This window comes from Collinsella sp. AF25-2LB, assembly GCF_003458415.1.
Classification (GTDB): domain Bacteria; phylum Actinomycetota; class Coriobacteriia; order Coriobacteriales; family Coriobacteriaceae; genus Collinsella.
In genome coordinates this window covers 1-57671 of the sequence record NZ_QRUF01000007.1, presented here as the reverse complement: position 1 = coordinate 57671, position 57671 = coordinate 1, and the positions used below count along the sequence as shown (strand labels likewise).

General features: G+C 60.1%; 46 protein-coding genes, 1 tRNA gene and 1 other RNA gene (1 of these 48 running past the window's edge). 25 read left to right on the top strand and 23 right to left on the bottom strand.

The window, feature by feature from the left end; translation table 11 throughout:
• From DWY51_RS04745 to DWY51_RS04735, 3 genes are all read left to right on the top strand, one after another.
• Positions 1-1965: the 3' portion of a heavy metal translocating P-type ATPase gene (locus tag DWY51_RS04745; RefSeq protein WP_233504623.1), read on the top strand. The gene continues 51 nt to the left of window position 1, outside the view; the window shows 1965 of its 2016 coding nt (coding positions 52-2016); its start codon lies beyond the left edge, outside the window; the stop codon is at positions 1963-1965.
• Between the two features lie 143 nt (positions 1966-2108).
• Complete coding sequence (locus DWY51_RS04740; RefSeq protein WP_117876747.1) at positions 2109-2462, top strand: hypothetical protein; 354 nt, start codon at positions 2109-2111, stop codon at positions 2460-2462.
• The gene (locus DWY51_RS04735) at positions 2459-2974 is read left to right on the top strand and encodes a PIN domain-containing protein (RefSeq protein ID WP_117876749.1); all 516 of its coding nucleotides are present in this window, start codon (positions 2459-2461) and stop codon (positions 2972-2974) included. Before DWY51_RS04740 ends, DWY51_RS04735 begins: the two co-directional genes overlap by 4 nt.
• Before the next feature lie 58 nt (positions 2975-3032).
• On the opposite strand, the gene DWY51_RS04730 is transcribed toward DWY51_RS04735, so the two are convergent.
• Positions 3033-3467, bottom strand: a complete 435-nt coding sequence (locus DWY51_RS04730; RefSeq protein ID WP_117770035.1) for a hypothetical protein — start codon at positions 3465-3467, stop codon at positions 3033-3035.
• A 237-nt stretch (positions 3468-3704) separates the two neighbouring features.
• Here DWY51_RS04730 and ssrA point away from each other — a divergent pair.
• The 8 genes from ssrA to DWY51_RS04690 all read left to right on the top strand — a co-directional run bounded on the left by ssrA (position 3705) and on the right by DWY51_RS04690 (position 13148).
• Positions 3705-4068, top strand: a transfer-messenger RNA (tmRNA) gene (gene ssrA / locus DWY51_RS04725).
• A 688-nt stretch (positions 4069-4756) separates the two neighbouring features.
• Positions 4757-5635: a patatin family protein gene (locus tag DWY51_RS04720; protein WP_117770034.1), complete on the top strand. Its 879-nt coding sequence runs from the start codon at positions 4757-4759 to the stop codon at positions 5633-5635.
• A 193-nt stretch (positions 5636-5828) separates the two neighbouring features.
• The gene (gene rplM / locus DWY51_RS04715) at positions 5829-6272 is read left to right on the top strand and encodes a 50S ribosomal protein L13 (protein WP_022094635.1); all 444 of its coding nucleotides are present in this window, start codon (positions 5829-5831) and stop codon (positions 6270-6272) included.
• Between the two features lie 2 nt (positions 6273-6274).
• Positions 6275-6670, top strand: a complete 396-nt coding sequence (rpsI, locus tag DWY51_RS04710) for a 30S ribosomal protein S9 (protein ID WP_022094634.1) — start codon at positions 6275-6277, stop codon at positions 6668-6670.
• A gap of 123 nt (positions 6671-6793) precedes the next feature.
• A complete protein-coding gene (gene glmM / locus DWY51_RS04705; protein WP_117770033.1) occupies positions 6794-8131 on the top strand; it encodes a phosphoglucosamine mutase in 1338 nt (445 codons plus the stop codon).
• Between the two features lie 71 nt (positions 8132-8202).
• Entirely contained in the window at positions 8203-8700 is a 498-nt protein-coding gene (locus tag DWY51_RS04700; RefSeq protein ID WP_022094632.1) for a PTS glucose transporter subunit IIA, read from the top strand.
• A gap of 271 nt (positions 8701-8971) precedes the next feature.
• Positions 8972-9700, top strand: coding sequence for a glucosamine-6-phosphate deaminase (nagB, locus tag DWY51_RS04695; RefSeq protein WP_055287061.1), 729 nt, complete (start codon positions 8972-8974; stop codon positions 9698-9700).
• A gap of 448 nt (positions 9701-10148) precedes the next feature.
• Positions 10149-13148 (top strand): BTAD domain-containing putative transcriptional regulator, encoded by a 3000-nt coding sequence (locus tag DWY51_RS04690; RefSeq protein ID WP_117770032.1) that lies wholly within the window; start codon positions 10149-10151, stop codon positions 13146-13148.
• A gap of 69 nt (positions 13149-13217) precedes the next feature.
• Here DWY51_RS04690 and DWY51_RS04685 read toward each other — a convergent pair whose 3' ends face one another.
• From DWY51_RS04685 to DWY51_RS04650, 8 genes are all read right to left on the bottom strand, one after another.
• Positions 13218-13517 (bottom strand): YhbY family RNA-binding protein, encoded by a 300-nt coding sequence (locus DWY51_RS04685; RefSeq protein WP_117770031.1) that lies wholly within the window; start codon positions 13515-13517, stop codon positions 13218-13220.
• Positions 13518-13675: 158 nt separating this feature from the next.
• Positions 13676-14506 carry a methyltransferase domain-containing protein gene (locus DWY51_RS04680; RefSeq protein ID WP_117770030.1) on the bottom strand — a complete coding sequence of 277 codons (831 nt, stop codon included), beginning with the start codon at positions 14504-14506 and terminating at the stop codon, positions 13676-13678.
• A 376-nt stretch (positions 14507-14882) separates the two neighbouring features.
• Complete coding sequence (locus DWY51_RS04675; protein WP_035136908.1) at positions 14883-16247, bottom strand: PFL family protein; 1365 nt, start codon at positions 16245-16247, stop codon at positions 14883-14885.
• A gap of 108 nt (positions 16248-16355) precedes the next feature.
• Positions 16356-18923 carry a homocysteine S-methyltransferase family protein gene (locus tag DWY51_RS04670; protein WP_233504621.1) on the bottom strand — a complete coding sequence of 856 codons (2568 nt, stop codon included), beginning with the start codon at positions 18921-18923 and terminating at the stop codon, positions 16356-16358.
• Positions 18913-19926 carry a DUF4928 family protein gene (locus tag DWY51_RS04665; RefSeq protein WP_158556906.1) on the bottom strand — a complete coding sequence of 338 codons (1014 nt, stop codon included), beginning with the start codon at positions 19924-19926 and terminating at the stop codon, positions 18913-18915. Before DWY51_RS04665 ends, DWY51_RS04670 begins: the two co-directional genes overlap by 11 nt.
• The gene (locus DWY51_RS04660; RefSeq protein WP_117770028.1) at positions 19889-21049 is read right to left on the bottom strand and encodes a DNA cytosine methyltransferase; all 1161 of its coding nucleotides are present in this window, start codon (positions 21047-21049) and stop codon (positions 19889-19891) included. Before DWY51_RS04660 ends, DWY51_RS04665 begins: the two co-directional genes overlap by 38 nt.
• Positions 21050-21158: 109 nt before the next feature.
• On the bottom strand, positions 21159-21950 hold the full coding sequence (locus tag DWY51_RS04655) for a hypothetical protein (RefSeq protein WP_117770027.1): 792 nt from the start codon (positions 21948-21950) through the stop codon (positions 21159-21161).
• Positions 21950-22822, bottom strand: coding sequence for a methylenetetrahydrofolate reductase (locus tag DWY51_RS04650; protein ID WP_117770026.1), 873 nt, complete (start codon positions 22820-22822; stop codon positions 21950-21952). The genes DWY51_RS04655 and DWY51_RS04650 overlap by 1 nt, the downstream gene beginning before the upstream one ends.
• A 426-nt stretch (positions 22823-23248) precedes the next feature.
• On the opposite strand from DWY51_RS04650, the gene DWY51_RS04645 reads away from it, so the two are divergent.
• On the top strand, positions 23249-25336 hold the full coding sequence (locus tag DWY51_RS04645; protein ID WP_117770025.1) for a glutamine synthetase III: 2088 nt from the start codon (positions 23249-23251) through the stop codon (positions 25334-25336).
• A gap of 634 nt (positions 25337-25970) precedes the next feature.
• On the opposite strand, the gene DWY51_RS04640 is transcribed toward DWY51_RS04645, so the two are convergent.
• The 4 genes from DWY51_RS04640 to DWY51_RS04620 all read right to left on the bottom strand — a co-directional run bounded on the left by DWY51_RS04640 (position 25971) and on the right by DWY51_RS04620 (position 30490).
• A tRNA-Glu gene (locus DWY51_RS04640) sits at positions 25971-26047 on the bottom strand.
• Positions 26048-26147: 100 nt separating this feature from the next.
• Positions 26148-28325 (bottom strand): MurT ligase domain-containing protein, encoded by a 2178-nt coding sequence (locus DWY51_RS09640; protein WP_233504620.1) that lies wholly within the window; start codon positions 28323-28325, stop codon positions 26148-26150.
• Positions 28326-28370: 45 nt separating this feature from the next.
• Complete coding sequence (locus DWY51_RS04625; protein WP_117770024.1) at positions 28371-29414, bottom strand: hypothetical protein; 1044 nt, start codon at positions 29412-29414, stop codon at positions 28371-28373.
• Positions 29414-30490, bottom strand: coding sequence for a hypothetical protein (locus DWY51_RS04620; protein ID WP_117770023.1), 1077 nt, complete (start codon positions 30488-30490; stop codon positions 29414-29416). Before DWY51_RS04620 ends, DWY51_RS04625 begins: the two co-directional genes overlap by 1 nt.
• Before the next feature lie 500 nt (positions 30491-30990).
• On the opposite strand from DWY51_RS04620, the gene DWY51_RS04615 reads away from it, so the two are divergent.
• From DWY51_RS04615 to DWY51_RS04600, 4 genes are all read left to right on the top strand, one after another.
• Positions 30991-32214 (top strand): iron-containing alcohol dehydrogenase, encoded by a 1224-nt coding sequence (locus tag DWY51_RS04615; RefSeq protein WP_035136916.1) that lies wholly within the window; start codon positions 30991-30993, stop codon positions 32212-32214.
• Between the two features lie 82 nt (positions 32215-32296).
• Positions 32297-33397 carry a glycerol dehydrogenase gene (locus DWY51_RS04610; RefSeq protein ID WP_117628887.1) on the top strand — a complete coding sequence of 367 codons (1101 nt, stop codon included), beginning with the start codon at positions 32297-32299 and terminating at the stop codon, positions 33395-33397.
• 113 nt (positions 33398-33510) lie between these two features.
• Positions 33511-34017, top strand: coding sequence for an iron-containing alcohol dehydrogenase (locus tag DWY51_RS04605; RefSeq protein WP_117770022.1), 507 nt, complete (start codon positions 33511-33513; stop codon positions 34015-34017).
• A gap of 151 nt (positions 34018-34168) precedes the next feature.
• Positions 34169-35422 carry a 4Fe-4S binding protein gene (locus DWY51_RS04600; protein ID WP_117770021.1) on the top strand — a complete coding sequence of 418 codons (1254 nt, stop codon included), beginning with the start codon at positions 34169-34171 and terminating at the stop codon, positions 35420-35422.
• 131 nt (positions 35423-35553) lie between these two features.
• Here the strand turns inward: DWY51_RS04600 and DWY51_RS04595 are convergent, their stop codons facing one another.
• Complete coding sequence (locus DWY51_RS04595) at positions 35554-36309, bottom strand: GntR family transcriptional regulator (protein WP_117770020.1); 756 nt, start codon at positions 36307-36309, stop codon at positions 35554-35556.
• 65 nt (positions 36310-36374) lie between these two features.
• On the bottom strand, positions 36375-37400 hold the full coding sequence (locus DWY51_RS04590) for a zinc-dependent alcohol dehydrogenase family protein (RefSeq protein ID WP_117770019.1): 1026 nt from the start codon (positions 37398-37400) through the stop codon (positions 36375-36377).
• A gap of 357 nt (positions 37401-37757) precedes the next feature.
• On the opposite strand from DWY51_RS04590, the gene DWY51_RS04585 reads away from it, so the two are divergent.
• The 4 genes from DWY51_RS04585 (at position 37758) to DWY51_RS04570 (ending at position 42467) form a co-directional block, all read left to right on the top strand.
• Complete coding sequence (locus tag DWY51_RS04585) at positions 37758-39368, top strand: alpha-glucoside-specific PTS transporter subunit IIBC (RefSeq protein ID WP_117770018.1); 1611 nt, start codon at positions 37758-37760, stop codon at positions 39366-39368.
• 156 nt (positions 39369-39524) lie between these two features.
• Positions 39525-40868, top strand: a complete 1344-nt coding sequence (locus tag DWY51_RS04580) for a 6-phospho-alpha-glucosidase (RefSeq protein ID WP_055287031.1) — start codon at positions 39525-39527, stop codon at positions 40866-40868.
• Positions 40869-40995: 127 nt separating this feature from the next.
• Complete coding sequence (ychF, locus tag DWY51_RS04575) at positions 40996-42072, top strand: redox-regulated ATPase YchF (RefSeq protein WP_055309950.1); 1077 nt, start codon at positions 40996-40998, stop codon at positions 42070-42072.
• A gap of 11 nt (positions 42073-42083) precedes the next feature.
• Positions 42084-42467: a DUF1648 domain-containing protein gene (locus DWY51_RS04570; RefSeq protein WP_117765273.1), complete on the top strand. Its 384-nt coding sequence runs from the start codon at positions 42084-42086 to the stop codon at positions 42465-42467.
• 9 nt (positions 42468-42476) lie between these two features.
• Here the strand turns inward: DWY51_RS04570 and DWY51_RS04565 are convergent, their stop codons facing one another.
• Positions 42477-42866, bottom strand: coding sequence for a hypothetical protein (locus tag DWY51_RS04565; RefSeq protein ID WP_117765271.1), 390 nt, complete (start codon positions 42864-42866; stop codon positions 42477-42479).
• 76 nt (positions 42867-42942) lie between these two features.
• On the opposite strand from DWY51_RS04565, the gene DWY51_RS04560 reads away from it, so the two are divergent.
• Entirely contained in the window at positions 42943-43161 is a 219-nt protein-coding gene (locus DWY51_RS04560; protein WP_055251052.1) for a helix-turn-helix domain-containing protein, read from the top strand.
• A 22-nt stretch (positions 43162-43183) separates the two neighbouring features.
• On the opposite strand, the gene DWY51_RS04555 is transcribed toward DWY51_RS04560, so the two are convergent.
• Positions 43184-44197 carry an asparaginase gene (locus tag DWY51_RS04555; RefSeq protein WP_117765269.1) on the bottom strand — a complete coding sequence of 338 codons (1014 nt, stop codon included), beginning with the start codon at positions 44195-44197 and terminating at the stop codon, positions 43184-43186.
• Positions 44198-44465: 268 nt separating this feature from the next.
• On the opposite strand from DWY51_RS04555, the gene guaA reads away from it, so the two are divergent.
• Positions 44466-46064, top strand: a complete 1599-nt coding sequence (guaA, locus tag DWY51_RS04550; protein WP_117770017.1) for a glutamine-hydrolyzing GMP synthase — start codon at positions 44466-44468, stop codon at positions 46062-46064.
• Positions 46065-46682: 618 nt separating this feature from the next.
• Here the strand turns inward: guaA and DWY51_RS04545 are convergent.
• A complete protein-coding gene (locus tag DWY51_RS04545; protein ID WP_022349661.1) occupies positions 46683-47096 on the bottom strand; it encodes a helix-turn-helix domain-containing protein in 414 nt (137 codons plus the stop codon).
• Positions 47097-47236: 140 nt separating this feature from the next.
• Between DWY51_RS04545 and DWY51_RS04540 the strand changes: the two genes are divergently transcribed.
• The 3 genes from DWY51_RS04540 to DWY51_RS04530 are packed head-to-tail and all read left to right on the top strand — an operon-like array spanning position 47237 to position 48943.
• Complete coding sequence (locus DWY51_RS04540; protein ID WP_006681531.1) at positions 47237-47440, top strand: hypothetical protein; 204 nt, start codon at positions 47237-47239, stop codon at positions 47438-47440.
• Between the two features lies 1 nt (position 47441).
• On the top strand, positions 47442-48512 hold the full coding sequence (locus DWY51_RS04535; RefSeq protein ID WP_117770016.1) for a site-specific integrase: 1071 nt from the start codon (positions 47442-47444) through the stop codon (positions 48510-48512).
• A gap of 5 nt (positions 48513-48517) precedes the next feature.
• Positions 48518-48943 carry a hypothetical protein gene (locus DWY51_RS04530; protein WP_117770015.1) on the top strand — a complete coding sequence of 142 codons (426 nt, stop codon included), beginning with the start codon at positions 48518-48520 and terminating at the stop codon, positions 48941-48943.
• Between the two features lie 3 nt (positions 48944-48946).
• On the opposite strand, the gene DWY51_RS04525 is transcribed toward DWY51_RS04530, so the two are convergent.
• The 5 genes from DWY51_RS04525 to DWY51_RS04500 all read right to left on the bottom strand — a co-directional run bounded on the left by DWY51_RS04525 (position 48947) and on the right by DWY51_RS04500 (position 57366).
• Positions 48947-50620, bottom strand: a complete 1674-nt coding sequence (locus tag DWY51_RS04525) for a DUF262 domain-containing protein (protein WP_117770014.1) — start codon at positions 50618-50620, stop codon at positions 48947-48949.
• A gap of 81 nt (positions 50621-50701) precedes the next feature.
• The gene (locus DWY51_RS04520) at positions 50702-51829 is read right to left on the bottom strand and encodes a DUF4238 domain-containing protein (protein ID WP_117770013.1); all 1128 of its coding nucleotides are present in this window, start codon (positions 51827-51829) and stop codon (positions 50702-50704) included.
• A 1-nt stretch (position 51830) separates the two neighbouring features.
• The gene (locus DWY51_RS04515; protein WP_117770012.1) at positions 51831-54893 is read right to left on the bottom strand and encodes a type III restriction-modification system endonuclease; all 3063 of its coding nucleotides are present in this window, start codon (positions 54891-54893) and stop codon (positions 51831-51833) included.
• 1 nt (position 54894) lies between these two features.
• Entirely contained in the window at positions 54895-55545 is a 651-nt protein-coding gene (locus tag DWY51_RS04510) for a hypothetical protein (RefSeq protein ID WP_199408098.1), read from the bottom strand.
• Between the two features lie 558 nt (positions 55546-56103).
• A complete protein-coding gene (locus DWY51_RS04500) occupies positions 56104-57366 on the bottom strand; it encodes an IS30 family transposase (RefSeq protein WP_117770011.1) in 1263 nt (420 codons plus the stop codon).
• Positions 57367-57671 lie beyond the last annotated feature (305 nt).

The following is a 57671-nucleotide window of genomic DNA, read 5'->3' as shown; positions in this document are numbered from 1 at the left end:
GGCGTGCGCAAAGTGCGCGTGTATGGCCGCATTGGCCAGATGGCGCTGGAGTACGACGAGCAGTGTCGTGCGAGCGTGCTCGACGCCTTGGGCGCACTCGATGCTCAAGCCGTCGCCGATGCCAAGTCGGGCTACGTGATGCAACTCGAGCCGCGCAAGCACAAACTCGTTATGGACCTGGCGACACTCGTCGGTGCCCATTACGCACGTCGCTGGTTTTTGCCCACGCCCCTGCGTGCGGTGTTTGTCGTGGCCGGTTACATGGCATTTTTGCGCGCTGCCCTTCATGAGCTGGCGCAGCCGCGTCTGACCGTTCCTGTGCTCGACGCTTCGGCCATCGGCATTTCGTTCGTCAAACGCGACGTCGACACCGCGGGCCAGACAATGTTCCTGCTCAACGTGGGCGAGCTGCTCGAGGACTACACGCGCGCCATGAGCGAAAACGAGCTCATCAACTCGCTGCTCGACGTGCCCGATAAGGCACAAAAAGTGGTCGGTGACACCGAGGTAAGTGTTGCCGCGACCGAGCTTGAGCCCGGCGATCTGGTCGCCGTGCGTACTGGCATGTCCATCTGCATCGACGGTGTTGTCGAGCAGGGGAGCGCCATGGTCAACCAGGCGACCCTGACCGGCGAGCCGCTGGCCGTCGAGCGCAGCGTGGGCGACGACGTGTTCGCCGGCACCGTCGTGGAAGACGGCAGCATCTTGGTGCGTGTGCGCGCCAATACGGCGCAAACCAAACTGCGCTCAATCGTCTCGCTCGTGCAGACGGCCGACTCGCTCAAGTCCGAGGGCCAGTCGCACATGGAAGATCTCGCCAACAAGATCGTCCCGTGGAACTTCCTGCTCGCGGGCCTGGTTGCGCTTACCACCCGCAGCCTTATCAAGACCTCAGCGGCGTTGATGGTCGACTACTCGTGCGCACTCAAGCTCACGGGTTCCGTTGCCGTCATGACCGCTATGAGCGATGCTGCCAAGATGGGCGTCATGGTCAAGGGCGCAAAGTACTTTGAGTCGTTTGCCAAGGCCGACACCATTGTGTTTGATAAGACCGGCACGCTCACCGAGGCGCAGCCGCGTCTTGCCTGCGTACTCACCACCGATGGCTGGAGCGAGGACGAGATCCTGCGCCTTTCCGCTTGCTTGGAGGAGCATTTCCCGCATCCGGTGGCGCGTGCCGTGGTCAACGCTGCTCACGAGCGTGGGCTCGAGCACCGCGAGCGTCACGCTGCTGTCGAGTATATTGTGGCGCACGGTATCGCTTCGTCCATTGAAGGGCGTCGCGCCATCATCGGTTCCGCGCACTTTGTATTTGAGGACGAGAGCGCGCAGCTCGATTCCGACATTAAGGAGCGCATTGAGTCCCAGATGCAGGGCCTGTCGCCGCTGTATCTGGCGGTCGACGGCACCGTTGTGGGCGTGCTCGGTATCGAGGACCCGCTTAAGCCCGGGGTCCGCGAGGCTATCGCCGACTTGCACGCGTTGGGCGTTAAGCACGTGGTCATGCTCACGGGCGACTCGGAGCGCACGGCCGAGCGGATTGCGCGCGAGGCGGGTGTCGACGAGTTTAAGGCCGAGCTGCTGCCCGAGGACAAGTACGCCTATGTGGAGCGCATTAAGAGCGAGGGGCGCCATGTTGCCATGGTAGGCGACGGCGTCAACGATTCGCCGGCGCTCGGTTTGGCAGACGTGGGCTTGGCGATGGGCGGTGGAAGCGACATCGCCAAGGAGGTCGCCGATATCATTCTGACCGATACGGATCTGGCCGCGATCGTGCGCCTGCGCCGCATGAGTCAGGGGCTTATCGACCGTCTGACGAGTTCGTATTCCAAGGTGATGCTCACCAACTCGGCGCTGTTGGCATTGGGTATTACCGGCATGATCACTCCGCAGACGTCGTCGTTGCTGCACAACGGCTCGACGATTGCCTACAGTCTGAGCAACGCGAAGGCTTACCTGCGTTAGCAGACGTGTCCGCCCACGTTATCTGGCCTGCGCCCAGACGGCATCGGTGTCGTCCGGGCGCAGGCCTTTTGCATTTGACCATTTGCTAGCTTCTCTATAAAGTGGTGCTAGCATGGCTAGCAATTGAAGGGAGCGGGATCGACGTGGGTGCTGTTAGCGGCATGGCACAGGTGAATGTTCGCGTAGATCGCTCGGTTAAAGAGCGTGCCGAGGAGGCGCTGCGGCTTTCGGGCGGGTCGCTGCCCGAGCTCATCAAAAAGGTGGTGGCCAAGGTCGCGCAGGGTGGCGGGCAGTGCGAGGAAGTGCTTGCGGCCGTCGACGACCGGCAGCAGACCGTCGCGCCCGATACTCCGTTCGCCGCATCATGGGCAGCGGCAGACCGGCTTTATGCAGATATGGGCATCGCTGCGTCGCCTGTATCCGACGATCGCGGTTGGGACACAATCTATTCCGAAGCCATGGATGAGCATTATCGCCAAAAGGGGATGATCCAGTGAGTGGGGCGCCTCTCAAGATCATGGTGGACGCCAACGTATGGGTTGATTCGTTTTGCGTCGACCATGCCGAGTCGCTTGCCGCGCGTGCGTTTATTGGGCAGGCGGCGGAGACGGGGGCATTGCTGTTCTTCCCGGTGTATATCGCTAAGGACGTGCTGTACGTTGTCCAACATGAGCTGAAGCGTAGCGTTCTTGCCAGCGGGGGAGCGATCGACGAGGCATCTGCCCGTGCAATTGGCGATGCGGCGTTGGCGTTTGTTCGGAACATGACCGAAAACGCCATGGCCGTTGGTGCAGATGCGTCGGACCTTTGGCTGGCCGACAAATACTTAGCGCTCCATCGCGATTACGAGGACAACTTGGTGCTCGCCGCGTGCAAGCGCGCGCAGGTCGATTACTTGGTGACTAACGATCGAAAGCTGCTCGAACATGCCGATCTCGCAGCAAAGACCCCGCGCCAAATGATGCCGATTCTTGCTCTGGCCGAACGCGGCGGCGCGGCTATCGGTTGACGCGAACTGTTTGCGGGCCTCTTGGACGACGATGCGCCAAGGGGCCCGCGTCTGCTATTTACAAAAGCTCGGCCTTAATGGCGGGACTTTCTGCGAGCTGCTCGGCTGCCTTTTCTTCGGAGCTGTCGAGTGCTGCCAGACTGCGGTAGACCCACTCGTTGACCTGGGTGTTCTTGACGCCTGCGGTCTGCATAAGGGCGCCTACCTCGCGGATTGCTGCGAGCAGATCGGCTTTGGGACCCGCGAGCTCGACCTCGATGCCGTGGTAGGCGGTCACGCCGCGGTTCTCGCTCACGTGGTCGATAAAGCCCTCGACGGTCTCAAGCTGCTGGGCGAGAGCTGCATCATCGTCAGCGTCCAGCGCGACGAGTGCGTTCGAAACCGTGAGGGCGGGATGTCCGCAGGGGACAAAGCCTTCGATGACATCCATAGCTTCGGTAATGGTTGAGCCCAGGCCTGTGAGGGCATTGATGAGTTGCTGCTTGGTATCCATAACGGTCCTTTCGACGGGTCAGTTTTGCTTGGCGAAAATATACGTTACGCGATCGGTAGCAAAAGTGCGAAGTGCGGCGCACATTGGGGTCTTCACAGCTCGTGCATAGAACAGCTGTCTGCCTTTAGAACGTGGTAAGATAGCTATCCACGAGCGGGGTTCACCCCGCGTGTTCCTTGAAAAGTCGACGGGTGTTGGGCGCTCGTGCCCAGTGCCATCCAGACTTTCCCGACATTCGGGGGCGACTGGTTTCGACACGATAGCTCTGAGAGAGGAAGCAAGCCGAGGTCTCCTCGCCTCGTTAAACAGGGGTACCGTCAAATTGAATTGACAACAACTCTTCTTTTGAGCCTATGGCTCTCGCTGCTTAGTTTATAGCGGCGCGTCAACCCGGTGATTTCCCCGACACCGGCGCGACGTCATGTTAGGGGAATGCTCCTGCGCACGTAATCGGTATGGCGCAGGCTAAGACCGAACCGGTTAGGACGCCGCGAGCGTGTCGCTGCGCGCAAAGCGTCCGAGACTAAACCAGCGACTGAGCTTGGAGATGCCAATCAGGGGGCTTTCGTGGACCGGAGTTCGATTCTCCGCGCCTCCACCATAAGTAACAGGCAGGTAGATATTTATATCTACCTGCCTTTTTATTTCTAGTCCGTACCGCGGAGAATCGAACTCTATGCAGGGCGCGAGCGTTAAGCAAACGCGAAGCGTTTGTAGCGAGCGGGCGAGGACGCCGGTAGGCGGCCGAAGCCGGCGCGTATTTGCGAAGCAAATACGCGGATTCTCCGCGCAATGCTTCAGCCAGATATAGATGCGATGCCGATCGGGCGTCTTGCCCTGGCCTCAACCCATCAACGGATCCCCCAAACCGCGGAGAATCGAACTCTGTGCAGGGCGCGGGCGTAAAGAAAATGCCGCGTCAACGCAGGCCGGGACACGCTTTCCCAATGGCGGCCCAGGCGGAAAGTCCATCCCGGAATCCGCGCTCAGACTGGGACGTAGTTTCCGGATGGCGCCTCAAGCGGAAACTGCGACCCGGAATCCCGCCGTAGAGTGGGACATGCTTTCCCAATGGCAGCTCAAGCGGAAAGCGCATCCCGGAATCTAAGCTCGGAATGGGATTCATTTTCCAGATGGCGGGCTCAGCGGAAAATACGACCCGGAATTTGCTCTGAGAACGGGGCACGCTTTCCCGCCGACCGCTCCGCCCTCCTCAACTCCAAAACCTGCGCGCCCTCCATCCCAAAACTGGGTAGAAGAAAGCCAAAACGAAACAGCAGGAGGTCAACATGACTGCAGAAGATAAGGCAAAGAACGCCGGCAAGGTCGCGCTCGTCCTGGAGGGCGGTAGTTTTCGCGGGCAGTTTACCGCGGGCGTGCTCGACGTTCTCATGGAGGCCGGCGTCGAGATTCCGGCTGTCTACGGTGTATCGGCCGGCGCCCTCAACGGCGTGAACTATAAGTCGCACCAGATCGGCCGTGCCAACCGCATCAACCTGGCTTTCTGCAATGACAACCGCTTCATGGGCGCCGCATCGTTTGCATCCACGGGCTCTATCGTCGGCTACGACTTTATCTTCAACGATGTCCAGGACCGCCTGGATCCCTTTGACAACGAGACGTTCGACGCGAGCCCCATCGAGATGTACGCCGTCGCGACGGACATGCTCTTTGGAACCGCCACGTACCTGCCGGTCAAAAGCGCTGTGCTCGATCTCGACGCCGTGCGCGCCTCGACTTCGTTGCCGCTGGTGACGCCGCCGGTCGAGATAGACGGGCACAAATACGTCGACGGCGGCGTAGCCGATTCGGTCCCCATCGAGCATGTGCTCGAGGAGGCGGGCTTCGACCGTGCGGTCGTCATCGTCACGCAGGACCGCTCGTACGAGAAAAAGCCCTACGAGTTTTTGCCGGCCGCGCGCGCCCGCTATGCCGACTACCCCTATCTGCTCGAGGCTATCGAGACGCGCCACGACCGTTACAACATCCAGCGCATGCACCTGTGGAAGTATGAGCGCGAGGGTCGTGCGTTGGTCGTCGCTCCGCAAAAGCCGGTCGAGGTCGGCCATGTCGAGCACGATTCGGCAAAGCTTTTGGACTTGTATATCCAGGGACGTCAGGAGGCAAAGCGCCTGCTCGCGGAAATCCAAGAGTTCGTTGAGCGCTAGCGACGGCGAACCCTCAAAAAATGACAACAGCTAAAGAGCTGGAAAATCACGGCTCGTGGATGACATGTGCAGAAACTCTGGTCGGAGCCAAAATACCTGTTGACTCGTACGGCGAGCGGGGTAATATGGACGGGTTACTTGCAGAGCCCCGTGAATCTCTGTAACAACACGTACTGTACATGGAGGAGTCTAAGTGATTTCGAAATCGACTCACTACGCCAAGCAGGGCGAGGTCCAGCGCAACTGGGTTCTCGTCGACGCCGATGGTGCTGTCCTGGGCCGTCTTGCCACCCAGATCGCAATGATCCTGCGCGGTAAGAACAAGCCCCAGTTCACGCCCAACAGCGACTGCGGCGACTTCGTTGTCGTCATCAACGCCGATAAGGTCCAGCTTACCGGTAACAAGGCCGACACGAAGACCTATTATCGCCACAGCGGCTACAACGGCGGCCTCAAGGCTGAGAGCTTCCGCCAGGCTATGGAGAAGCACCCGGAGAAGGTCATCGAGCGCGCCGTTCGCGGTATGCTGCCCAAGACCACCCTCGGCCGTGCCCAGATGACCAAGCTTAAGGTCTACGCTGGTGCCGAGCATCCGCACGCTGCCCAGAACCCCACGAAGATTGAGCTGGAGGCTTAAAGATGGCTGAGAACACCGTTGTCTACCAGGGTACCGGCCGTCGTAAGAACGCCGTCGCCCGCGTCCGTCTCGTCCCCGGCACCGGCAAGGTGACCATCAACAAGCGTGACGCCGAGCAGTATTTCGGCCGTCATCAGCTCGTTGAGAACGCCCTTGCTCCCTTCAAGGTGACCGACACCGCCGGTCAGTTCGACGTTATCGCTCTGTGCGATGGCGGCGGCATCTCCGGTCAGTCCGGCGCTCTGCGCCTGGGCATCGCTCGCGCTCTTCTGAACGCTGGCGACTACCGTGCTGACCTCAAGAAGGCCGGTTTCCTTACGCGCGACGCTCGCGTGGTCGAGCGCAAGAAGTACGGCCTCAAGAAGGCCCGCCGCGCTCCCCAGTTCTCCAAGCGCTAAGGTTTTATCTCCTTTCGAGATACAATGTACAAGCGGGGCCTGCCGATTCCTCGGCGGGTCCCGCTTTTCTTTTTCGACTAGGGCGGGCGGTTGCATATCGCCTGCTAGGGAAGGAGCGATCCTATGCCCCAGAACATCTTCGGTACCGACGGCGTTCGTGGCGTCGCCAATGCCGGCCTCTCGTGCGACCTCGCGTTTCGCCTGGGCCGCGCGGCGACCAAGTTTCTTGGTCCGGATATCTGCATCGGCCGCGACACGCGTCTTTCGGGCACCATGCTCGAGAGCGCTCTGACCGCTGGCATTATGGCCGAGGGCGGCCGCCCGCATTGCTGCGGCGTCATCCCCACGCCGGCCGTGGCCCTGCTCACCGTTCAAAACGAGCTCGACGGCGGCATCGTCATCTCTGCTTCGCATAATCCGCCGGAGTTCAACGGCATCAAGTTCTTTAGCCGCAAGGGCATGAAGCTTCCCGATGCTGTCGAGGAAGAGATCAGCGCCTGGGTCATGTCCGAGGAAGCCATGGCTGCCGACACGCTGCCGACCGGTGCCGGCGTGGGCCACATCATCAAGATGAAGGATGCCCGCAAGGCATATGTCGATCATGCCATCGATACGCTCGATGGCCTGAGGCTCGACGGCCTGGTCGTTGCCGTCGACTGCGGCCACGGTGCTTCTTGCCAGACCACGCCCGCCGCGCTGCAGCGCCTGGGTGCTACGGTCCATGCCATCAACACCGATTATTGCGGCACCGACATTAACGTTGAGTGCGGTTCTACGCATCTCGAGCCCTTGCGCGAGCTCGTGCTGCGCACCCATGCTGACATCGGTCTGGCCCACGACGGCGACGCCGACCGCGTACTGTTCGTGGACAGCGAGGGCAATGAGATCGACGGTGACTACATCCTGGCTATCTGCGGTTCTGACCTTGCCGCTCGCGGCAAGCTCGCCAACTCCGAGATCGTCTCGACCGTCATGTGCAACCTGGGCTTCTCCATCGCTATGAAGGAGCAGGGCTTCGAGATGGTTCAGACCGCCGTGGGCGACCGCTACGTTCTGGAGCGCATGCTCGCGGACGGCGCCGTCATCGGCGGCGAACAGTCCGGCCACATCATCTTCCTGGAGCACAACACCACCGGTGACGGCCTGGTGACGGCTCTGCAGCTGCTGGCCGTGCTCAAGCGCACCGGTCGTACCCTCACCGATCTTGCCGGCATCATGAAGAAGTACCCGCAGGTACTCGTCAACGTGCATTCCGACAACAAGGCTGGTCTGGACGATTGCCAGCCCATCTGGGATGCCGTCGCTGCTGCCGAGAAGGAGCTTGATGGCCGCGGCCGCATTCTGGTGCGCCCGAGTGGTACCGAGCCGCTGGTCCGCGTGATGGCCGAGGCCGAGACGCACGAGCTGACCCAGCGCGTTGTCGACGACATCGTCGAGGTTGTCAAGCGCGAACTTCCCTAATGGTCAAAAACGGGTGCCAAGTGGTAAACTGTTAAGGTTATTTTGGTTGATCGGTATGTCCGAGGGGGAGCATGTTCACTAAAGTCCTAAGGTCTTTTGGTATGCGTGGTCGAGTCCTTACGTTGGATGCTCCCATCTCGGGTGACGTCATTCCGCTCTCCGAGGTAAACGATCAGACGTTTGCTACCGGCCTTTTGGGCCAGGGCGTGGCGATTCAGCCCACCGGAACGCGTGTGATTGCACCGGCTGATGCCAAGGTCGAGGCCATTTTTCCTACGGGACACGCCGTTGCGCTTAACACGGTCGATGGCTTGGACGTGCTCATCCACGTTGGTTTGGATACCGTTCAGCTCGAGGGCAAGCACTTTACCGTACATGCGCAAGTGGGTGACATCGTCCATAAGGGCGATGTGCTCATTGAGTTCGATCGCGAGGCAATTGCTGCCGAAGGCTACGATGTGACGGTTCCCATCTTGGTGTGCAACTCCGTTGAGTTCTCGAGCATCAAGGGTTCCGTTGGCGTGCATGTCGAAGAGATGGACCAGCTCATCGTTGCTCGCGAGCGCTAGCAAGTGCACGTGGCCATTAGCCTACAATTCAAACACGTTTACGGAGGGCGCCCTTGAAAGAGGACGCCCTCCGTGGCAAGATGAGATTTGTCCGAAGCTAAACAGCTTTGGGTCACCGTGGACGGGCAGGGGCCTCGACGCGGCTAGACACGAGACACATACATTACGCGACCTCGCCCTGGTGGCCGCACACGTTGGTTGCGGCCGACGCGGGCCGCGGGCAAGTGCTTGTAAGGGAGCCTTGCCTCTCTTGTACGAGAAAGGACGCGTAATGAAGATCATTAAAGCTAAAGACTACGAGGATATGAGCCGCAAGGCCGCCAATATCATCTCGGCCCAGGTTATCCTCAAGCCCGACTGTGTACTGGGCCTTGCCACCGGCTCCACCCCGATCGGTGCCTACAAGCAGCTCGCTGCTTGGTACGAGAAGGGCGACGTCGACTTTGCCGAGGTCAGCACCTACAACCTGGACGAGTATCGCGGCCTTTCGCACGACGATCCCCAGAGCTATCACTACTTCATGCGTGAGAACTTCTTCGATCACATCAACATCGACCTGAACAACACGCATGTGCCCGACGGTTCCAACCCCGACGCCGCCGCTGCCTGCTCTGAGTACGACAAGATTGTCGCCGACGCCGGTTATCCGGATCTGCAGCTGCTCGGCATTGGCAACAACGGCCACATTGGCTTCAACGAGCCCGATGACCACTTCTCCAAGGGCACGCACTGCGTCGACCTCACCGAGAGCACCATTCAGGCCAACAGCCGCCTGTTCGACAGCATCGACGATGTTCCCCGTCAGGCCTACACCATGGGTACCCAGACCATCATGTATGCCCGCATGATCCTGGTCGTCGCCAACGGCGAGGCCAAGGCTCAGGCCGTGCATGACATGTGCTATGGTCCGGTTACGCCCGAGTGCCCGGCTTCGATCCTGCAGCTGCACACCAACTGCGTTGTCGTTGCCGACGAGGCCGCCCTTTCGCTCTGCGAGTAGCGCGAATCCTGCAGCTCGACATAGCCTTGTCTAAGGCCTCCGCTTTGCGGGGGCCTTTTTGCTATCCCTTTTTGCCCACTTGACCAAAATCTTGCCGCAAGCTTGACGAACGCCAGATGTCCAACAGCTTGATTCATTCCATACCAGATTCTATGCAAAAATGCCACTAGAAGGTCGTAGACGGTAGCGGGTGCTAGGCGAGTTGAATGACATGGCTGAACCTTGTTCATCTGCGTTACACTGCCGCTTAGATGGGACAAGCTGACAAGCTCATTTACCTGCTTAAAGACCGATTAGTCGGGGGATTAATAACAATCGGCCCTCGCTGTACAAAAACTTGCCGCTTGCGTACCAAAAGACAACCTAAAACACAAGGTCGCTCTATTCATAGCGCGGCTTGTATGGTCTTGCGGCTACAGTGTCCATACGGTCGAGTTGAGGAGCGGGCATGGTAAATGATTTGAGCGGTATAGACGACCTCGAGCTGATGCCGCTGGGCGGAGGCTATATGGTGCGACGCGAACGCTTGATGAATGAGCTTATCGCCAAGGGCCGAAAGGCCGGCATCGTGGTTCTTTATGCGCCCGACGGGTTTGGGAAGACCTCGGTGCTGCTGCAGTACACCCATGAGGTTAAATGCGACCCGACGCGAGGCCCCGTGCGGATTATCGAGGCCGATCGTGCCATTGGGCGCGAGGTGTTTATGCAGCTCGAGGTGGTTACCGAAGAACTCAAAGACAAACCGCACTCCCTTATCGCGATTGATAATGTGCCAAACCTCGATCAGCACGATACCGAAGACCTCATCGACAGGATTCGCGGCCTGCGCGCTATGGGGGTAGGGGTCTTTATCTCCTGCCGTCCTTCAAATCGTCAGCTGATTCATGGGCTGGGCGATTCGGTTAAGATCAATGCGCAGATGCTCAAGGTGCATGCCTATGAGTATTCGGCGTGGGCATCGGCGTTTTCGATCAGCACATCGCTCGACTTTTATCAGCTCACGCAGGGCGTGCCCGAGCTCGTTTCGGCATTGCAGACAGGTCTGTATGGCCAAGGCGACGTAGCCGGCCTGCTCGAAAACGAGATTGTCAACGTGTATGGCGCGGCACTTGCCGATCTGGCTTCACTCGACAATAATGCGCTGTTTTGCGTGGCATGTCTCATGGTTTTGATGGGCGAGGGCAATATCGCAGAACTCGAGGCCTGTGGGGTGAGGCTGTCGATGGTCGACCAGTCCTACTTTGTACGCGACTACCCGATCTTTGGCTTGGATCCCGCCGAGCGGAGTTTTACGTGTCTGGGCACGGAGGATAACGGACGCTTGCGCTTGCGTAAGTTGGTGGCCGAGGTTCGCCCCGAACTTGTTCCGAGGGCGGCCCGGATTTTGCTTAAGGCGGGCCGATGCGATGCGGCGATGGGCCTGGCGGACGCCTTTCTGGACCGTGAAGCGGTCCTTGAACTTGCTGGGCAGTATGGGGTCGATCTGGCTCTGACGGGGCACGGGGCCGATATCTGCCGAGCGGCGCTGGGCACGATCGATGCCGACGATCCGGCTCCAGAGCCAACGCCTGCCGAAGCGCTTGGCGTATATCTGGCAGCGGTCAGCGTGTCCAATACAAAGCTCGCTCGCTATATGGCATCGGTCATCGAATGCGGGGGCGAACGGGCGGCCTGCGAAATAGACCCTGTTTCATGGAGGGTGGCCCAGACACTGACGGCTGTTTGCTATGGGGACAACGGGCTTGGGCTTCCTACGAACCTGGCCGTGCCAGAAATCGAGGCATCTCACACCGCACTCGATATGTTGTCTGCGCATATCGAGGTCAAGCGCTGCCTGACCGAACGGGGAGATGACAGCGGCGTTCTACAGCAGCTCAAAACGAGCAAGGCCTATGACTGCGAGCTCGACATCGCGGGGATTGTTATACGGGCCGATAGCATGCTGGTGGAGCTCTTTGATGGGTCGTTTGCGGGAACCGACGAGCGCGACGACGAGATGACGGTGGTGCGGGAGGCGCTCGACGTACGTGGACTTAAGGCGATGGCTATCTGGGTGCGCATGGTGTTGGCGGCACGGCGGCTCCTTTCCGGCTTGCCGGTAACCGACGATGCGGCGTTCAACGAGCTCGATCGTTTTGCCGTGCGCATGCGCGACAACCAGATTCAGCTGTTTGGGCTGTTGCTAGAAGGCTGGCAGTCGCTGGCAGAGGGACGGCCGGTTAATGCAAAGTTCCGTGCGGTCCAAGTGCTCAAACTTGCCGAGGAGTCGATTGCGTACATGCGCGATAACGCATTGCTGCTGGAGCGCGCGGCATATCTGCGTAACACCTCGATGGTTTCGGTGCGCGAGGAAGCGGAGTTGCTCGATATAAGCCAGACGCAGGTTGGTGGAGCGGAGGCCTGGATGGTGGCGCTGCATTTGGCCTGTGCGGGCCGAGACAGCGATCTTGCGGCCTGGATGTCCATGAATCGTGCGGGGATTCTAGAGCCATCGTATCGGCTCTTTGCGCGCCTTGCCATGCATTGTCTGGGCGAGCCGGCGGGCAGGATACGCAAGAAGCTTCCCGTGCGCGAGCTGTCGCGGTACTCGCTGCGCGACGATTTGGAAGGAGAGGGCGAGCGCCTGTTCCAGGCCGGCGAGGTTGAAGCCGTTGATACCATCGACCATATCGAGATTCGCATGTTTGGTGCGTTTCGCGCCGAGCGCGATGGGTTTCCCATCACGGACAAAATGTGGCGCCGCAAGAAGGCGGCGACGCTTGCCGAGCGGCTTGCGCTGGGCATGGATGCGCTCGTCGATCGTGAGACGCTGGCCATGGAGCTGTGGCCCCATGCCGAGTTTAATAGCGCCCGCAACAACCTGTACTCGACGATATCGCGCTTGCGGTCGGCTTTGGGACCGACGCCGGATGGCAAGTCGTGCGTGCTCATCCAAAATGAATGCATTGGGCTCAACGGCGACTACGTCAAGACCGATGTACGGCTGTTTGACCAGATAAGCCGCGAGGTTTTGGGAAATCGCACGGGTGCGCGCGGGCCCCATTTAGTTGAGCTGTGCCTTAAGATTGAGCAGCTTTATGCCGGACCGCTGTATGTTCCCAATGGCTGTAATCCCACCTACTTTTTGCGCATGCGGCGCATTATGCAGTCAAAGTACATCGATTGCATGATTAAGGGAGCAAATGCCGCTCTAGAAGAAAACGATCTGCAGTCGGCGATTTGGCTGGCGGAGTCGGGGCTTCGACAGGAAACGGCGCGTGAGGATATGGTGCGCTGCGCCATGCGCGTCTACAGTGCGGCGGGGCGGCGGCGCGATATCGTCGAGCTGTACAGCGGGCATATGCACCACCTGAGGGAGCAGGTCAATGGCGTGCCCGAGCCCGAGACGCGGCGTCTATACGAGCGCTTGGTGGAGGGGCGGCTCAATCGCGTGCTGGTCGAGCGATAAAAAACGGGCGCCCGAAGTACTTGGGCACCCGTAAGCTTGCTATGTGTTGGATCGCCGGATCATTGGCTCTTAGACGAGCTTGATCTTCTCGATGTCCTTGCGCGAGGACTCGCGATACAGTGAGAACTTGCGGCCGATGACCTGGACGACCTCGGCGTGGCAACGCTCGGCGAGCTCCTCGGCGGCCTCGCGGGCGGAAAGGCTGGAGCCATCGAGCACGGAGCACTTAACGAGCTCGTGCTTCTCCAGGTAGGCGACCGTCTGCTCGACGGTGCCCTCGTTGACATCGGACTTACCGATGATGATGACGGGGTTGAGGTGATGGGCCATGCTGCGAAGCTGCTTGACCTGTGCTCCTGTCAGTGCCATGGGTTCTCGCTTTCTATGTATGGGGCGCCCCGCGACGGGGCCTTAATTTACGTGAGCTGTCCCACGATAGCGCAGGAACGGTGCGGTGTGGAGCGCGTTTGCCCAGTTCAAAAAGAATGCGGATGCCGAGTGAGTGGGCAGTGCGGGCTGCGAACAGGCTATGAGCGGGGTGCAGAGACCGGCTCCCATGCAATAAACGCCCAACGGACCTTGCGGACGTGGTCGAGCATATAGCGTCCCTGCGGCACACCCTTGGAGCCCGGCTCACCGGCATGGGGGTTCTCAATCATGTGCTGGGCGATGTAGTCGCGCAGACGGTCGACCTTATCCTCGTTGCCATGCTCGAGCATACGGGAAAAATCTGCTACGCCCGCTTCAAGGTTATCGAAGGTATCGCGACGAGGCGATTCAAAGTACGTAACCTGCGGCAGGGCACCCATCTGAATGAGGATATTAAAAGCATACACAAAGCCATTACTGCAGGTAACCGAGGCACCGATGGCGTTCATCAGGTGCAGGTCATAGCGCGGGCTGGAGTTGGCGACCATCGTGACAGCACAACGCCGACGAGCCGTGCGGTCGAGCTTGGCAAGCGCATCTTTTAGATTGGTCGTCGTAACCGACCGACTGGCAAAGGCAACATCCACCGCTTTCGCGACCGGTCCAACCAAATCCCAATCATCATCCCAAGCAAGCTCAAGCGGCGTAATAAGATCTTCGAGCCCGTAATACTCAATGCCGGCATCAAGCGTGCCCAACATGGCAGGAGAGAAGTCGGCAGCAATCACGGAATGCCCAGCCTGAGCAAGCGGAATAGCAATCGACCCAGCCCCACACCCCATATCCAGCACGGACTCGCCGGGCTCAATCGCCAACAACTTTATAAAATCCCGGGCATAAGGAGCAGTCTCAAGCGGCCGAAAATGCCGAGCCCGTTTATCCCACTCAAAAGAATCATCAGCCCGATGCCGACCAGCTTGCAGGCGCATCCATTCGCCATTCCAATCCGCAGAAAGAAGCTCAGAGCGAGCATCCCCTTCAACCACGGGCTAACCTCCTAGCAACAAAAAAGCGACTCCTCCCAAAAGAAGAGCCGCAACCAGCATATATCAGAAAAAGAACCGTTCCAACGCCAAATCGCCCTCACAACCAAGGCGGGCAGGAGCGAAGCGACTGCCATACGGGATAGAACCCAACTGAGGTTCCGTTGTGCGGGAGCCCCGGGGAGGGCAAATATATAAGGTCGATCGCGAGTTCCGCACGAGCCGGAGAGCACTTAATGTGCTCTCCGTGCGAGTCAGGACTGTCCGAGCAGGCGACCTTATATATTTGCCCTCCCCGGGGCTCCTCGCCAGTCCCCCTCAGCTAGTTCTTCAGCGAGTTCAGCGGTGCCGGGAAGCGTCCGCCGCGGTGGGCAAGCACGGTGCCGGCGTTGGGGTTCACCGGCATGATGGGCGCACGGCCAAACAGGCCGCCATACTCGACGCAGTCGCCCACGCCCTTGCCGATGGCGGGGATCACGCGGACGGCCGTGGTCTTGTTGTTGATGACGCCGATGGCCATCTCGTCGGCGATGATGCCGGCGATGGTCTCGACCGGGGTGTCGCCGGGGATGGCGATCATGTCCAGGCCAACGGAGCACACGCAGGTCATGGCCTCGAGCTTCTCGAGCGAAAGCGCGCCGGCCTCGACGGCGGCGATCATGCCGGCGTCCTCGGACACGGGGATAAAGGCGCCCGAGAGACCGCCCACGCTGGAGCTGGCCATGACGCCGCCCTTCTTGACGGCATCGTTGAGCATGGCGAGCGCGCAGGTCGTGCCCGGGCCACCGCAGGTGCCCACGCCGATGATCTCGAGGATGCGCGCGACGGAGTCGCCGATGGCAGGCGTGGGAGCCAGCGAGAGGTCGACAATGCCCTTCTCGACACCCAGGCGATGGGCGGCCTCGCGGCTCATGAGCTCGCCGGCGCGGGTGATCTTAAAGGCGGTCTGCTTAATCTTCTCGGCGACTTCCATCATCGATGCGGAGTCGGGCAGCGTCTCCAGGGCTGCGGCCATAACGCCGGGGCCCGAGACGCCTACGTTGATGACGGCGTCGGCCTCGCCACCGCCGTGGACGGCGCCCGCCATAAACGGGGAGTCCTCGACCATGTTGGCAAAGCAGACAAACTTGGAAGCGCCGACGGAATCCTGGTCGGCCGTGAGCTTGGCGGCATCGATGATGGTCTGGGCGGCCATGAGCACAGCGTCCATGTTGATGCCGGCACGCAGGCTGGCGACGTTGACGCTGGAGCAGACGCGGCTGGTGGTGGCGAGCGCCTGGGGGATGGACTGGATGACGCGGCGGTCGGCGTCGCCGATGCCCTTCTGGACGAGCGCGGAGAAGCCGCCCAGGTAATCGATGCCGAGCGTCTCAGCCGCGCGGTCGAGGGCGTGCGCGATGGGGGTGAGGTCCTCATCCTTGCAGCACGCGGCGATCTGCGCCACCGGGGTGACGGAAACGCGCTTGTTGACGATGGGGATACCGTACTCGCGCTCGAGGTTCTCGGCGGTCTCGACCAGATGCTCAGCCGTGTGCGTCACGTGGTCGTAGATCTTCGTGCACATGCGGTCGAGGTTCTCGTCACCGCAACCCATGAGCGAAACACCCATGGTGATGGTCCTGATGTCGAGGTTCTGCTCCTCAACCATGCCGCGGGTTTCCGCGATTTCTGCGGGTGTGATCGCCATCCTTGCGCTCCTATCTGCCAAAACGAGCATAATCTTTTCTATTCTAACGTGCCGCACGTGCCAAGTGGCGCGTGCGGCACGTTTTGGTGCTCGGTTGTTTCCGTTGTGTTACTGCCCAAAGACCTCTTCGGCGATGCGCGCGCTTTCGGCGGCGTCCTTGGCGTAGTAGTCCGCGCCGATCTGCTTGGCGTATTCGGGGGTGAGTACGGCGCCGCCTACGATGATCTTGACGCCCGGCACCTCGGCATGAAGCAGCTTGATGGTCTCTTCCATGGCGACGACCGTGGTAGTCATAAGCGCCGAGAGGCCGACGAGCTTGATGTCACGCTCCTGCACGGTCTTGAGCACCTCTTGCGGGTCGACGTCGCGGCCTAGGTCAAAGACGGTGTAGCCGTAGTTATCGAGCAGCATTTTGACGATGTTCTTGCCAATATCGTGGATGTCGCCTTTGACGGTGGCCACGCAGATCTTGCCCTTGTCGGCAATCTCGCCGGCGGGCATCAGGCGCTTGATGGTGTCGAAGCCCACGCGTGCGGCCTCGGCCGAGGCCATAAGCTGCGGCAAGAAGAACTTGCCCTGGTCAAAGAGGACGCCAACCTCGTCGAGGGCGGGGATAAAGTGATTGTTGATGAGGTCCATGGCGTCGTGGTCTGCCAGCAGACGCTCGGTTTCGGCAGCGATCTCGCCTTTGCGGCCCGAGACGACCATGTGGCGGATGGGGTCGTCGTTGCCGTCGGCGCCGGCGGTGCCAGCAGCGGGCGCGGCGTCGGTCGATGCGGCCTGAGCTGCTGCCGGGTTTGCGGCGATCTTATACGGATCGGTCCAGCCGGCGTAGCGCTCGATGTATCCGGTCGAGCCCTCGTCCTCAACGCTCAACACACGATAACTGTAGACGGTATCCATAAAGCGCTTGGAACCCGGGTTCATGATGGGGGCGTCCAGGCCCGCGCCAAAAGCGGCGGCCAAAAAGACCGAGCCCAGCAGCGGGCGGGCAGGCAGGCCAAAGCTGATGTTCGACACGCCGAGTGCGCATTTAACGCCCAGGCGTTCCTTGCACAGGGACATGGCGCGTAGGATCTGCTCGGCCTGGCGTTGATTGGTCGAGGCGGTCATGACCAGGCAGTCGATGAGGATGCGGTCCGGTCCGATGCCGTAGCGGGCAGCCTCGGCCACGATGCGCTCGGCGATGGCGAAGCGAGCCTCGGCGGTATCGGGGATGCCGCCTTCGTCGAGCGTAAGGCCGACAACGTTGGTGCCGTAGTGGGCGACCAGCGGAAAGATCTCATCCATGATCTGCTGCTTGCCATTGACCGAGTTGATGATGGGCTTGCCGGCGTAGCGGCGCACGGCGGCCTCGACGGCTGCGGGGTCGGTGGAGTCGATCTGCAGCGGCAGCAGCGTGGAGCCCTGGAGCTGTTCGGTCGCCTGTTGGATGATCTTGACCTCGTCGATCTCGGGCAGGCCCACGTTGACGTCCAGAATGTCGGCGCCCTGTTCCTGCTGGCTGATGCCCTGGCTCACAACGTAGTCCAGGTCGCCGTCGCGCAGGGCCTGCTGCAGGCGCTTTTTGCCGGTGGGGTTGATGCGCTCGCCGATGACGGCGATCTTGTGGCCGTCGCAGGGAAGGTCCACGACCGTTTGGGCGCTCGTGACCGACATACTGGGCTTGCGGTGGCGCGGGCTGGGCGTGTGGTTGTCGATAAGCGTGCGCAAGACCGCCATGTGCGCCGGCGTGGTGCCGCAGCAACCGCCCACGACGCTCACGCCGTCGGCGATCATGCCGGCGACGGCCTCGGCGTATTCGGGGGCCTGGATATCAAAGACGGTGTTGCCGTCGTCGTCCACATGGGGGAGTCCTGCATTGGCCTGCACCATAACGGGCTTGTCGGTAACGGTGAGCATACGTGCTGCGAGTCCTCGGAGCTCGGCCGGTCCTTGGCTGCAGTTGATGCCCAAAACGTCGGCGCCGATGGCGTCGAGCGTGATGGCGGCCACCTCGGGACTCGTTCCCAGGAAGGTGCGACCGTCTTCCTCAAAGGTCATGGTGGCAAAGACGGGCAGGTCGGAGTTCTCGCGGCAGGCGAGGACCGCCGCCTTGATCTCGGCCAGGTCGGTCATAGTCTCGATAATAAAGAGGTCGACGCCCGCGGCGACGCCGGCGCGCACTTCCTCGGCAAAGAGGTCGTAGGCCTCGTCGAAGCTCAGGGTACCCAGGGGGCGAAGCAGCGCGCCGATGGGGCCGATGTCACCGGCGACGTAGCGGGCGCCGGCCTCGCGGGCACAGGCGACGGCCGCGGCAAAGACGTCTGCCACGGCGGCGGCACCGTCGAGCTTGTGGGCGTTGGCGCCAAAGGTGTTGGCGGTAATCACGTCGCAGCCGGCCTCGACATATTGACGTTGGATATCAGTGATAACCTGGGGCTCCTCAAAGTTGAGCAGCTCGGGCAGGGCGCCCGCCTTCATGCCAGCGGCCTGCAACATGGTGCCCATGCCGCCGTCGAACAGCAGGTGTCCCGTGCCCTCGATGGCGGCGCGCAGGCGATCGTCCTTAATGCGCAGATCGTCGATCGTGCGCGTCTTGTACGTGGCACCGTTGCGACGTGCGGCATCAACGGGTGCCGCCAGCGCGGCACCGTCCAGATCATGAGTGATAAGTATGTTTGAGCTATTCGCCATGTGCATCCATTTCGTCTAGAGCCCACTGAGGAATTTCTATTTGAAGAGATTTGTCGGGCTCGATATCTTCGATTCGCTTGTTGTAGTGGGCAAGAAGCCGTGCGACATTTAATCGAATTAGGCCTCGCTTGTAGAACGATAACTCTTCAATATTGATGCCGATAAACGATTCGAGTGCGATAACCTGTACGCGATTGCCGAGTCCCTCACTTTCGAACAGTCCGTAAGCGAAGGAAACTTTATCGTGGGGGACAACGACGATGGGCCGAATGCCATTTCGAATGTTATCTCGGCATCGATCGGTCAATTTGGCCATTGGCGATACAGTCACATGAAATGCAGCATCATTGATTTGGAAATCGCCAGAACGGTCTGTCTGCTGGTCGGCGGCGTTTGAGTTGTCTTTTCCGATTTCTATGGTTGGAAATAACATCTCTAGTTTTGCACCTACCAGGTGCTGTGCGACGGTACCCGTTGGCTTATCGGACCGTAGGCTTGCTTCGGCTAGGATATCATCGACAATGACAGAAATTGGTTTTTGAAGATCGATTTCGACTTTGATTCTCTGCCGGTTAAAGAAATCGACCTGGATTCGCTCGACGAAGAAATTGGCGATTGCATTCGCAGCTTCAAGACGAGTGTCTTCGCAAATGTCACTGGGTAGGGCAGAGTTGATAATCGTGGCAAGCTCAAGCGCCATCGGGAGTGTGCCGCGTGAGGTTCTGCCGCCCTCTGACGCGAAGGCACGCGTTTCCCCATGTCTGGCTAAAACTGTTTTGATGCATGCTCCACTTAGGCCTCGTACTTGGCTCCCCTTGTCCGATTGCACATAATCGTCGGTGAGCGGAAAACGGTTTTGCAACAGCTCGCTTATGCCTATGCCAACCGCCATGACGTTACGGTTGACGTTGCCTCGCTTGCTGCGCTTGGATTCGTACCAGAGTTCAATGGCATCCAAGATGTCTTTATCGGGCTCGCTCAAGGAGCAATTGGTCATTTCCATTATTGTCCACTCCGTTCCTTGAAGACATAAGCGCGGGTTTGACTGCATTTTTTATAAGCCAAGTGACAACTGGCACGGCAACTGCATCGCCGAATGCGTAGCGAATCTGAGCATCCGAGAAGCCGCTAAACTGACATGAGTCAACACCTTGGAGACGGGCATATTCAGTTCCAGTCATCCAGCGAACTTCTATCTTTCCGTTTTCGCATATAACGACTGCCTGTCTTGATGAGCCGCCGCGAGCCGTTCTTAGACATCCGGCAATTTCTTCTTCACGGATTTCCCAGCGCACAACGCCCGATCGCGTGCGACGGTAAGCAGTGCGAACAATTTTTTCTTTGGCATTTAAGAAGCGCTGAAGGCGCTCTGCTTGATGCGGTGCAAGTGAGTCGATAAATGCTTGTACTTGGTTTTTGTTCCACCAACGCTTGTCGTTCTCGGGAATATTTTCAACAACCGTTGCAAGGCCCGTCATGCGAAGTGGACTTGGCTCGTTTAGGTGAGAGACGTGCGTAATGAGTGAAGGGTCGGAGTGAATCCAGGAGACCTTTTCAGGACGAAGCGAGGAATCGAGTCGGCTGTTGGGAAGAGGGTTTTTTAATCCGACGACAAACATGCGGGGGCGTGACTGGGGAAGCCAGTGCCGTGCATCGATAAAATAAGCGTCGCATGAATAGCCTAAACGATTAAATTCCTGGCAAACGAGTCTAAAGTCATCACTGTTATTAGACGTGGCAAGGCCGATGACATTTTCGAGAACAAGTGCCCGCGGGGCACGATCGCCCATTCCTTCGATGGCCTTAATAAAGCCAAAGAACGCACTGGACTCTTTGCCAGAGATAAGTCCCTCCCTGTTTCCCGCGAGAGATAAGTTTGTGCAAGGGCTTGACGCCCATGCGATGTCGGCTTGGGGTATTAAGTCGGGGTCGAGTGTGTGGACATCCTGCTCGACTAGATGCTCATCGCCCCAACACTGGCCGTACATGGCGCATTTAGTATGGTCTATGTCATTTGCCCAGATTGTTTTGATTCCGGCTTTTGCCATGCCGGCACGAGCCAAGCCAATGCCTGAAAAAAACTCAAGCGCGGTTAGTTGTGGCGAGAACTGCAGAATGTTGTGCATGTACTGGCTTTCAGATAGTTGTTATTTGGAATCTTATGGTACTTGTTTGTGAGGACATCCGCTTACATACGGATGAGATTCCCTCGATACCGTGCCATCAATTGACATTTTATTCAGAATGCGAATAGCAGGTGGTGTGGGCGGCGCGGAAGCGGCAGTGCTCGCGCATGCGGCAGATATTGCAGGTGGGGCGGCTCTGGGCGTCGTGGACTTCGCCGTCGAACAGGCCGATCACCGCTGTCACGCTTTTAGTGGGCATGAGCAGGCTGGTGGGCGTGACGGTCAGGCCGATGAGCCGCGTGGCGTTGAGCGCATTGACGATCGAGCGCTGGGCCGAGAGCGGGCAGTCGCCGTAGCCGGGGCTAAAGCGCCAGTTGCCGGCGAGCCCATGAACGGCGGCGTCCATCTTGACCTGCTGGTCCATTTGCTCAACGGCGGCTTCCACGTAAGCGGAGCACGCGGCGTCGAGCACGGCGCCCTCCAGGGGATGTTGGGCTCCCGTGGTGCGCAAACGGCGCTCAGCATCCATGCCGAGAGTGCATGCCATGAGCGCGGCAAAGCGGGCGTCTTTGAGATGTCGATAGATATCACGACCGCGCAGCTCAACGTTGGTGCCGACCAGACGGATGCAAGGCTTGCCCTGTTCGTCCACGCCCGTGGCATCGACGGCAAATACGCGGCGCACGCCACGGGGCTCAATGTCCAATTCCAGGCGTTCAACGACAAGCTCAATACGTCGTGACAGTTCGGGCTCAATCTGCTGGCCGCCGTAACCCAGATACCGCAGCATCTCGGCACGGTCGACACGGGGATGGTGCGCAGCATCGACACGGTAAAGCGCCGGCGACGCAAGGTCGGCCGGCACTTCGACAGTGGTTGTATCGATGTGCGGTTTTTCCATTACCCCAGGCGCTCCATAATGGTCGCGGCGATTGCAGGACGGTTCATAGTGTACAGGTGCAGGCCGTCGGCACCGTGCTCCTTGAGGTCACAAAGCTGACGGGCGGCATAATCTACACCGGCTGCCTGCAGGCTCTCGGGGTCGTTCTCGTACTTGGCGAGAATCTTGATGACGGGGGAGGGCAGCGACGCGCCGCACATAAAGACCATGCGGCTGATCTGCGACTTGCCCATAAACGGCATAATGCCCGCGGTAATGGGCACGGTGATGCCGGCCTTGTCGGCAAGCTCGCGAAAACGGTAGAAGCACTCGTTATCAAAGAAAAGCTGCGTCACAAAGAAGCTCGCGCCGGCGTCCTGTTTTTGCTTGAGGTGTTCGACCGAGACGTTGAGGTCCTCACAGGCAATGTGGCCCTCGGGGTAGGCTGCGGCGCCCACGCAAAAGCCGGCGTCGACGAGCTCGGGGATGAGGTCGCGGGCGTAGGCGTAGTCGGAGGCGGGCTTGTCGTCCTCGGTCGCGCCGGCGGGAAGATCGCCGCGCAGGGCCAGCACGTTTTCCACGCCGGCCGAGCGATACTCATCGATCTTGGCGGCGATATCGGCATGCGACCGGCCCACGCAGGTAAGGTGTGCCACCGAGGGCGTGTCGAATTCGCTCGTAATCATATGCGCGATGGGGGCGGTGGCGGCACCGTTGCCCGAGCCGCCGGCCGAGCAGGTGACCGAGACAAAGCTCGGCGAAAGCTTGCACAGATTGCCTGCCACTTCGCGAGCCATGTCGAGGGTCAGTTCGCCCTTGGGCGGGAACATCTCAAACGAAATGGGCGCGGTGCCCTGGGATGCTGCCTGCTTAAAAACCTCGTCGACGCGCATATCGTGCTCCTCTAGATACGTAATAGTGTGATGTGTTGTAAGGATTCTACAGCACCACTGTGCCACGGTGGAGTTTCACTCGCTATTTGAGGATACCAATCAAAGATGCCTTGCTATCGGCTTTCTCTATAACAGAGCGGCTAATCTAGGCACGGACTATAAAGACTGGTATCTGATGCAAAATACCAGTTAATAGAGCTCCATCCCAAATTGACTACCCTTAAACTATGGGGAGAGGTCTGCAATTTATGCAGTTGATTGGCTGTTGAGGGTGGCAACGCCGCCTCGATAGGGTAACCTCATTGATTGGTTTCGCGACAGCAACATAACGGTAATGTCGCGGAAACACGGCGAGTCTAAGCTATGACTCGTTCGTTAGTAATCAACACCGCTTCTCACGCGGTGCCGATACGAAGGGAGTTCCGTATGGCCGAACTTACTGACCGCTTCGGGACCATGGTGTTCTCTGAGGAAGTCATGAAGGACTACCTCCCCAAGGACATTTGGAAGCGCCTTGCTGCAACCCTCGAGGGCGGTGAGCCGCTCGACCTGGATGTGGCCAACGCCGTTGCCCATGCCATGAAGGTCTGGGCCATCTCCAAGGGCGCGACGCACTACGCACATTGGTTCCAGCCTCTTTCGGGCATTACTTCCGAGAAGCACGACAGCTTCCTGGAGCCCAACCACGACGGCACCGCCATTACCAAGTTTACGGGCAAGAACCTCATCCAGGGCGAGCCGGACGCCTCCAGCTTCCCCAACGGCGGCCTGCGCGCCACCTTCGAGGCCCGTGGCTACACCGCTTGGGATCCCACCAGCCCCGCCTTTATCAAGGACGATGTCCTGTGCATCCCCACGGCTTTCTGCTCCTACACGGGCGAGGCCCTGGACAAGAAGACCCCGCTGCTGCGTTCCATGACCGCGCTCTCGCGTGAGTCTAAGCGCGTTTTGGCGCTGTTCGGTAAGACCCCCAAGAAGGTCGTTCCTTCCGTGGGCGACGAGCAGGAGTACTTCCTGATCAAGAAGGACGCTTACCGCAAGCGCAAGGACCTGGTCATCACCGGCCGCACCCTCTTTGGTGCTGCTCCATGCAAGGGCCAGGAGCTCGAGGAGCACTACTTTGGCGCTATCCGCCCCACCGTCTCGGCCTACATGAAGGACCTGGACGATGAGCTGTGGGCGCTCGGTATTCCCGCCAAGACCAAGCACAACGAGGTCGCTCCCTGCCAGCATGAGCTCGCACCGGTCTATGGCGAGGTCAACGAGGCCATCGACCAGAATCTGGTCATGATGGAGAAGATGAAGCTCATCGCCTCCCGCCACGACTTGGTCTGCCTGCTGCACGAGAAGCCCTTCGAGGGCATCAATGGTTCGGGCAAGCACAACAACTGGTCGCTTGGCACCGAGTCCGAGAATCTGCTCGATCCGGGCGACACCCCGCTCGACAACCTGCAGTTCATCGTCTTCCTCACCGCGGTGATCGAGGCCGTCGATAACTATCAGGAACTCCTGCGCGCCTCTGTTGCCTCGGCCGGCAACGACCATCGTCTGGGCGCCAACGAGGCTCCTCCGGCGATTATGTCCATCTTCCTGGGCGACCAGCTTACCGAGGTCGTCGAGAAGATCATCGATGGTAAGGCTTCCGTCCATGCCACGCGCGGCGTGCTCGACCTGGGCGCCGATACCCTGCCCAAGCTGATGCAGGACAACACCGACCGCAACCGCACCTCCCCGTTTGCCTTCACCGGCAACAAGTTCGAGTTCCGTGCCTGCGGCTCCGAGCAGAACGTCTCCGACTCCAACCTGGTGCTCGATGCCGCCGTGGCCAAGTCGCTCAAGTCCTTCGCCGACGCGCTTGAGGGTACGCCCGAGGATGAGTTCCAGGACGCCGCGCTCGAGTACTGCAAGAAGGTCCTGACCGACCACCAGCGCATCCTCTTCTCCGGCGATGGCTACTCCGACGAGTGGCCCGTCGAGGCCGAGAAGCGCGGCCTTGCCAACAACAAGACCACGGCCGACGCCCTGCCCGCCTTTGTTTCCGATAAGGCCATTGCGCTCTTTGAGGAGACGGGCGTCCTGACCAAGGCCGAGGCCCAGTGCCGCTACGATTGCAAGCTCGAGAAGTACAACAAGCTCATGAACATCGAGGCTACCACGATGGTTCGCGAGGCGCGTCGTACCTATCGCCCGGTCATTACTGCCTATGCCACCAAGGTCGCTAAGGGCCTTGAGACTATTCGTGCCGCCGGTGCCGAGGCCGCCATGCAGTGCGAGCAGAACACGCTCAACAAGCTCTGCAACGGTATCACCACCATCAACGACTCCATCAAGGCGCTCGACGCCGTGCATCAGAAGGCCGAGGGCCTCGATGGTCAGGAGCAGGCCAACGTGTATGCACACGAGGTCGTCCCCGCTATGGATACGCTGCGCGCCGCCGTGGATGCCATGGAGGAGATCGTGGCCGCCGACTACTGGCCGGTCCCGACTTACGACGACATCCTGTTCTACGTGTAGAGCGTAACTGACATATCGTCACGGTATTGAGCCGGGGTCCGCATCATGCGGGCCCCGGTTTTTGTTTGCGAAGGACGCTTTGAAGCCCGTTTTGCCGCCGACTTGCCTAGGTATAAAGGGTTGTGGACAAAAAACGTCAAATATGAGTACTGTCACAAGTCCTGTAGCATTATTTATTTGCAAAATATGTAGTGTTACGCAACATATGCCCAAGTACTTAGCCGATAAACGTCTGCAATTTTTCCGCCGTAGGACGCCTGACGGCTAAATCGCCTTCTGAAGGCATGAAATCTCTGTAACTAAAATGGTAACAGTACTCATATTTGCCATTTTTTGACCACAGGCCTTGCGATGATGCCGGGATCCGCACCCTGCCGGGTTCGAATCCCGGCATATCGGTAGCAAAAAGCCCGTCACCGCGGGGGTAACGGGCTTCTTAATTTAAATGGTGCCCCCAGCGGGATGTCCGCGTGCGGCTGACGCCGCCCGCTTTCGCCGCGTCGCTTCGCTCCTTGCGTGCTGCGCTGGAAAACGCTTCGCGTTTCCTCAGCTCCGCACCCTGTCGGGTTCGAATCCCGGCGCATGGGTAGCAAAAAGCCCGCTACCGCGAGGGTAACGGGCTCTTCAATTCAAATGGTGCCCCCAGCGGGATTCGAACCCGCGATATCCACCTTGAAAGGGTGGCGTCCTTGGCCGCTAGACGATGGGGACAGCGGGAAAGAGTATAGCAGACTTTTTTAGCCGTTCACATATCGTTGGCAAACTGAAAAACCACCACAAAGGTGCCTGTCCCCTTTGTGGTGGCGAGGCGTTAGGGGAGGAGCTTCATCGCGGCGTCGTGGGCGGCGTGCTCGTAGGTGTCGTCGAGGGGTTTGAGCGGCAGCAGGGCTGTGGCCTGCGCATCGCCGCGGCGCTCGAGGGCATGCGCGATCAGCCAGTCGGCGAGTTCGGGGTTTTTGGGCAGCGCCGGCCCGTGCAGGTACGTGCCGATGACGCCCTTGTAGATCAGACCCTCAAGGCCATCGTCGCCGTTGTTGCCGGTGCCCGCGACGACGGACGTTCCGAGCGGCGTTGCCTCCGCGTCGAGCAGGGTGCGACCTCCATGGTTCTCGAATCCCACAAAGGGCTCAGGTGCCAGATCGGTTTTGACGGCTACGTTGCCGATCAGGCGATCGGAGCCACGTACGGTTTCGGCGGCAATGACGCCCAGGCCCTCGATGCGATTTTCGCCCATATAGTACGAACGGCCGAGCAGCTGATAGCTGCCACAGATGGCAAGCAGCGAGCCGCCATCCTCAACATAGGCCGCGACCTTGTCTTTTTGGGCGAGCAGCTCGTGTGCCACGGCTAGCTGGTCGCGGTCGGAGCCGCCACCCATCATGACGATATCGGCATCGGTCAAATCAAGCGTTTCGCCCATACGGACCTCGTCCACGCGCACGGGAATGCCACGCCAGGCGCAGCGGCGCTCGAGGGCGATGACGTTGCCGCCGTCGCCGTAGAGGTTAAGGGCATCGGGATACAGGTAGACGATGCGCAGCGGGCGCGAAAGCTCGACTGGCGCGATACCGACAGGAAGAGCGCTGCCGTCGGCACGGGCTACGGCGCGCCCAGCAACAGCGTCGGCGGTGGCGCCTTTCAGCCCGTCGAGCTCCTTGACCAGCGGCGGGAAGGCCGTGTAGTTGGCGACGGCGTAGAAGGTGTCATCGGCGGCCTCGTCTGCCACGGCGCCAATTGCCTGCGCGACGTCCGAGATAATCGCGGCATCGATGCCGGCGTACTTGAGGCGCACCTGCATGTCGTGCGCGCGCGTGCCTCCGGCAAAGGCGACAAGACCCGGCGTGTCGGCGATGCGCTCAAAGTCGACGTCGTAGATCCACGATACATCGTGGCCGTCGGCGTCGTTGTCGTTGAGGAAGAAAGCGCAGAGTCTGCCGCCTGCCGTCTTGATGGACTGGATTTGTCGATCGAAGCCTACGGGATTCTTAGCCAGGTTGGCCTCGATGGTGCGGCCGGCGATATCCCAGCGGCCCATGCGTCCGCCGGCGGGGACGTAGGCGTCGAGCGTGGGCTGCAGGTGCGCCGTATCCACGCCTAACTCATGTGCGGCAAAGAATGCAGCGGCAACGTTGTAGACCATGTACAGGCCGTTGTAGCGTGTGGCGATGTGTACGGCAGCCGCGTCGGGCGCAGATCCAAAGACCAGGTCGAAGCCGTAGCCGTCGCAGCCGAGCTTCACGTCCGTCACGCGACGGACAAGCGCAGGGCGGGCCCAGCCGCACGAGGGGCAATGGTAGGCGCCGAGCTGGCCGTATTGCACGTAGTCATACTCCAGCGGCGCGTTGCACTGTGAGCAAAAACGTGAGTCGCTAATGCGGTCGGACTCGGTGTTGGTGGCGCCGTCGATGCCAAAGGCAATACTCGCGTTGGGAACGCGCGCGGCAATCGAGGCACACAACGGGTCGTCGGCGTTGTAGATGAGCGTTGTCGTCGGAGAGAGCTCCAACGCATGGGCGATGACGTCTTGGGTATGGTCGATCTCGCCATAGCGATCCAGCTGGTCGCGGAACAGGTTGAGCAGCACAAAGTACGTCGGCTTGAGCTTGGGCAGAACGCGTACGGTGTAGAGCTCGTCACACTCAAAAACGCCCACGCGCTTGCCGCTGCTGGTGTGCTTAAGGCCACTGCGGGCCTCGAGCAGCGCACCCACCACGCCCGGCTCCATGTTGTTGCCGGCGCGGTTGCATACCACGGTGGCGCCGCTGGCGGCAACGGCGTCGGCGATGAGGTTGGAGGTGGTGGTCTTGCCATTAGTACCCGTAATCACCACGCTGCGGTCGACAAGGCCAGCGAGGTCGCTCAGCAACTCGGGATCGATCTTCATGGCGATGCGGCCGGGGAGTACGCCGCCCTGGCGTTTGAGGACAGAGCGCAGTCCCCAGCGAGCGATATCGCTCGAGGTGCAGGCAAGAGATGAGCGGAGATTCATGAAACCGTTCCTAACGTAAACGACATGGTCGGGTCGAGTGCGTCACTAAAATCCGTAACGGCGCGCAAATTCCTGGGCAAGCTGCGATACATCTTCGCAGGCGTTGGCCCAGGGGGCAAAGTCGGGGGTGTCCGAGATGATGCCGTCGGCTTCCCAAACTGCCTGATGCGAAAGGTCCCAGGGGTCGTGCGGTTCGGGCCGGCAGGGAAGGTACGGTGTCTGATACATGGGGTTCAGCAAAAAGAACGCGCCGCCCTCGCAACGGTTAGCGAACTCACGCAGCGCGCGCGTCGCCGGGCGCATCTTGTTTGTTTTGAACAGCAAGATCGTGCGGGCGAGCAGGTACCAAGGAGAGTTTTCGAGTGCGTCTGCCCCCATCTGTTCCTCGAGCTGGTGGGCTAGGGCAAAAAAGCCGTCCTGGTCTTCCAGGCGAGCGAGAGCGAGCAACACGGTGCCGGCAGCTCGGGTGGGATAGCCTTCTGCCTTAAGGACGCGGCGGGCGTAGTTGGCAGCAGCGCGGTAGCGGGCGCTTGCCATGCACAGCTGCGAGATGGCCTCGAGTGTGTGGAGCCACCCGATAAGGGCCGGCTCGCTCACGGTAAGGTCCGCTGCGGTGACACCGTCGGCCAAAACATTATTGGCCCAGTAGTGTGGGGCCTCCATGTCGAACCCGGGCACGCTTTGCCGCAGGTAATCGGTCGTGGTCGCTTCGAGCTTCATCAGGTCGCCCAGGCAGGCGTCGACGGGTGTGTCCGCCAAAATGATGGCGAGCAGCTGGGCATCGACCGCCAGCGCATCGACGCGAACGATCTTGAGCAGCTCATCGCGCATATCGTCGAACAGGCGGTTGCGCGTCTGCTCAAACTCCTCGTCGCTGCCCATGTCCTCGATGCGATGGAGCTCGTCGAGCAAATGACGATGCACACCGGCATAGGACAGCAGCGCCTGAGCATGCTCGGACTGCGCATACTTTTGGGGATTCGCACTAATGTCGTTATGGACAAGCTCGCGTGCTGCATCGGTGAGCTCGGGGTGCGACGCCAGATAGGTGCGCTCCAGGTAGGCGGGGATGTAGACGCTCGGATCCATTAGAGGTCTCCTCCCTTAAACGGCAAGCCCTGCTCGGCCGCCCGCAGTATGCGCTCGTCGATCTGGGAGCGCACGATGTCGTTGGTGGCGACCCAGGCGGCAAAGCTGGCGTTGTCGGGCGCGCCCAGGCCCTCCTGCAGTACCGGCGTCGCCTCGGAGAGTGCAAGGACGAGCTCGTCGGTGGAGCCTGCACCCACGTTGACGCGGGCATAGACGCCATCGGGAAACTCGGTTTGGAAGTAGAGCGCCTCGGCTGCGTGCGGGCACGAGCGCGCAAGGATACGCAGGTAGTGCTCGGCACCCTCGTAGTCCAGCTCGCGCCAGGCTGCGCTCATCAGCGCGATGAGCGTCCACGGGTCCAAGTCACGCTCCGCGTCCTTGGGACGACGGCGCAGCGGCGTGTTAGCGAGATAGGGGACGGAGTGGGCAGAGCGAAAGCGCTTGAGCTCCTCGGCGGGGTATTCGAGCTTTGCCATGGCAAGCATCGCAGTATGGCGGACGCCGGCGGGGTCGTTGGGCGCAAAGTCGAGGCTGCGGTTTGCGGCTTCGAGCGACATGCGGTAGCGGCCGCTAATGAGCGCGCGCGATGCCAAGGCGGCAAGCCAGCGCAGGTAGGGGCGGCGCATAAGGTCGCCTGCGGCCTCGCGCTCGTAGGGGTCCTGCGCCGAGACGATCTTGAGCGCCAGGTCGTGTTCGACTTCATCGCGCTTGGATACCAGGTACTGTACGTATTCCTCGTTGGAGTCGGCGGTGAGGGCCGTCAGCATGCGCTGGGCATCCCAGTTGCTCGGATCGAGCGCGGCTGCCTCGCGGAGCATGTTCTCGGCTGCGGCCTCTTCTTGCTCTGCCTGGGTATCGTCAGGGATAAAGGGAATGCGGTAGTCGACAGCCTCGACCACCTTGGCAATGAGGTGCCCGGCGCGGTCGCGGTCGTGCACGATGAGCGGCGCGGGGTTGCGAGTGAATTGTTCCATCAGACGCTCTACGGCGGCACCGTCGGTGAGCGGGATATTGTCGCGGCGCAAGGCCTCAAGAACGAGGCGATGGCAATCCTCTTGAATGGGATCGAATGCCATGGGGCCTCCTTTGCTGCGGTTAGGGTTCAAATGTCTCTATATAAGGTTCTAGTTTACCCGCATGTGGCACACCGGGGGTGCCGCACTTGGACATGCACCTTTGCACCACGAAGACGGATGCCGCACAAATGTCGGCACCTGGGACGACTGAGTGGTATCACGGTGCCGCAAACGGTCGATTTTTGGCGGCGAACGGGGTGCATTTTGGAGGGGCACAGTCCTGCCCGGGATATGTGGTCAACCTTGATAAAACGTTTGCCCAGCTTGGGAGTATGAATGCCCCACAAGGGTCTTCAGGGATAGAAAAAACGTTTCATCATTGTCGGCTTTAGGTGAATAACTGACCAACCAGAACGGTAGAATAGTGTTTGTCTGAGCGTTGAGACGTTTAGACATCGCGCATTGTCATCGCCGGCAACGCGCAAAACGGTCCTAACGGAGCCAATCGGGTGCTCCGTTATATACGCAAGTCTAAGAGGGGCTTGTTTAGGAGGCACAGTATGGGACGTTTTACCAATCCTCGCGATCTGTACTTTGGTGAGGGCGCTCGCCACGAGGTGAAGAACCTCAAGGGCAAGAAGGCCATCATCGTTTCTGGCGGCAGCTCTATGCGCCGCGGCGGGTTCCTGCAGGACGTTGAGGCCGACCTCAAAGAGGGCGGCTTCGAGGTCAAGCTGTTCGAGGGCGTCGAGTCCGATCCGTCCATCGAGACGGTCATGAAGGGCGCCGAGGCCATGCGCGAGTTCGAGCCCGACTGGATTATCGCCATCGGCGGCGGCTCGCCCATCGATGCCGCTAAGGCCATGTGGGTCTTCTACGAGTATCCCGAGGAGTCCTTCGATAACATCATCCAGCCGTTCAGCTTCCCCGAGCTGCGTCAGAAGGCTCATTTCTGCGCCATCTCCTCTACCTCCGGCACCGCTACCGAGGTCACCGCGTTCTCCGTCATCACCGACTACGCCAAGGGCATCAAGTACCCGCTGGCCGACTTCAACATCACCCCTGATGTCGCCATCGTCGACCCCGAGCTCACCTACACCATGCCCGCCAAGCTGTGCGCTCACACCGGCATGGATGCTCTGACCCACTGCATGGAGGCCTACGTTTCCACCTGCGCCTCTATGTTCACCGACGCCAACGCCCTGCACGGCATCCGCGAGATCGTCGAGTGGCTGCCCAAGTCCTATGCTGGCGACCATGAGGCCCGTCAGCACATGCACGAGGCTCAGTGCATCGCCGGTATCGCCTTCTCCTCGGGCCTGCTCGGCATCGTTCACTCCATGGCTCACAAGACCGGTGCTGCCTTCGAGAACGGCCACATCATCCACGGTGCTGCTAACGCCATGTACCTGGGCAAGGTCATCCAGTGGAACTCCAAGGACCCGCGTGCTGCCGAGCGTTACGCTTACGTGGCCAAGGAGATCCTGCACCTTCCCGGCGAGACCAACGAGGAGCTCATCGCTGCGCTCGTCCAGAAGATCCGCGACCTCAACGACCAGCTCAACATTCCGCAGTCCATCAAGGATTACGCGAATGGTGGCGTGAAGGTCGACGCCGAGAACCCGCAGATGGTTTCCGAGGAGGAGTTCCTCGCCAAGCTCCCCGAGATCGCCGCGAACGCCGAGCAGGACGCCTGCACGCCCGAGAACCCGCGTGAGACCAAGGCTGCCGACTTCGAGAAGATTCTCAAGGCCTGCTACTACGACACCGACATCGATTTCTAATCGACTCTTGTTATCGTAACGAGGGGCTCCGCACGTATCTGTACGGAGCCCCTTTCTTTTTCTTTTAGAGAATGGGATAGTTATGGCTGCAATTTTCAATAGCCCCAGCAAGTACATCCAGGGTCCGGACGAGCTCGCCAAGCTCGGCTCCTATGTCGAGCCGCTCGGCGCTAAGGCCCTCGTCGTCGTGACGCCTTCGGGCAAGAAGCGCGTCGGTGCCAAGATCGAGGGCGGTTTTGCCGAGGCTAAGGCCGAGCTGCTGTTTGAGGACTTTAACGGCGAGTGCTCCAAGGGCGAGGTCGATCGCCTGGTCGCGCTCGCTCGCGACAACGGTTGCGACATCATCGTCGGCGTCGGTGGCGGCAAGATTCTCGACACCGCGAAGGCCGTTGCCTATTACCTGGAATCCCCGGTTATCATTTGCCCCACCATTGCTTCGACCGATGCCCCGTGTTCGGCGCTTTCGGTGCTCTATACCGATGACGGCCAGTTCGACAAGTACCTCTTCCTTAAGGCAAATCCCAATATCGTCCTGATGGATACGACGGTTATCGCGGCGAGCCCGGTGCGCCTGACGGTTTCCGGTATGGGCGATGCGCTCGCAACCTACTTTGAGGCCCAGGCGACGCATGATGCCGACGGTGGCACCTGCGCTGGCGGCAAGGGTGGTATGGCCGGCCTGGCGCTTGCCAAGCTCTGCTACGAGACGCTTATGGCCGATGGCGTCAAGGCCAAGGTCGCGCTGGAGAAGGGTGCGCTCACTCCTGCCGTCGAGCACATCATTGAGGCCAATACGCTGCTTTCGGGCATTGGCTTTGAGAGCTCGGGCCTTGCTGCTGCTCATGCCATCCACAATGGCTTGACGATGCTGCCCGAGTGCCACGGCATGTACCACGGCGAGAAGGTCGCCTTCGGCACCATCGTCCAGCTGGTACTCGAGGACGCTCCGACTGAGAAACTCGAGGAAGTCTTGGGCTTCTGCATTGAGCTGGGCCTGCCGGTTACGATGAAGGAACTTGGCGTTGCCGAGCTTACGCGCGAGCAGGCCATGATTGTTGCCGAAGCCGCCTGCGCGCCCGATGACACCATGTGCAACATGCCGTTTGAGGTGACGCCCGAGATGGTCGCAAACGCCATCCTGGGTGCCGACGCGCTGGGCCACTACTATCTCATGGATGAGTAAATCAAGCTAAGGAAGGGGCAAAGCCGGCAGATGGCTTTGCCCCTTTTTGCTATGGTGCAAAGGGGTCAGGTTACTTTGCACCAATCGTTGTTTGATGAAGGGCGGATTCTCGTATGGCGCTTCCCATGGTTTATGGCGGTCCCGGCCGGTATGTTCAGGGGCCGGGCGAACTTTCGCGTCAGGGCAGGTATTTGTCATGGTTGGGCTGCGCTGCCTATGTCTTGTTTGACCAGGGCACCGAGGATCGGCTGTGCAGACAGATCGTCGATGGATTTCTGGATGAAGATCTAAGCGAGCCGTTCTTTAAGATTTATGACGGTCCGTGTACGGAAGAGGCCGTTGTAAAAATGGATAAGGAAGCCCAGGCTGAGTATTGCGACATGGTGGTGGGTATTGGCGGCGGCAAGATGCTCGATATCGCCAAGGCCGTTGCGTTTTATGCCGAGTTGCCGTTGTGCGTATGCCCCACGGCGGCGTCGATGGACGGTCCGTGCAGCGTGATTTCCGATGGCGATCTGCAGGGTGTTGCAAATGCGGTCTTTAGAAACGAGCGCAATATGGCTAACGAACAGGCCAAGGTGACCAAACAAAAACTCGTGCAGCTCATGTGCGAGGCATAGTTTGGCGCTTGATTGACCTTGTGCAATCGAGACGGCGATAGGCCATGGGCTATTTGCTGCAAAGATGCTCCGCGTGTAATTTGCCCGAGGCGTGGGCCGATAGCGTATCATTATCTCTTGCTTGTTTGCACTGCTCAGGGAGGGGCCGCGCATGGCGCAGGAACACGATCTGTTTGATGACATTATCGAGATCAGCAAGGGTTTCGACTTTCTTAAAAACCCGCTTGGCGGTGTGACCGATGCACTCGATCCGTCGGCGCCGCAGTGGAATCCTGCCGACTACAAGGAGCGTCCGCGCGGTAACACCATTCCGTGCCTGACCTGCAAAAACGAAAAGAGCGGCTGCACCGCGTGCATGGACGTGTGCCCGGTCAACGCTATCGAGGTCGAGGAAGACGCCATCGAGATCCTCGACTCCTGTCGCAAGTGCGGCCTGTGCGCCGCTGCCTGTCCGACCGAGGCAATCATCTCGCCGCGCTTGGCGCCCAAAAACGTCTACGACGACATTGTCTCGGCGGCTACGAGCCACGAGACCGCCTACGTCACCTGCACGCGTGCCCTTAAGCGCATGCCGCGCGAGAACGAAGTCGTCGTTGCCTGCGTGGGCGATATTACGGCCGAGACCTGGTTCTCGGTACTGGCAGACTATCCCAACGTGAGTGTGTACCTGCCGTTGGACGTGTGCGATAAATGCCGCAACACCGGCGGTGAGGACATTCTGGGCGAGGCGATTGCGAAGGCCGAGGAGTGGTCCGGCACGGGTATGGGCTTGGAGGTCGACTCCAAGAGCCTCAAATGCCATAAGCGCCGCGAGTACGAGCGCAAGGAGTACATGGAAAAGATCGCCCGCACCACGGGCCTGACGGTGACCAAGCTCAATCCGGCGACGGCGGCGCTGGCCTCGGTGACGCAAAAGCTCAAGGCCCATCGCCATCAGATTACCCAGCTGGAGCGCACGCTCAACACCATGTGCGGCACCACGACGACCAAGCGTCGCCGTTCGCTCACGCACGGGCGGCAGCTGGTGCTCTCGACGCTGCAAAACCACCCCGAGCTTGCCCAGAACATGCAGGTGAGCACGCCGGAGTGCGATTTTGACAAGTGCACGTCGTGCGGCGAGTGCGTCAATGTATGCCCCACGTTCGCCTGCGATTTGGTGGGAAGCGGTCGCTTTGCACTGGAGTCCACGTATTGCCTAGGTTGCGGAGCTTGCGTCAAGGTGTGTCCCGAGCATGCGCTTAAGTTGGTTGAGCATGATGCATCCAACCTGGTGGTCGTCGATCCCGAGGCCGAGGAAAAGGCCGCCCAGAAGGCGAAGGCTCATGAAGAAGCTGAGAAGGTCAAGGCCGAAGCAAAGGCCAAGCTCGACAAGATGCTCGATCAGGTGGAGAAGCTCGCAGACTAGCTAAAAGAACGTAAATGATGGCCGGTGGGACAGGTACTGCCCCACCGGCCAAAAAAGTTGCGGTGGAATAGTTCCTGTTTTGCCCTTAAGCTGGCCATTCTAGGAACTATTCCACCGCAACTAATAAATGGTTAGTTCATGCTGCTTTGGTGGCCGGTTCGACCGGTACCGTTGCGCGTCACGGTTTCATGGAGCAAAAAGAACCCGGGGACCTGTTTTGTCTCGGTGTATTCCATAAGGATGCCGTCGGCGTTGTAGGTCTGCCCGCGTATAACGGCGAGTGCGTTAAAGTCGTCGAGATCGAGCACGCGCGCATCTTCGGGCGTGGGGTGCTCAATCGTTACATCGCGTTTGCCCGTGGCAATCTTAATGCCAAGGTCTTCTTCGAGGTAACGATAAATCGAATCGTTGACAATCTCGGGTGTCAGTCCCGGTACCTGTGAGCTTAGGTAATAGGAGTCGTCGGAGCACACGGCATGTCCGTCTGCATAACGAATGCGTTTGGCGCGTGTGAGCTCACAGCCTTCGGGAAACCCGGTAATCCCGGAGAGTGCCTTGCTACAGACGAGGAGCTCAAAGACGGTGGTGACAGTCTTGAGCTCAAAGCCTCGGCTGGTCGCGATTTCCTTAAAGGTCTCGAGTCCGCCGCCACCACGACTCTTCTCGTCACTGATGTTGCGAATGACGCGCATGCCTTTGCCTTGCTGGGGGAGCACGTAACCATCTGCCGCAAGCATCGAGATGGCGCGACGGACCGTCATGCGTGAACAGTCAAACAGCTGCGTGAGCTCAGTCTCCGAAGGCAGATAACTCTGATAGGCGTATGTGCCGTCGTCAATCGACTGCTTCACGTTGTCATAAATAGTTTGGAAGATGGCTCGCGCCATGACGGTCTCCTAGAGCTGGGCGCGTGAACGACGGATGAGGGCCGCCCGCGCAGGTGTCAATCGATTTACTTGCTGGGGTCGATTATATATTTGCCCATGGCACGCAGGGCCGGGTCTGACAGGATGGCGCCGAGTTCATCGAGGGAAGCTACCTTTGCGACCATCGAGGATACGTCGAGCCTGCCAGAGTCGATGAGCTCGAGCGCGCGACGCTGCGTATAAGGGTTGATGTAGGACGAGGTGAGCACAAGCTCCTTCTGGAAGACCTCGAAGGGCTTGACGGTGATTGTCTCATCGGGCTTGGTGAGGCCGAACATCATGACCGTAGCCTTGTGGCCGGCGATCTGGATGGCCTGCTCGATGGTGACGGGCTTGCCAACACACTCGATAACGACATCGACGTTGCCGACGCCCTCCTGCTTCAGGCGGGCCGGGACGTCCTCGTGGATGGAGTCGATCGTCAGATCGGCGCCGAGCTTGAGTGCAACCTCGCGTTTGCCCTCGACAGGCTCGAGCAAGACGACTTTGGTGGCGCCGGCGTTTTTGGCAAGCTGCATCATGAGCAGGCCGATCATGCCGCCGCCGATAACGACAACTGTGCTGCCGGGCTTGATGCTGCACATATCGATGCCGTGCAGGCAGCAGGCGACGGGCTCGGTCATAGCACCCTGCTCAAAGCTGGTGTGATCGCCCAACTTGTAGACTTGCTGCATATCGACGGAGCAGTACTCCGCAAAGCCGCCGTTAACGGTGGTGCCGTAGCCGGTCATATGCTCGCAGTAGTGGTTGATTCCGTCACGGCAGGGTTCGCAGCAGCCGCAGGGATGGTTTGGGTCAATGCACACGCGATCGCCCGGTTTAAAGTCGGTGACGTCGCTGCCTACGGCCTCGACAACGCCCGCAAACTCATGACCAAGGATCGTAGGCGGGGTAACGTCGGCTGCACCCTTGTCGCCTTCATAGATATGAACGTCGGTACCGCAGACGCCGCAAGCTTTGACGTTGATCAGAACGTCGCGCCTGCCCACGGCCGGCTTTGCCGATTCCTCGACTCTGAGGTCGTGCTTTCCATAGAAGACCGCGCTTTTCATGGTGACTCCTTAACGTGGCGGTGAATGTTGTAATGAAGTATAGGTATGCAAACATCCTTATACAAGCCTATCTAGACAAGTCGATAAATATTTTGTTTTAGAAGTTTTAGACAAACAGGCAATAACAGGCAAAACCTTTGAAATAAACCGTTCACCGTCAAATATCGACCGCTGACCGAACATGGAAACCGTATTAACTTGTCTAGATAAGTGATATGATAAAAATAGAAGCGCAAGAAGTCAGGGAAGCGGGCCCACCCGTCCTATTGCACGAGGTACACGCAAACGGCGCGTCTGCGGTCTCGAGTGAAGCCAAAACCGCAGCCGCTCCGAATGAAGAGAGGGGGATTCCCCGTCATGATGCAAAAGATACAACGTTTCGGCGGTGCAATGTACACGCCTGCAATTCTTTTCGCATTTTCCGGAATCGTCGTCGGCCTGGGTACGTTGTTTACCACCGAGGCGATCTTTGGCGAGATGGCCACTGCGGGTCATCTTTGGTTTGATTGCTGGAATGTGCTGCTCCAGGGTGGTTGGACGCTCTTTAACCAGATGCCGTTGCTGTTTTGCGTAGCGTTGCCAATCTCGCTCGCGAACAAGCAGAACGCTCGCTGCTGCATGGAGGCTTTGGCCATCTACCTTACCTTCAACTACTTTGTAAGCACAATCTTGGGGCAGTGGGGCCCTGTCTTTGGGGTCGACTACTCTGTCGAGGCGGGCAGCGGTACTGGTCTTGCCACTATCGCAAGCATCAAAACGCTTGATATGGGCATCATGGGCGCGCTTATCATTTCAGGTATCGCCACGATGCTTCACAACAAGTACTTCGACACCGAACTTCCTGAGTGGCTGGGCGTGTTCTCGGGCTCCGTGTTCATCTATATGATCGGTTTCTTCGTTATGGTTCCGGTCGCTCTTATCGCCTGCCTGGTGTGGCCGCATGTTCAGGCTGCTATCTCTGCCTTCCAGGGATTCATCCTTTCCGCCGGTACGTTTGGCGTGGGTGTCTTTGCTTTCTTCGAGCGCGTGCTGATCCCTACAGGCCTGCACCACTTTATCTATACGCCGTTCTATTACGACAACGCGGCGGTCAACGGCGGCATCTTTGCTGCTTGGGCCAACATCCTGCCCCAACTGGCTGCCGATCCGAGCATTGCTCTTAAGGATGCCGCACCCTGGGCTGCCTATACCTGCCCTGGTTGGACTAAGGTCTTCGGCTCGCTTGGCGTCGCCATTGCGTTTTATATGACCGCCAAACCCGAGCGCAAGCAGCGCGTCAAGGCTCTGCTCATTCCCGTCACCCTTACCGCTATGCTTTGCGGTATCACCGAGCCGCTTGACTTCACCTTCCTGTTCATCGCGCCCGGCCTGTTCGTCGTCCACTGCGTGCTCGGAGCGCTTGGCTGCATGGCTCAAAACCTCCTTGGCGTCGTGGGCATCTTCGACGGCGGCATCATCTCGATGCTCTCGTGGGACTGGCTGCCCCTTTGGGCCGCACACGGTCTGCAGTACGCCATCTCCATCCTTGTCGGTCTGTGCTTTACCGCCCTTTGGGTCGTGGTCTTCCGTTTCCTGATCGTCAAGTTCGACTTTAAGACCCCCGGTCGCGAGGATGACGATGTTGAGGTCGAGCTCAAGTCCAAGGCCGACTACAAGCAAAAGCAGGGCGGTGCTGCTGCTGGCAAATCGGTCGCCCAGAGTAAAGATGATGAGCGCTTGGTGCTTGCCGAGAAGATCCTCGATCTGCTCGGTGGCACGGATAACATCATCGATGTAACTAACTGCGCTACCCGTCTGCGCGTTAACGTCAAGGACAAGAGCGTCGTTGCGCCCGAGGCTTCCTTCAAGGCGATCGGTACGCATGGCTTGGTGGTCCAAGGTCAGTCAATCCAGGTCATCATCGGCCTTACCGTCCCGCAGGTTCGCGAGAAGTTCGAGAGTCTTCTGAAGTTCGAGAGTCTTCTGTAAACCATCGTCCATCGAAACAATCGGCCTTGCAGAGCCGGTATGCACCGCAAGGCCGATTCTAGAGATAAAAAACTCCACTTCTAGGTAACAATTCCAAACCGCGCAAGGCCGCGTGCGGGGACGGATTGAGCAAGCGGCCAGAATGAGGAGGACATCATGTCCAAGAAAAACTATGCCGTGACCATTGCCGGCGGTGGCTCCACCTTTACCCCGGGCATTGCCCTGATGCTGCTCGAGGAGCGCGACCGCTTCCCGGTCAACAAGGTGACCTTCTATGACAACAACGCCGAGCGCCAGGAGATTGTTGCCAAGGCGTGCGAGATCTACTTCCACGAGAACGCTCCCGAGGTTGAGTTCAACTACACCACCGACCCCGAGACCGCATTCACCGGGACCGACTTCGTCCTTGCTCACATCCGCGTCGGCCTGTACGCCATGCGTGAGCTCGACGAGAAGATTCCTCTCAAGTACGGCTGCGTTGGCCAAGAGACCTGCGGTGCCGGCGGTATCGCCTACGGCATGCGCTCCATCGGCGGCGTCATCGAGATCCTCGACTACATGGAGAAGTACAGCCCCAACGCCTGGATGCTCAACTACTCCAACCCCGCGGCCATCGTCGCCGAGGCCTGCCGCGTGCTGCGCCCCAACAGCCGCATCATCAACATCTGCGACATGCCGATCGACCTTATGGATAAGATGAGCCGTATGTGCGGCATCAAGGATCGTCGCGAGCTGCAGTATAGCTACTACGGCCTCAACCACTTTGGTTGGTGGAGCAAAATCTACGACAAGGAGGGCAACGACCTCATGCCGCAGATTAAGGAGCACATGGCTAAGAACGGCTACCTGGACGGCATCGAGCACGAGGCCGGTAAGGAGCAGCATGTCGAGGAGAGCTGGATTCACACCTTCGGCAAGGCCAAGGATGTCTATGCTGTCGATCCCGAGACGATTCCCAATACCTACCTCAAGTATTACCTGTACCCGGACTATGTTGTCGAGACGTCTGACCCCAACTACACTCGCGCCAATGAGGTTATGGACGGCCGCGAGAAGAAGGTCTTTGGTGCTTGCCGCGACATCATCGCCAAGGGTACTGCCAAGGACGGCGGCTTTGAGCCAGATGTACATGCCAACTACATCGTCGACCTTGCCTGCGCACTGGCCGAGAATACGCTCGAGCGCTTCCTGCTGATCGTCCCCAACGATGGCGCTGTGCCCAACTTCGACCCGACGGCCATGGTCGAGGTGCCTTGCATCGTCGGTTCCAACGGCTTTGAGAAGATCTGCCAGGGCCCGATTCCGCAGTTCCAGAAGGGCCTGATGGAGCAGCAGGTTTCCGTCGAGAAGCTCGTTGTCCAGGCTTGGGTCGAGGGCAGCTACCAGAAGCTCTGGCAGGCACTCACGCTCTCCAAGACCATTCCTTCGGCGAGCGTTGCCAAGCAGATCCTGGACGAGCTCATCGAGGCCAACAAGGATTTCTGGCCCGAGCTTAAGTAAGGACTACTGTCTAGAACTCTCACGCATCTCTGCTTCATTTGCGCCGCCGCGGTGTCCGGATTCGCCCGGATGCTGCGGCGGCGCTATACTTATACAGTTTGAAGTACCTGTACCAAAAGGAGCTGTCGTGTCCCTTTCCATCGGTATCGTGGGCCTGCCCAACGTGGGCAAGTCGACGCTGTTCACCGCGCTTACCAAAAAGACCGGCCTTGCCGCCAACTACCCGTTCGCCACGATCGACCCCAACGTGGGTATCGTCGATGTGCCCGATAGCCGCCTGCAAAAGCTCGCCGACATCGTCAACCCGGGTCGCATTGTGCCGGCTACGGTCGAGTTCGTCGACATCGCAGGTCTGGTGAAGGGCGCTAACGAGGGCGAGGGTCTGGGCAACCAGTTCTTGGCAAACATCCGCGAGACCGACGCCATCTGCGAGGTCGTGCGCTACTTTAAGGACCCCAACGTCATGCGTGAGGTGGGCCGCACCGGCGAGTTCGTCGATCCCGCCGGCGATGCCGACACCATCATGACCGAGCTCATCTTGGCCGACATGGGCACGCTCGAGAAGCAGCTGCCCAAGCTCGAGAAAGAGGCCAAGCGCGACAAGGAGCTCATGCCCAAGTTCGAGGTTGCCAAGCGTCTGCTTGCCTGGCTCAACGAGGGCAAGCGCGCCGCATCCATGGAGATGACCGACGAGGAGCGCGCCGCTGCCAAGGGCCTGTTCCTGCTCACCATGAAGCCCATCCTGTATGTGGCCAACGTAGACGAGGACATGCTCAACGAGGACCTGGCACCCATCGACGGTGTCAAGCCGCTGCCGATCTGCGCCAAGATCGAGGCCGAGCTTTCCGAGCTCGATCCCGAGGACGCTGCCGACTACCTGGAGAGCCTGGGCCTGGAGCAGCCCGGCCTGGACGTGCTCGCGCAGGCAGCCTACAAGCTGCTCGGCCTGCAGTCGTTCTTTACGGCCGGCGAGATGGAGGTCAAGGCCTGGACGGTGCGTCAGGGCGCGACCGCCCCGCAGGCCGCCGGCGTCATCCACACCGACTTTGAGCGCGGCTTTATTAAGGCCGAGGTCATTGGCTACGACGATTACATCGAGCTCGGTGGCGAGCAGGGCGCCAAGGCTGCCGGCAAGCTGCGTATTGAGGGCAAGGACTATGTTATGGCCGATGGCGACGTCGTGCACTTCCGCTTTAACGTGTAAGGACGACGCATATGTTTAAATATGGCAAAAAAGCTGGCTACATGGGTATTGCGCTGCTCGTACTTGCGGTGATTCCGCTGGTGGTCGCAGCGTGTGTTATCCCCAACATTGGTCCCGAGGTGGCAACAAAGTTTAATGCTGCCGGCGAGGCGACGCGCTGGGGCAAGAGCTACGAGCTGCTGGCGTTGCCGGTGCTCAATCTGCTGCTGAGCGTGGCGACGTACTTTACGGCGGGGCGCCAGGCAAAAAACAACGATGACTCCGCCGCCATGGCACGCATCGTGTGCGAGCGCTACCTGCGCAACGGTTGCATCACGGGTGTATTTCTCAACGTAATCAACGTCTACTTTATGTATTCGGCGATTACCGGTATGGGCTTTGGCCTGGGCTTTTAGCTTGCGCCTTTAGGCAACGAGCCTGCAAGCATATTCGATGGCTGCTGCGAGGCCGCCGCTCGATCGTGGTTGAAAGACCATGTCGGCGGCGGCCTCGTTTTCGTATCCGGCACCGCGAAGGGCGAGCGCGACGCCGGCTTCCAGGAGAAGGGGCAGGCCACGCTGGCTGGTTACGATTACGGCAGCCTGATTGAGCGAGCGGCTGTGCGCTTGGCATTGGATGGCAAGCGCACCTTGCGCCGGACAAGGGACCAGAACGGCGGCGACGCGACTTGATAGCAATGCAAATGCTGTGCGCTCATCGGGCGAAAGATATTCTGCTTCAACGACGACGAGCTTGGGCGGTGCGCTGTTTGTGCGAAGCGTGGCTCGGTACGTGCGGACCGAAGAACCCGACATAGAAAACTCCTGTGTATTCGGCAAAACGTAAACTATAGTTTACGTTTATGTTCGGCTCCATTTCAAACTCGGCTGCATGGACGAACGTGCGAAACAGATTCTTGGCAAGCGAGTCGAGCAGACGCGCAGGGACCTTGGTATCTCCAAGGTCGATTTTTGTGTGGCGACAGGAATCAGCCGACCCTACCTCGACCGAATCGAAGATGGGACGGCAAATTTCACGCTCAAGGTTCTATTTAAGATCGCGCCCGCACTCGGCATGACGGTATCAGAGCTTCTCGAGGGCATCGAATAGGGGATACCCGTCGACAACTGAATTACGCCATCGGGATGCGGTCGTGGTTGACTTGGCTGTAGAACAGGCGCTGGATCTCGGCGGCATCGCGTGACTGGCCGAGCGCCCACATGGTCTTGGCCACGAGCGTCTCGGTGGTCATGTCGTCGCCGCGCAGAATGCCCGGATGATCCGCGTAAGCACGGCCGACCTCATAAACGCCCAAATCGAGGCCCTCTTCGGGGACCTGCGTGGTCATAACGACAGTACGGCCCGAATCGACCCAGCGGAAAATCGCCTCCTGGAATGACTCGCCCGACTCACCAAACTCGGGGATACCGCCAATGCCAAAGGTCTCCAGAATCATGGCGTCGTAGCTATCGGCAAGGGCGTCCAGGATACCCGGGTTCACGCCGGGTGTCAGCTTAAGGACAAACACGCGCGGGTCGATACTGTCGTAGAAACGAACCGGATTCTCATTCTGGTGAGTGCCGTGAAGCCCGTTGCGCACAATGCGGTCGTTGCGGATGTAGGCAATGGGCGGATAGTTGACACTAATGAACGCGTTAAAGCTCATGGTGCGCTGCTTGCGGGCGCGCGTGCCGGCAATGGCGACGCCGCCAAACACGATCGAGACGTCGTGTGAATGCTCGTCGAGCGCATAGAGCAGGCTCTGGTACAGGTTGAGCTTGGCATCGGTAAAGGGATTGCCCATGGGCTTTTGCGAGCCGGTGAGTACGATGGGCTTGGGGCTGTCCTGAATCAGATAGGAAAGTGCTGCCGCGGTATAGCTCATGGTGTCGGTGCCGTGCAGAATCACGAAGCCGTCGTGGTCGGCATAGCCTTCGACGATGACGTCGCGGATACGCATCCAGTCACTGGGACGCATATTGGTGCTGTCGATGTTCATGGGCTGTACCACGTCGAGCTCGCAGAGGCCCGAGATCTCGGGGACGCTCTGGGCGAGCTCCTCACCGGTCAGGGCGGGGGAGAGGCCGTTGCCGTCCTCGGTCGATGCGATGGTGCCGCCCGTGGCGATGAGAAGGATGCGCTTCATGCTGGTATTCCTATCGTATTTGCCGCCGCAGAGGCGGAGTCGTTCGGCAGTATTGTGGCACAGGGCGTCCAATGTTCAAACGTATTACATCATCTGCAACGTTTGGTAACACTTCAATTGCCGTCAAATAGGGGCCCAGGTCGTGCGTTTGCCGTGCGCTGATGGCTGCGAGGGACGAGAAACCCCATATAACGTGTACACTATGGAGGTTATTTTCGTTCATTCGCGCGGGTGGGCACCGGCTCCCCGCCAACAAGAGGGGGAAACCATGGATCAAAAGGCTTCCGCAAAGGTCCTCGTACTCGACTTTGGTGCGCAGTACGGTCAGCTCATTGCCCGTCGCGTCCGCGACCTCAACGTGTATTCCGAGATTGTCCCCTGCGACATCTCGGCCGATGAGATTCGCGAGATGAACGCCTCTGCGCTCATCCTTTCCGGCGGTCCGGCTTCCGTGTACGCCGAGGACGCTCCGTCCATCGACCCCGCCATCTTTGACCTGGGCCTTCCCGTCCTGGGCTTCTGCTACGGCCATCAGATCACGGCCGTGACGCTCGGCGGCAAGGTCGGTCACTCCGAGGTGGGCGAGTACGGCCGTGCCACTATTACGCGTACTGCCGGCGCCAAGCTCTTTAACTCCACGCCCATGGAGCAAACCGTGTGGATGAGCCACCGCGACGCCGTGTCCGAGGTGCCCGAGGGCTTTACCGTTACCGCCAGCACCGACGTGTGCCCGGTTGCCGCCATGGAGTGCCCCGAGCGCAAGATCTTCACCACGCAGTTCCACCCCGAGGTCAAGCACTCCGAGTACGGTCAGCAGCTGTTGAGCAATTTCCTGTTTGAGATCTGCGGCCTGGAGCCCAACTGGAGCATGGACAACCTGGTCGAGACCATGACGGCCGAGTTCCGCGAGAAGGTCGGCAACGACCGCGTGATTCTGGCCCTGTCCGGCGGCGTCGACTCCTCCGTCGTGGCTGCGCTGGGCGCCCGCGCCGTAGGCAAGCAGATGACCTGCGTGTTCATCAACCACGGTCTGCTGCGCAAAGGCGAGCCCGAGCAGGTGGAGGAGGTCTTCACCAAGCAGTTTGACGTCGACTTTATCCACGTCCACGCCGAGGACCGTTATGCCGAGCTTCTGGCCGGCGTGACCGAGCCCGAGGAGAAGCGCCGCATCATCGGTACGCAGTTCTGGAAAGAGTTCTTCGCCGTGGCGCAGCAGCTCGAGACCGATGGTAAGCCGGTCAAGTACCTGGCTCAGGGCACCATCTACCCCGACATCATCGAGTCCGGCGCTCGCAAGACGGGTGGCAAGACGGCCACCATCAAGAGCCACCACAACTTGATCCCGTTCCCCGAGGGCGTGCACTTCGACCTCATCGAGCCGCTCGACCACTTCTTTAAGGACGAAGTCCGCGCGCTTGGTCTGGCGCTTGGCCTGCCGGGTCACATCGTGTTCCGTCAGCCCTTCCCGGGCCCGGGTCTGGCCATCCGCATCATCGGTGCAGTCGACAAGGAGAAGCTCGAGATCCTCAAGAACGCCGACGCTATCGTGCGCGAGGAGCTCGACGCCTACAACCAGCGCCTGTTTGAGCAGACCGGCGAGCGCAACTCCGAGCACAGCTGCTGGCAGTATTTCGCGGTCCTGCCCGATATCAAGTCCGTCGGCGTTATGGGCGACGAGCGCACCTATCAGCGCCCGATCATCCTGCGTGCCGTCGAGTCCAGCGATGCCATGACCGCCGACTGGGCCAAGCTGCCCTATGACGTCCTGGCCCGCATCTCCGGCCGCATCGTTGCCGAGGTTCCCGGCGCCAACCGCGTGTGCTACGACATTACGTCCAAGCCGCCCGCGACCATCGAGTGGGAGTAGGCTGATAGGGTTCTGACCTGCATTTTTGAGTGCCGCACTGTGCCGCTGAGTTTCGTTTCGTACGAGAGTCATGGCAAAGCCGCCAGCGATGTTGGTGAGTAAATACGATAACCGAGCCTCCGTTCCCGCGTTGGGACGGAGGCTTTTTCTTTGTCGTTTTACTCCCTTTCACCTGCGATTTCGCAATTTACTCCCCCGTGTTTCAAGACGGCAAGGCACGGTGCGGCATTCGGAGGAACGGGAGTAAGGATTCATCCCAAGTGAGTAGACGCGCGATTTTTGTCTCCGAGAGCCAAACGGGGCCGTTTCGGGGCCTGTGAAACTCAAATCGAACTCAATAGGCTTTTCGGCGGTCTTCTCACAGCGTTTTCCCAGGTGGTTAATGGGGAGTAAAGAATCTCGCCGCCTCAATGAAAACGGGAGTAACCAGGGGAAATGCCGCGGCGTACTGCCGCGTGCCGCCGTGTAAGCCACCGCGTCATTTACTCCCCAGGTGCGCCGGAAATGCCTTGGCATGCAATGGGGAGTAAAAACTCAGCTTACGCAGGCCCGAGCGGCGCTCGCCGCCTGGTCCACCGTCCTGATTCGGTTGCGTTGATCGCGAAATGCGGAGAGCCGCTACAGCGAGGCTTTCCAGTCCTCGTATTCGTCGGCGTCGATCTTGCCGTTTTCGAGCTGCGCGCGCTTCTCTGCCCACAGTTCGATCGCCATCGCGGCTTTGGGCGCGTGCGGCGCCTTGGGGTTCAGGGAGAGGCCCGTGCCGTCGGCTGCGGGCACGATGCCGAAGGAGTCCTCGAGCCGCACGAGCAGCGACATGAGGTCGCCCGCAGTCTCGACGCCGTAATCCTTGAGGGCGTTGACGGACACGCCGAGCGCCGCGGAGATGGACTCGAGCAGCTCGGGCTTCACGGCGCGGATGCCGCTCTCGTAGTGGCGCACGGCCCCCTCGGTCAGGCCGACCGCCTCGGCGAGCTGCGCCTGCGTCATGCCGCGCGACTTGCGGTACCGCCTTATGTTCTCGCCTACGGACATGAGCCCTCCTCCTGGAATTACGTACCAGCACATCTTATCAGCGTACGCAAATGTACGCAATTCTATTGACAGTACAGATATGTACGTTTACTCTGAATCTGTGAACCGTACGTATCCGTACGCCATTGATTGGAGGAGCCATGGACGAGAAGGTGGCGAAGACGCCGAGGCCGCACATGCTGGACGCCGACGAGGTCGCGGAGCTGCTGAGGATCAAGAAAGGCAGCGCCTACGAGGTGATCAGGAAGATAAACGCCGAGCAGGAGGCGCGCGGGCGCGTGGTCATCCGCGGGCGCGTTCGAAGCGACGTCTTCGACGCCCTGTACTTCCCGGAGGTGGACTGACATGCCCGTGTACAAGGACGACGGCAACGGCACGTTCTACGTGCAGTGCTACTACCGCGACGCCCGCGGCTCGAAGCGCCACAAGACGAAGCGCGGCTTCTCCTCCGAGGTGGAGGCCGCAGTGTGGGAGAGCCAGTTCAAGAGCCTTAACGGCGGGGCCATGGACATGACGTTCTCCGAGTTCGTCGAGGTGTACGCCTCCGAGGTGAAGCCGCGCATACGCGAGCACACGTGGATCACCAAGGAGTACATCATCAACGACAAGCTCGTGCCGTTCTTCGGGGACATGCGCATGTGCGACGTGAGGCCGATCGACGTCATCAGGTGGCAAAACGAGCTCACCGAGCACCGGGACGCCGACGGGAAGCCCTGGGCACCGACGTACCTGCGCACAGTGAACAACCAGCTCAACGCCATCTTCAACCACGCCGAGCGCTACTACGGCCTCAGCGACAACCCGGTGCGCAGGGTCGACAAGATAGGCTCGAAGAAGGGCGGCGAGATGAAGTTCTGGACCAAGGACGAGTACCTGAGGTTCAGCGAGGCCGTCATGGACAAGCCTCTCTCATTCCACGCCTTCGAGCTGCTTTACTGGACGGGCATACGCTGCGGCGAGCTCCTGGCGCTCACGCCGTCCGACTTCATGCTGGAGAGCTCGCGGCTGCGCATCAACAAGTCGTACCAGAGCCTCAACGGCGTTGACACCGTGACCGACCCCAAGACGCCCAAGTCCGTGCGCACGATCGTCATGCCCGCCTTCCTGCGCGACGAGATGGCGGACTTCATCGAGATGCGCGACGACGTCGCCCCCGACGAGCGCCTGTTCGCCGTGACCAAGCACTTCCTGGCCCACGAGATGGAGCGCGGGTGCAAGGCGTCGGGCGTGAAGCGCATCCGCATACACGACATACGCCACAGCCATGTGAGCCTGCTGATAGAGATGGGCTTCTCCGCGCTGGCCATCGCCGAGCGCATGGGCCACGAGGCGGTGGACATCACCTACCGCTACGCGCACCTGTTCCCCACGAAGCAGGACGAGATGGCCGCCGCGCTCGACGGGGCGAGGGGGTAAGAAGGATGCCGTGCGAGAACAGCGCCCGCAAGCGCAGCAAGACGATGGCGTTCCGCTGCACGCCCGAGGAGCGCAAGCTCATATGCGAGATGGCAGCCTGGAGCGGCATGAACAGGCAGGACTACATCATCGCCAAGCTCACCGATACCCAGGTCGAGGTGAGGCCCTCCGTGAGCGTGCAGAAGGCACTGAGGGACTCGATGGCGGAATTGGCCAAGGAGGTGCACCTGACGGCCTCCTACGGCGAGCTGAGCGAGTTCCTGCAGCAGAGGATCGAGCTGGTGATGAGGTTCTTCCTGGCGCTCGGCGAGGGGGTTGAGGCACCAGTGACGGAAGCGCCACCGCAAACCTCGCCTTTGGAAGAGCCGACAACATCCGTCATGGATGCGGGCTCCGACACCGCAAGCATCTTCGAGATGGGACGCAGGTAGGGCCTAGCGCCAGACCTCCAACGCCTTGTCCGCAAGCCATTCGGCACGATCGGCGATATCGTCCTCGTCCCAAGACTCCTTCTCCAGGGCGCCGGCCATGGTCGCAAGGCCGGCGGCGCAGAGGGCAAGGCCGTCCTTGTATCCCTTTCCCTGCTTCTTGGTGGGCCAATCGGCATCGCGGATGGAGGCGTTGAGCGAATGCGTGATGATGGCGAGGTTGCCGAGCGTGAGGAGCTTCCGGTCCCTTCGCGTGGCAGACTCATCGTCGAGGGCTCCCCATTTGTTGCGCCACTTCTTGGGCATCATGTGCTCGAGGGTGTACTGGTTGAACCCGAGCAGGGCCGTGCTGCTCATGCCTGGGCGAATGGCGCTTTCCAGCAGATAGAGGACGCCCTTGGACTGGAGGTTGTACAGACACGATTCCTCGAACGCCGCTCGAACCTCGGCGTCGCCGGGCATGTACGTCGTCGCCTCGTCATTGGCTTCGAGAGCCTTCCTCAGCGCCTCCGCGTCCTTCACCTCGTTCAGGATCAGCGAGGTGAACAGCCTGTTGTAGTTCTTCGTGGTCGCCTGAACCAGCGTGCGGCGGACGATGTAGCTCTCAAGCAGGGCGTAGACCTCGGACTCCTCGCCCGTAGGCTCTGCGTTCTTGCGAACGTAGAGCACGTACGGGATGAGCGTCGAGTTCTTGAGGCCGAATATCAGCACGTTCAGGCGCTCGACGCCGGGAGCGGAGGGAATGTCCGCGTCGCAGTAGCCGGGGTCGAACGTGGACTCGAACACCTCGGCATACGCCTTCATGCTGCCGAGGATCTCGTCCTTGTCTCCGTTGCAGTACCTGCCGATGAAATCCTTGTAGGACTGAAAGAGGTTCGACGTACGCGAATAGAAGAGCTTGTCCTCGGTCGTGACGCCGCGCCTCTTATCCTGAACCAGAATCTGGAGGAACGCGTCGAAGAACAGGTCGACGAGCGTGCGCTTGATCCGCCCGGTAACGACCTCCTGCTCCCAATACTCCCTCTTCTCCGCCGTGGGCTCGAAGACGTCTTCCCAGCACTCCTTGAACGCATGCTCGTTCTCGCGGTTGAAGAAGTAGTTCTTGAGGAGCTCCGCCGTCGTCAGGCGCACCCCGAGCGAGTTGATGGTGTCGAATATCTGCTGCTCGTCCTCACCCTCGGTGAGGTCGATGCAGACGAACTGGACGTTCGACTTGATCGTGTTCCTGTCGACCTTCTCCGGGTCGATGTTCTTGAGAAAGTAGTTGTAGGCAAGGACGATGGACGAGGAGCCCTCAACGGGCTCGCAGCCCGTGGCGCTGACGACCTTCTCGAAATCCTGCCGGTCGTACTTGCCATGTCTCAAGGCGACTTCGCCGGTCTCCAGGACGAAATCTCGTTCGAACAGTCTGTCGGCGTCGATTCTCGCGCAAAGCGCCTTGAAGAAGATGACCATGGTCGTGAGGCGTTGCTGCCCGTCGATAACGGTGCGAACCTCGGACACCTCAGACCAGGTGTTGCCGGAGGAGGCCTGCTTCAGGATGATGGAGCCAAGGAAATAGGGTCGCTTCGAGGCTGTGACGAACTCCATGTCGCCGAGGAAGCGCTCCCATTGCTCCTCTCCCCAAACGTACGCGCGCTGGTAGAAGGGTATTTCAAGCAGGCGCGATCCGTTGAACACGCCGCTTATCGTAGACTATCCTGCATCCATCCTTAAAGACCTTTCTATCCTTTGCGGTTATTGCTGGCGGGGTCAATTTAATCAATACGCTGCTTGACCCTTTAATACTCCAGGTCCTTGCCGTCTTCTCCTTGGAAGGTGCTCGAAGATGATGCGCAGGTCCTCGTCATCAAGGCAGCCGCCCTCGAGGCAGCCACGGTCGATGGCGTCGATCATCGTCTGCCCCTTCTTCTTCGAGCGGTCGTAGATCACTGCGTCGAGGAATAGCTCCCTGCCGTCGCGCGTGAACATCTCGTGCATGGATTCGGCACTGTTCGCTTGACTCCAATCGCGTACCACGTGCTCGAGCGGGCCGCTTCCCCTCGATATGACGACATCCCAATGCTCGCAGTTAAGCAGAAGAAGTCGGTTCATGAACTCGGTGCCCGAAAAACCGAGTCTCGCAAACGGCGGAAATAGAGGGTCATCCGAAAAGACCGCAGCATACTCACTGCTCAACGGCATATACGCGAGATGAAAATCGTACGAGTCGTCCTCGGGCCCGATGATGAACATGGGCATCGACGTCGTAACGAACCCTGAGCCGACGGGTGCCCCAAGGATGGAGAAGCTCTTCTCAAAAAAAGCCTTTCGAATACGGTTAACTGGCACAATATCATCGTTGGAGAAGAGCATGGTTGCGGCGGCGGCAAGCTCGACCACCGCTTGGGAATCCCCGCGCCAATCCGACCAATCGAGCAAGCCGAGCTCATAGGGTGTCAGATGAACGTTTCTGAGCAGCTCTTCGGCAGTCTCGCGTGACCATTTCTTGTCGACGCTCATGCTGATAGGGTGCCGGACGATGATATTTGCTGCCAGCTCGCAAACGGCGGCTTTCCCCTCAGAACACCCTTCGCCTTCGCACTGGTCTTCTTTCTGGCGTTCCAAAAAGCGATTGTAAAACGGCGCAATACGACTCTCGAACTCGGATAGCTTAACCTCGATGAGGTTCTGCGCATAGAATCTGTCTGTCGCATCGCCTGTTGCATCGGCATGCTCGACTTCATAAAGATCGCGCATGCTGCAAAGGTTCTCGCAATTCGTGCGGAAGAAGGAGCCCTTCTGCCTGCTGTAGGCATGGAGCTGCCCGGAGGAGTCCGCAAAATGGCGCAGGTAGAACCGCGGCACCCAATGCTGCTTTCGCGTCATCTTTCCGGGCAGCTTCGACATCCTAAGCCTTCACCGCCTCGTATTGGTACGTTGTGCGCACGTTGTAGTGGAAGTCGTTTCCGAGGTCCAGCGCCTCGAAGTGCTTCTTGGCGCAGCCGATCTTGATCTTCTCCGCGTCGCGCAGGGCGGGCTCGCCGTTCTTTCCGCCCTTGGTCTCGGTCACGAAGTACACGCGGCGCTCGCCGTCGGACTCCTCGACATACGCCCAGTCGGGGTTGTAGCTGCCGAGCGGCGTGTCGATCTTGAACGCCGAAGGGAGCTTCGCGAACACGAGCACCTCCTCCTGCTTGTCGAGCGCCTCGGCAAAGGAACGCTCGACCCCTGCCGAGTCGTAGACCACGTAGTTGTACAGGCTCTTGCCAGCCATATCCGGCTTCCATGCGTTCTGCCCGAGATAGGCCGTGTAGTCGTCGAGCTCGAGGTCGCGCATGGTGTACCACTCGTCCTCGGGAAGGCGCACGTACTTGATGCCCTGGGCGATGAGGTCGTTCTTCACGCGGTTGATCTTGTCGCCGACCTGCGCGAGGAAGGTCGCGGGGTCGACCTCGAACTCGTCGAGGCGGCTGCAGCCCTCGAGGATCGCCTTGATGGTGCCGCGGGTGAGCCCGACGGCGTCCTGAAGCTCCGCGATCGGGTCGGGAAGATCGTATTTCACTTTGCCGGCAACGGAAACCACGGAGGTGCCCGTGCCCTCGGCGCTAACGCCCACGTCGTCGATGCCCAACGAGGCGCGTTCGCTCGTCACCTGGGGCGGGCGCACGGCGAGCATGCCATCGACCGCCTCGGTGGCATGCTCGATGAGTTTTTCGGAATCGACCTCCACCTGGAAGCGCGTGCGCTGGCGGATGCGGTCCCACAGGGCCTGGAACGCAGGGTCGAGCGTGACGTCCTTCTGCAGCTCGACGGAGACCTCCTTGGCCTTGTCGCGAATCTGGACCCTCTGGGACTTGTGGATGATGATCGCCTCGACCTGCTCCTTGGCAGGCTCGAGCTCGGCGGGAAGCTCCACCTCGCCCTCCTCGGCGGCCGCCTTCAGCTCGGGCGTCACCGCGCCCTTGCCGTCGACCATGCCGATCGCGACGAGGTGGTCGAAGACCTGCTTGGACTTCTCGTAGCCCAGGCGCTCCTCGACGCCCTCGGGGGTCTTGACCGTGACCTTCGTGAAGCTCTCCGGGGTGATGACGCCGAACCTGAAGTCCTCGGCCTCGAGCTCCTTCTGAAGGCCGTTGGCGAAGTCGTCGTAGCTCTCGTTCGCGATGACGGTTAGCACGTTCGCCTCTGGGTCGTACAGGCGCTCGCCGTCCTGGTTCACGCACAGGCGCAGGCCGCGGCCGATCTTCTGGCGCTTGGTGAGGTTGTCCTTGGTCTCGACGAGCGTGCAGATCTGGAACACGTTGGGGTTGTCCCAGCCCTCCTTGAGCGCGGAGTGGCTGAAGACGAACGAGACGTCCTTGTCCGCGTCCTTGCCATCCGGGAAGGAGATGAGCGTCTCCTTCTTCTGCATGATGAGCTCGAAGGCCCCGGCGTCGTCGGCGGTGCCGGCGGCCCCCTTGGAGTCCTTGAACTTGCCCTTCTTGTCCTTGGCGAAGTATCCCTGGTGCACGGCGTGGGGGTCGCGCACCAGCGGGGCGCCGACGGCTTCGTAGCACTCGAGCCACGTGCCCTTGCCGATCCCCGCCGCCTTTGCGATGCGACGAGGCGCCTTCGAGTTCAGGGCACCTGCGTACTCCTCCTCAAACATCAGGGCGTACAGGCCGCCGTGGACTTCGGGCTCGTAGACGCGGTATCGGTCGACGCGGTCGATGAAGAAGAGCGAGAGCACCTTCACGCCGCGCGGCCACAGCTCGAACTGGCGGGCCAGGTGGTCCTCGATGGTGCGGCGGATCTGCGCGCGCTTGACGACCTCCTCGTTGACGTCGCCCAGCGCCTCGCCGAGCTCGAGCACCTCGCCGTTCTGGAACTCTATGAACTCGTCGCCCACTGCGGCGCCGATGTTGTTGACCACCCAGCCGCTCTCGTAGTCGCTGTTCTCGCCGCTCTTCTGGTAGAGGTCGTTGCCGGTCTTCACCGTGACGGCCTTGCGCTTCTGCGTGCCGTCGGCCTGGCGCACGTCGATGGACACCTTGGCGGAGAACGGGTCGGACTTGACGGACTCGAGCCTCACGTACGCGCCGTTGAGGTTCGCCTCGGCCTTGATCGAGTCCACGCAGATGCCCTTCACCAGGTGGCGCTCGAAGGCGTCGACCGGCGTGAGGCGGTAGATCATGTTGTAGGCCTGCTTGTGCGTGGCCGAGTAGCGCAGCACGAACAGCGGGTTCAGGCTCTTGATGGCGGCCTTGGCCTGCTTGGTGTTGTCGACGCTCTGGGGCTCGTCGATGATGACGACGGGCTTGCAGGCGCTCACGAGCTCGCGAGGGCTGAAGCCGCCGGTGAGCTTCTCGCTGGGACGGTGGAAGAGGTTGCCCTCCTTCGCGGTGCCATCCTTCTCGAGGCCCTTGTTGAACGCGTCGATGTTTATGACCATGACCTGGATGGAGCTCGACGTGGCGAAGTTACCCACCGGCCCCATGTCCTTCGAGTCGTACACGAAGTAGTCGAGCGGCGTGCGGTCGTAGAGCGTCTCGAAGTGCCTGCGGGTGGTCTGGAGGCTCTTGAGGACGCCCTCGCGGATGGCCACGCTCGGCACGACGATAACGAACTTGGTGATGCCGTAGCGGCGGTTTAGCTCGTAGATGGAGCGGATGTAGACGTAGGTCTTGCCGGTGCCGGTCTCCATCTCGACGGTGAAGTCTCGCAGGCGCCCATCGGTGAGGACGTCGGTTGCCGGGAGGCAGCCCTCCTCCTGCACGGCGTGCAGGTTGTCGAGGAGCTGGCCCGGCGCCACGCGAAGCTCGTTGCCGTGGCCGACCATGAGCTCGCCGATTGCCGTCTGGCCTTTGCGGCCGGAATCGGCGGAGAATACGCTGCCAATAAATTGTTGTCCGCGGAACAGGTCGCAGGTTGCTTCGATGGCCTCCAGCTGGTGCTGCTGGTCGGATGAGAACTTGAACTCGAGCGCCGCCATGCTAGACCGTCCTCAATTCGATCTCACAGCCCATGCGCTCGCCGGCGTGCTTGAAGATCTGCACGGCGTTGAGCTTGAGGGTGTCGTCGAGGACGGAATCGAGGATGAGAACGCGCCTGGGCTCCATGTCGGCGATGGCCTCGAGCGCCTCAATGGTGAGGCCTCGGGACATGCAGCAGACGAGCTCGTCGCAAGCGACGGACCAGATGGGATAGCCCGCGGCTTCAGACTTCTCGACGGGCAGCGTGAGCTCGAGGCCCCATTTGAGCATCATCTCGAAGACGATATCCATATCGGAGCGATCGGGCTTGACCACGTCGAAGAGGAGCTGACCGGGCTCGGGCTTCTCAATGCCGGACTCATCGAGCTCGAACACACGGAAGCCGATGTCGGGAAGCTGCTTGGGTCCCTCGCCAAGCTTGAGTTGACGGTTGGATTCCTCGAGCTCGGTTTTGATTTTGTCGCCTGCGCGGCGAATGCGTCCTTCGCCTATGTCGCAGAGAGTCTCATACCCGTCCTTGTAGGCGTCGCGTTTCGGGTCACAAGGCTCTGGAAGCTGGACAAGGATAAACTGATAGCGATCATCTTTTCCGAGCTCCTGCAGGAACATGGCATGGGCGGTCGATGCTGAGCCTGAGAAAAAATCAAGCACAATATCACCCGTGCTTAAATGCTCATGTACGGTAAAGAAGCAAGCAACCGAAAACAATAGATAGACCGCCAGCACTACACTATTCCGAACCAAAGACCAAAAGATAAGCATTTTGAGAAAATCTAAACTTTTGGATTTTCCTACAATGCCGACTACGGCGGAATCCCTCCCACTCCTTATATATTTCTTTCTGTATACATTGAATTTGTATTTAGTAAAATGCAGACAACACCACGGATCGGCTTTTGGCTGGACAATTCCAACCAAACACCGCAGCAGACAGTAGAAACCATTCTGAACGTTAGGAAGCCGGTATGATTGTTACATATAAGGGGTTGATTTTCAATCTCAACGCAACAGCCTGAACGGGCCCCGCGTTTCCGCAGCTAGCGCAACGCGGGAATAGCCCCCGGCACCTGGCCGTCGCACCGTTTCCGCAGGTGGAGAGGCTATGGAGGCCGGTGCCCCCATGCCGCCGCCGCATGCTCCGCCAGCCCGCCGCGCAGCCGTTCCGGACTCAGCGCAACGGGCCTTCCGGCCCATGTCCCGGCCCGCCGCCTATCCCGCCAGCGGCCCCTCGCCCCTCGCGGCCCTGGCCCTGTCGATGCAGCCGGGCGTGAGGTCGAGCTCGCCGGGCGCCAGCTCCTCTATCCCGAACGCGTCCATGAGGGCGGAGGCGTCCTCCCCGAGGGCCATCCGCAGCACGCGCGCCGGCGTCAGGAACCCGAGCGCCCCCCTCGGCTCGGAGTTCACCTGCGACATGAGCAGCGCGCAGTCCGCCGCCTCCAGCCGGTCGAACCTGGCCCCGGCGCCCTTGGGCAGCAGCTTCCTGATCTCCACGTGGTTCTTCTCGCACGCGCCCTTCTGCTGGCTCTGCCGGGGGTCGCAGTAGAAGAGCCTGGTCTCGCCGTCCCGCTCGCCGATCAGCGCCGCGATGGCGCCCTCGTCGGCGAACTCGCTCCCGTTGTCGGTGAGCACGGCGCCGAAGGCGCGCCTCGCGCCGTCCTCGCCGAGGACCCCACGCAGGGAGGAGAGCGCCGCCAGGACCGAGGCACACGTGCCGTCCGGCAGCGGCAGGGCCAGCTGGAAGCGGCTCGGGCGGTGCAGGAGCGTGAGGAGCCTGGCGGAGTCGCCCCTGGAGCCCTCGACGGTGTCCATCTCCCAGGCCGCGGCGCAGGCGTCCTCGCCGAGCGCGAGGAACGACGCGTGCGACCTGCGCGACGAGTGGGACGTCGCCCTCTTCGGGGCCCGGCGCGACCTCGGCCTGTAGCCGACCTTGCGCCTGAGCTCCATGTTCGTCATGCCGTCGTAGCCGGCGTCCACCCACCTGTAGACGGTGGAGGCGCTGAGCCCGGGGGTCGTCGCCGCTATCTGCTGCGGGGAGAGCCCGCGCGCGAGCCCGTCCCTGATGGCCGCGAGCTTGGCGGCGGCGCCCTCCTCGGTCTCGTCGATCCCGGACCTGCTCGCCGAGAGCTCGGCGTCGGCCGCCTCCTGCGCCCTCCTGGCGCTGTAGAACACCCTGGGCCTCCTCGAGCAGCCGTAGCCCCTCCTGTGCGAGCAGCCGTTGCAGCACCTCGGCCACGCGGAGAGCCTGGGGCAGGCCCCCGAGAGGTCCGCGGGCGCGGGCTCGCCGTAGCGCGAGCGCGGCGCGGTGACGTAGCGGTGCGCCGCAACCTCCCTGGTCACGGTCGAGGGCGACCTGCCGAGCTCCGCGGCGATCTCGCGGGCGCTGCGGTTGCGGTCGAGCATCCTCTCGACCGCGTTCCTCTCGTGCCTCGTGAGCCTCCCGTACGACCTTCCGGACGGCTTGGGTCTGGACATGCCGGCCTCCCTCCATCGCGGGCCGGGGGATTCCGGCCCCTCTGGGGTTGCCTACCCGGATTCGCGCCTCAGGACTCAGCGCAACGCGTTGCGCTGAGTCCTGAGGCTGTTGCAATGAAAATGAGAATCAAGGTAGAAAATAGAGTGATACGTATAAAAAATATAATAATTGCGTAAACTTGATTTGCCTGAGAGCATATGCTATAATGGCAATAGCTAAGAAAAGATATAATGTGTCACGTAGACACAAAACGAACCCCCAGTAGTGAACTGCCTCCCATTTCTTGGACACAAGAAATGGGAGG

What these genes read in the sequence shown, in the direction of transcription:
- DWY51_RS04605 (WP_117770022.1), top strand. Translation starts at nt 33,511, where the DNA reads ATGGCGCTTCCCATGGTTTATGGCGGTCCCGGCCGGTATGTTCAGGGG.
- DWY51_RS04730 (WP_117770035.1), bottom strand. Translation starts at nt 3,467, where the DNA reads ATGGATACCAAGCAGCAACTCATCAATGCCCTCACAGGCCTGGGCTCA.
- nagB (WP_055287061.1), top strand. Translation starts at nt 8,972, where the DNA reads ATGAAGATCATTAAAGCTAAAGACTACGAGGATATGAGCCGCAAGGCC.
- DWY51_RS04565 (WP_117765271.1), bottom strand. Translation starts at nt 42,866, where the DNA reads ATGTCGGGTTCTTCGGTCCGCACGTACCGAGCCACGCTTCGCACAAAC.
- DWY51_RS04670 (WP_233504621.1), bottom strand. Translation starts at nt 18,923, where the DNA reads ATGGCGAATAGCTCAAACATACTTATCACTCATGATCTGGACGGTGCC.
- DWY51_RS04700 (WP_022094632.1), top strand. Translation starts at nt 8,203, where the DNA reads ATGTTCACTAAAGTCCTAAGGTCTTTTGGTATGCGTGGTCGAGTCCTT.
- DWY51_RS04595 (WP_117770020.1), bottom strand. Translation starts at nt 36,309, where the DNA reads ATGGCGCGAGCCATCTTCCAAACTATTTATGACAACGTGAAGCAGTCG.
- DWY51_RS04500 (WP_117770011.1), bottom strand. Translation starts at nt 57,366, where the DNA reads ATGTCCAGACCCAAGCCGTCCGGAAGGTCGTACGGGAGGCTCACGAGG.
- DWY51_RS04685 (WP_117770031.1), bottom strand. Translation starts at nt 13,517, where the DNA reads ATGGCACTGACAGGAGCACAGGTCAAGCAGCTTCGCAGCATGGCCCAT.
- DWY51_RS04590 (WP_117770019.1), bottom strand. Translation starts at nt 37,400, where the DNA reads ATGAAAAGCGCGGTCTTCTATGGAAAGCACGACCTCAGAGTCGAGGAA.
- DWY51_RS04660 (WP_117770028.1), bottom strand. Translation starts at nt 21,049, where the DNA reads ATGCACAACATTCTGCAGTTCTCGCCACAACTAACCGCGCTTGAGTTT.
- DWY51_RS04515 (WP_117770012.1), bottom strand. Translation starts at nt 54,893, where the DNA reads ATGGCGGCGCTCGAGTTCAAGTTCTCATCCGACCAGCAGCACCAGCTG.
- DWY51_RS04645 (WP_117770025.1), top strand. Translation starts at nt 23,249, where the DNA reads ATGGCCGAACTTACTGACCGCTTCGGGACCATGGTGTTCTCTGAGGAA.
- DWY51_RS04570 (WP_117765273.1), top strand. Translation starts at nt 42,084, where the DNA reads ATGTTTAAATATGGCAAAAAAGCTGGCTACATGGGTATTGCGCTGCTC.
- DWY51_RS04675 (WP_035136908.1), bottom strand. Translation starts at nt 16,247, where the DNA reads ATGGCGATCACACCCGCAGAAATCGCGGAAACCCGCGGCATGGTTGAG.
- DWY51_RS04620 (WP_117770023.1), bottom strand. Translation starts at nt 30,490, where the DNA reads ATGGCATTCGATCCCATTCAAGAGGATTGCCATCGCCTCGTTCTTGAG.
- DWY51_RS04545 (WP_022349661.1), bottom strand. Translation starts at nt 47,096, where the DNA reads ATGTCCGTAGGCGAGAACATAAGGCGGTACCGCAAGTCGCGCGGCATG.
- DWY51_RS04680 (WP_117770030.1), bottom strand. Translation starts at nt 14,506, where the DNA reads ATGCGCCTGCAAGCTGGTCGGCATCGGGCTGATGATTCTTTTGAGTGG.
- DWY51_RS04655 (WP_117770027.1), bottom strand. Translation starts at nt 21,950, where the DNA reads ATGGAAAAACCGCACATCGATACAACCACTGTCGAAGTGCCGGCCGAC.
- DWY51_RS04625 (WP_117770024.1), bottom strand. Translation starts at nt 29,414, where the DNA reads ATGGATCCGAGCGTCTACATCCCCGCCTACCTGGAGCGCACCTATCTG.
- DWY51_RS04580 (WP_055287031.1), top strand. Translation starts at nt 39,525, where the DNA reads ATGTCCAAGAAAAACTATGCCGTGACCATTGCCGGCGGTGGCTCCACC.
- DWY51_RS04560 (WP_055251052.1), top strand. Translation starts at nt 42,943, where the DNA reads ATGGACGAACGTGCGAAACAGATTCTTGGCAAGCGAGTCGAGCAGACG.
- DWY51_RS04585 (WP_117770018.1), top strand. Translation starts at nt 37,758, where the DNA reads ATGATGCAAAAGATACAACGTTTCGGCGGTGCAATGTACACGCCTGCA.
- DWY51_RS04690 (WP_117770032.1), top strand. Translation starts at nt 10,149, where the DNA reads ATGGTAAATGATTTGAGCGGTATAGACGACCTCGAGCTGATGCCGCTG.
- DWY51_RS04610 (WP_117628887.1), top strand. Translation starts at nt 32,297, where the DNA reads ATGGCTGCAATTTTCAATAGCCCCAGCAAGTACATCCAGGGTCCGGAC.
- DWY51_RS09640 (WP_233504620.1), bottom strand. Translation starts at nt 28,325, where the DNA reads ATGAATCTCCGCTCATCTCTTGCCTGCACCTCGAGCGATATCGCTCGC.
- rpsI (WP_022094634.1), top strand. Translation starts at nt 6,275, where the DNA reads ATGGCTGAGAACACCGTTGTCTACCAGGGTACCGGCCGTCGTAAGAAC.
- DWY51_RS04530 (WP_117770015.1), top strand. Translation starts at nt 48,518, where the DNA reads ATGCCGTGCGAGAACAGCGCCCGCAAGCGCAGCAAGACGATGGCGTTC.
- glmM (WP_117770033.1), top strand. Translation starts at nt 6,794, where the DNA reads ATGCCCCAGAACATCTTCGGTACCGACGGCGTTCGTGGCGTCGCCAAT.
- DWY51_RS04650 (WP_117770026.1), bottom strand. Translation starts at nt 22,822, where the DNA reads ATGCGCGTCGACGAGGTTTTTAAGCAGGCAGCATCCCAGGGCACCGCG.
- DWY51_RS04535 (WP_117770016.1), top strand. Translation starts at nt 47,442, where the DNA reads ATGCCCGTGTACAAGGACGACGGCAACGGCACGTTCTACGTGCAGTGC.
- DWY51_RS04600 (WP_117770021.1), top strand. Translation starts at nt 34,169, where the DNA reads ATGGCGCAGGAACACGATCTGTTTGATGACATTATCGAGATCAGCAAG.
- DWY51_RS04520 (WP_117770013.1), bottom strand. Translation starts at nt 51,829, where the DNA reads ATGTCGAAGCTGCCCGGAAAGATGACGCGAAAGCAGCATTGGGTGCCG.
- guaA (WP_117770017.1), top strand. Translation starts at nt 44,466, where the DNA reads ATGGATCAAAAGGCTTCCGCAAAGGTCCTCGTACTCGACTTTGGTGCG.
- DWY51_RS04615 (WP_035136916.1), top strand. Translation starts at nt 30,991, where the DNA reads ATGGGACGTTTTACCAATCCTCGCGATCTGTACTTTGGTGAGGGCGCT.
- DWY51_RS04720 (WP_117770034.1), top strand. Translation starts at nt 4,757, where the DNA reads ATGACTGCAGAAGATAAGGCAAAGAACGCCGGCAAGGTCGCGCTCGTC.
- DWY51_RS04540 (WP_006681531.1), top strand. Translation starts at nt 47,237, where the DNA reads ATGGACGAGAAGGTGGCGAAGACGCCGAGGCCGCACATGCTGGACGCC.
- DWY51_RS04555 (WP_117765269.1), bottom strand. Translation starts at nt 44,197, where the DNA reads ATGAAGCGCATCCTTCTCATCGCCACGGGCGGCACCATCGCATCGACC.
- DWY51_RS04665 (WP_158556906.1), bottom strand. Translation starts at nt 19,926, where the DNA reads ATGGAAATGACCAATTGCTCCTTGAGCGAGCCCGATAAAGACATCTTG.